Below are 57,671 nucleotides of genomic sequence, written 5' to 3'. Positions count from 1 at the left end.
TCTGTAAATTCTTCTGGAATCATTGCATTTTTTAACCTGCGTTCTAATACTCGCTGTGCTTTACACTCGCAATCCTTTTGCATAGCCACTCGCATTCCATACTGATTCACTTCTTCGTAAAAAATCACTTCCGAATCATGACACTTTAAACATCTATACTCGTTTAATGAAGGTTGGCATGTTTCGCTCTCGACTTGCAATTTCTTCCTCATAATTTCTGCTCGTGCCATAACCTCTGCCAGTTCGTTTCCGATGTGTTGCATTATCTACACCACCTCTTTGGTTTTTATAATCCTCATCAAGCTTGATTACATCTGCCATTGTTTTCACGCTGCTTTTTTGCCAGTTGATCAAAATTTTTCGAATATACGCCCATCTTGGAGCATTTTCATCGATTGCTTTATCAACTGCTCTATTTACTAATTCACTACCAAACGAATCACAAAACTCCCCTAACTCCTGCTCTGCAATTACACTTAATGGAATGTTATTTTTCATTAGGTGTTCTAAGCTATTTTTAAGCTGTGGATCAATTAACAGATGATGGTTATCATCATCATCTATATTTGTAGTAATCTCTGTAGTAATCTTTGTATTTGTCCTTACTTCTAAGTTAGGAGGGTCGTTACTTTGAAGTAAGGAGGGTGGTGATTTTGAAGTAAGAAGGGTGTTTACTTCTAAGTAACCAGGATCTTCATTTACTTGTTGATACATGGTAGATATCTTCTTAATTTCTGATGCTACTGGCTCGACAAACATCACATTATTTAAAACTTTTCCATCTACATGGATAGTACGAAATTCAATATTTATAAGGATCATGTCTGTTAGTAAATCACACGCTCTCTTCACTTGTAACTTTGTAAAACCAAAAGTATCAGCTAACTGTTGATAATTCTTTTGTAATTTATCAGCCTTAAACTTTTTCTTATAAGTGACTTTCCCATTTATTTCATCACGTATAATTGTTGGTCTATACCAATAAACAATTTCACTTAAAACCATAATGGCTACAATATGTGGTTTCCCGTTACTAAAAGTAATGTAATTAAACCATTCATGATCTACCACATTTCCCTTTAGGTTCAAACCTCCAATTTCAGATACAGCATTACTCATGCCGTTTACCCCCTTGTGCAAATCGCGATGTAAGACTCATTTTCCTTAATGGCTTTCTCTATCCGATAACCTGGATAACCAGTTTGTATATAACGTGCAATCGACTGTTTCAATTCATCTTTTGATTGTGCTCTCTCCCACAACTTGCGAGAGAGCAGCACCTTCGACTTGTTATTCACCTTCAATCACAAATTCTGCTTGTCCGTCTCCTTCAGTTGACTGTTCCACTTCGATTGGATCAGCTTCAATGAATTCTGGTTCTTCCGTGATATCTTTACGAACCACATCGTCATGCTGCGCTTGTGACTGAACTTCAATACTGATTGGTAAGTACTTAAACATGTAACGAACCACTGTTTTCTTTGCCATTTCCTCATAATCTGTCTTCCACGGGCTATAGTTCGAATTAGCGGAAGCTGAACGACCTCGGCGCTTTTCAATTTCACTCTTCGGCATAAATTCCATTTGGTGCCCACCATCCTTGAAATGAGCTACTGCATACGCTCCAATAAACTCACCGCGATTACCGAATGATGGTTTGTGCTTCAGCTGAGGGTGTAAGCCTAATTCGTATTCGAACTCATCATTTTCATACACCGCATGTGCGTAAATACTTTGTATGTGGCCAGAACGTCTTGCTAAATCGATCATCCCTTTATATCCGATAATGAAAGTCGCTTCACTTTTATAAGGTAAGATATAGCAATGTCCTAGTAATCCAGGCTCAAGCCCTAATTGTACTGCTGACATCACAGCCCCCATCAACGACGGTACGCTGCATTCAAGTAATTTAGGATTTGTACGAATTGTTGTAAGAGCAATCCGACTCATACGGTCCATATCCATATGCTTTGGTAATACCTCAGCCATTTTAGGACCCATTTTCTTCATATATGCTTCTACTGTTTGTTCCGGAGTTGCTGGTACGCTCGCTTTACGATTTGCTAATTGATTTTTCACATCTTTGTTCGTTGCCATTGTTTATTTCCTCCCTTGTTTAACCGTGAATTTTCTTGATTTAGATTCTTTAGCATACTGCTCATATAAATCAGGGTGTTCCGCTTTAAATCGCTTGCTATCAAAACGTTTCGTGCTGTAAGTCTTCCAATAAATTTTGTAGTTCTCAGTTCCACCCGCTTCATTCATGCCGAGTTTTTCTTTAATTTCGTTTTCATACTCTGCCTTTTGTTCTTGCAGCACTTTGATTTCTCTATCAACTTGTTCTCGCGCTTCAATCAGAAGTTCTTCTTGTTTACCTAAACTTACAAAGCTATCTGCGATTGATTCTGGATATAAATGTTTAAGTAATTCTGTTGATGCATCCGAGCCATCAAACATCGGTGGCTCATTCTTCTCAACATTGTTGAACCAAAAGTCTTTTTCAATATCGATAAGGTACTGAATCAATTCCTCATCACGTTCGATTTTTTTATGAACAAACTTATTACCGCCAATCAGTACTGCAATCCACCATGCTTCATATCCTGTTACAGCCATATAATGTTGACACTGGAGAAGATAAGCCGCTGGTACTTCTTCACCTTCCCACTCTTTTTTTAAATATTCCGATGCTATTTTGCATTCAAGACCAATCTTCTCACCTACAATCAATCGGTCTACATTCGCGAGCATCCACGGATATTCAGGATGCTGTAAAATTGCGTTTCTGCGTTGCACCTTTAAATCCGTACGTTTTGCAAACTCATTCGCAACTACCTCTTCCAAAACGTTACCGAAATATGCCGCTTCACTTTGTATATCTTCTTTTTCAATCGCTTGTGTTTTTTCAAAAAATACTTGAACCGCTGATTTCCATTTATTTAAACCTGCGATAGCAGAAACATCTGAACCACCAATACCTTGTGTACGTGCTTGTAGCCACTGAGCGTGGTCCATGTTGAGTGTATTAACCAATACTTTTGCTTGCATGTTCTATTCACTCGCTTCCTGTGATATACTAGCTCTGACTTATTTTTCAAAGGGAACCCATTGCTGTGGGTTCTTTTTTATTCCCCTGCAACAAACCTCGTTGCGTGCCGCTCTAAAAACTTTTCAGCACAATCTTCACAAATTAAATTTCCTTCGAATTCGTAATACGTCATTCCAAAGTACATTTCACCTCCACAATCGCTGCAATAATGTTCGAAATCTTGTTGGCATGAATCGTGATGATTCCCTATTACGATTGGATTTTCCATAATTCAACTCACCTCCTCACAAAGGGTTATATAATGGGCACGTTCAACAACTGATGCATCAATTCCCTGGCTTCTTAACTGCTCAATGATTCCGAGAATGTTTTTACGATCCCTTTCACGTTCTATATCATGCTTTTCTTTCGCTCGATATAGTGCTGCAACTTCCCTTCTTGCTAGTCGCGCTTCTTTAATCCATGTACAAAATGCGATTGGATCATGTTGTTTTAACGCTTTGATTTGCATCGTTTCACAACACTTTAAGAACTCATCTAACACTTGTTTTTTTTGCATGTCTTTTGGTAGAACCGGTGCTGTAATGCTCATATTCTCTTCACCTTCCTTAATTGATTATTTTCTTGCTTTAACCGTTCGTTCTCGTTGATAAGTTTTTCAATAAAAGTACCTAATAGCGCTCCGCCACCTACGAATGACACGATAACCACCGCTACTATACAAAGACTGAATGTACTTTCAATCAACGTCATGGTCCTCCTTTTGCGCTTCCAAATCTTTTTGTAAGAAGAGTAACTTGCGCCCTTCTCGGATAACTGGAAACTGTGGATGCTTCGCTAATTCATACATTCTGCAAACTGCAATGTTGAGATAAGCAGCCGCTTCTTTTACTCGCATGACTTTGTTTGGTTGTGCTTGTTTCTGAAATTCAGCTAACGCTGCTCTAATCTCTTCTCTCACAACTTCACGAATAATTTCTTTTAACGATTCCTCTAAGTTCATACATACACCCCTACATCATTTTTGTATTTCCTGCTTGTTGTTCAATCCACTCATAAAATTTATGAGTAATGATCATCCACCGCTTCCCTTCTCTAAATGCTGGAAAGTCATCGTTTTTGACAATTTCGTACATTCTGTTCTTACCAACACCCAGAATCTCCATCGCTCCTTCTAAAGTAAGTAAAGGTTTTTGATTGTTTACTTGCGACTGTTGGCTTTGAAGAATTTCTATTAAAGGTTGGATTGCTTTTGTCACTGCTTGTTGTATTTGCTCCTCAATACTCATTTGCTTCCCTCATTCCCTTGAATATGTGTTTTTTCACAATCTAAATTTTGTATTAGTTCCAGTAACTCTTGAACCGCGTCTTCTTTCTTATAATTCGGATCGTTCTCTAATGCGTAGGTAATATCCATTAGTTTCATTTGAAGATGTATAACGCGATACAATTCTTGGATTTGATTCATAATATTAGCTCTCCTTTCGTAAATAAGTGTTACTTTACAAACTCGCTTTCCATTTCTTCTATAACGGATTCCGTTAGTTTATCGTCAAAAAAAATAGATATTGGTACATTTAAAGCGCCCGATATTTTCTTTAATCTTTCTACATCTAAACGAACATCTTTGTTTACAATATGTCTATATCCTTGAAGAGATAAACCAGTTTTATTTGCTATAAAAGTCTTAGTAACCCTTCTTGCCTTTCGAATCTTTTCTACATTTTCTATAACTAATATCTTAAACACCACCTTAAATAACGTTATCCGTTACATTTAATATACTAACGATTTCCGTTATATTCAATTTCTTTTTTTATTATTTTCTCAAATTCCGTTAGTCATGTATCGAAATCCGTTAATTTTAGTTAAAATTAATGTATTGGTGTGTTACTAACTAACTTATACAGTTATTCATATACAAAGCATAGAGAGGTGAACTATCTTGAAAAATGGAATTGGAGAAAGAATTCGCGAGGGAAGAAAACGAATAAATAAGACTCAAAAAGAATTAGCTATTCACATGAAAGTATCACCTCAAGTAATTTCCAACTGGGAAAGAGAGTACACATATCCTGACCCTGATGACATAGTTGTTTTATCAAACATTTTAGGTTGTTCAACACATTTTATAATTACTGGTGAGGAAGAAGCGATACCCACTTCTTCAACAAATGAAAAGCACTATGATTCCCTTAACGAAATTTCTAGGCATGTCAAACAACTTGGTATAAACGACATGGGATTCTTTGATATAGAAAAGTGGAAAAACCTCTCTCCAGAGGATGTGGAAATGATTAAACGTCATTTTGATATGGTTGTAGAATTAGCGGAAAAACGTAGAAAATAAAAAATATAAATGGAAGTTTTAATGAATTTTATACTAATCAATAAAAGCCCACTTCACGGGCTTTTATTTTTACAGTAAAATAAGAACAAACGTTCCTATTTTTAACAATGAGGTGAAATTCATGGACTGGTCGTATCACACTACCCTACTAGAAGATTGGATAACTACATTTTATCAACAGCTTGGAATTTTAAAGCCAAGTGACTTATGTATTGAAAAAATCGCTCAACACTGTAATATCATACTTTTAATAGAAGGCATTGACTCATACTACATAGCAAATAGTTATTTAAAAATGATTGTTATTGATTCACGCTTATCTAAAGAAAAACAAAAGGAAGTATTTTTCCATGAATTATGCCATATTTTACGCCACACTGGCATACAAGGGATTATGCCTACTGCTTTTCGCGAATTGCAAGAATGGGATGCAGTACGTTTTACCAAATATGCAGCTATCCCCTTCCATATGCTAAAATATATTAATCCTGCAAAGGATACTATGGTCGCTGATATGTCTGAAGTGTTTCAAGTTACTCCTGAATTATGTAAGCAGCGTCTTACACAAATTCAAAGGAAAATACAAATCAAGGAGTGTTTAGCATGAAAGGGCATATTCGAAAAAGAGGAACAAAGTGGTCAATAATCATTGATATCGGTCCTGATCCAGAGACAGGGAAACGAAGACAGAAATGGTTTTCTGGGTATAAAACAAAAAAAGAAGCACAAGCCGACATGGCTAAAAGAATCGTAGAAATAGAAGAAGGCTCATATATTGAGCCCACAAAAATGAGAGTACGTGAGTTTTTTCTTCAATACCTTGAAGCAAGAAAGATAAATCTTCGAGAAACCACGTACTACAACTATCGAAAACATATTAACAATCATATTATACCAAAGCTCGGAAACATTCCAATGCAAAAATTAAAAGGTGTAAATCTTGAAAAGTTCTACAGTGATTTATCAGAATCTATGAGACCTGTCACGGTTCGCAGTATTCATCAAATTGTACGAACAGCTTTAGCATATGCCGTACGTCATGAGATTGTAAAAAGGAATGTTGCTGACGTAATTAGCCCTCCTACTGCTGGTGCCGATGCAAAAACGGTAAATACATGGACAGAGGAAGAAGTTCTTCGCTTTTTAGAACACGCTAAAGAAAGCCGTTATTACATTGCTTATCTTCTCGCAATTACATGTGGAATGCGCAAAGGTGAAATTTTAGGACTTCAATGGAAGGATATTGATTTTGACAGACGGACCTTATCTGTTAATCGTTCCCTCTCGCATATTACCAAAGAGTTTCATGAACCTAAAACATCTTCAGGAAAGAGATTAATTGTTTTGCCTGAAATTACTCTGCTGGCTCTTCAAGAACATTTTCAAAAAATAATAGAAGAAAAAGAACGTTATGGCGATGGATATAATAATTATGATTTGGTTTGCCCAATCTATAATGGTAACCCATGCAATTTCAGAAGTTTGACACAGCTCTGGAAAAAGCTTATAAAGAAAAGTGGGGTTCCTGATATTCGATTCCACGATCTAAGACATACCCATGCAACCTTAATGTTGAAACAAGGTATCCATCCTAAGATTGTTAGTGAACGATTAGGACATAAAAGAGTAGGCATCACATTAGATACCTACTCACATGTCGTACCAGGCCTACAAGAAAAAGCGGTCGAAGATTTTGCAAACAATCTATTTCAAAAACACTAATGTTTGCAAAATGTTTGCAATTACGGATTTTGCATAAAAATACTAGCTTATCCGTGTGACATTGAGAGGAGTCAAAAACATGAGAGAAATCAAGTCTGACAAGGAATTCAAAGACATCATCGCAAGCGAGGAGCCAGTAGTTGTTAAGTTCTTTACTACATGGTGCCCAGATTGTGTGCGTATGGACAACTTTATTGGAGATGTAATGGAAGAGTTCAATAAATTTGAATGGTATTCTATTAATAAAGATGAGTTTCCAAGTATTGCTGAAGAATATCAAGTTATGGGGATCCCAAGCTTACTTGTTTATCAAAATGGCGAAAAGCTAGGCCACTTACATAGTGCTAACGCAAAAACTGAAGAGCAAGTTACTGAGTTTTTAGAAGCATACTAAAAACCGAAAAAACCTCTGATAATTTTTCAGAGGTTTTTTAATTTGTTTTCGAAATGTTCTTTGTATTCGTTTCTCTATGGCAATTGAACATAATAATACTTTTCTCCTCTCCTTATCCAAGAAATTATTTTTATCATTCCTTTTATATAAGTCCCACAAAGAATTGCAAACGATCATTTTGTGAAAAATATATATGAAAGGAATTATGCGAATCATTATTCTCGCCACCTTTCCCTATACCATAATCTTCGTTAATTGCTTAACAACTTTCCGCTTTGTACTTTTCAACATTTTTTTCCTTAACGAAACTTTGTTATCCCCTTCTTAAAAAGCTATAAAACGTCAACAATGTTTGTATAGACCCACACGAGTTTCGTTTGATACTCTATTTATAGAAAGAAATTCCTTTAAAGAAAGGTGAGTGATTAAATTGGATACTCTTTCTCATAAAGAAGCTGATAAAGGTGCTATTGTCAGCATTATGGCCTACATATTTTTATCCTCTATGAAAATTATCATCAGTTATATTACCCTCTCTAGCGCATTGCGTGCTGATGGTTTGAATAATTTAACGGATATTGGTGCTTCTTTAGCAATATTAATTGGTCTAAAAATTTCTCGTAAGCCTCGCGATCCAGACCATCCATATGGGCATTCTCGTGCAGAACAAATCGCATCACTTGTTGCTTCTTTTATTATGGCGACTGTCGGATTAGAAGTTATTGTTAGTGCCATTCAATCATTTTTAAATCCGAAACAAGCAGCGCCTAATGTACTCGCTGCGTGGGTTGCTTTATTTTCTGCTGTCGTTATGTACTGTGTGTATTTGTATACGAAAAAGATTGCAGCGCGAACAAAAAGTAAATCCTTAGAAGCCGCTGCTAAGGATAATTTATCAGATGCCCTCGTAAGTATTGGTACAGTAGTAGGTATTGTCGGTTCGCAGTTCCAAATGCCTATTTTAGATCCTATTGCCGCTTTAATTGTCGGCCTTATTATTTGTAAAACTGCATGGGAGATTTTCGTAGAAGCTTCTCATATGTTAACGGATGGAATCGATCCAGATAAGATGGAAGAGTACGCTGATGCTATTGAACATATTGGTGGCGTGGAAAACATCGTAGATATTCGCGCTCGTATGTACGGGAATCAAACGTACGTTGATATTACAATCGAGGTAGATGCTCGTATGGATGTTGGTGAAAGTCATTGTATTACTGACAACATCGAGGCTATGCTTCGGAAAAAGTTTGGCATTTACCATGCACACATTCATGTTGAACCAATGGAAAAAGAACCTATTATGACATAGGTTCTTTTTTAATGAACGTTTTATGAAATATAACACATAAAACGAGCCAGCTACCACCAGCTGCCCATCCTGCTAATATGTCAGATGGATAGTGAACGCCAAGATAAATTCTGCTAACTGAAATAGATAATACAACAAAGCTAGCTATAAAAATAATCAACAATTTTTTATGCAATGTAATACGTTCTTCTGTAATTGTGACGTATGCAATAAATCCTAAAAAAGCAGTAGCATTCATCGTATGACCGCTCGGAAAACTATATCCAGTTGCAGTAACAAGCTGCGTTACATCAGGCCTTGCCCGTTCGTACCATAGTTTAAGCATACTGTTCAAATAACGAGATCCGTAGTAATTAATTGTTAGAAGTAATGCACTAAGCAATTTCTTTCTAACGAGAAAATACATTACGAGAATAATGAGTAATGGAAAATATATTCTTTTGGAACCGATAAAAGACGCCCAGGTAAAATAGGCTGTCAAATAATCATTTCGAAAGCTTTGAATAAAGTGTGCGACTATATTGTCAAATTTCTCAATACAAGCGGTATGATACGAAAGTGATAATACGACAAAACAAATGAGCAACGTAAAACTTAACAAGTATAAATGTCGATATCGTTTCACATACATAACCTCACTATGCAAAAAAATGGAGCAGTTGTTTTAGTTTTCCTCTCCATTTCTTTTTTATGCATAGTTTATTAAAAAAGATAATTGTTAATTTTTTGCTTCATCGTCGGAATGTCTTCACTCGTGACAGTAAAGCGAATAGTTTTCTCGTCAAGATCAAGTGCTTCTGCAAATAAACCTGCTAATCCACGAGATTTTCTATCTACTTCCATAATAATTTCTAGTCGGTCGTAAGCACCTGGCAAGATTAATAATTCTAATTCATCTAATTCCCCATAATATTCTCCAGAAACTGGAGTGAACTCAAATTCTTGTGCGAATGGAACTCGCTTGCGTAATCGATGCGGTAATTCTTCACATTCTATATGACGTGCTTTAAAACCTAATTGATTTACACTATCTAATACACTATTTAACAGTGCATTTGGCAACACTTGAATGTAATCACGATCACTTGGATCTATACTACGTTTAATATCAAGCCCTGTATGTACCCAAACCGTTTTCATACCAAGTGTAAGCGGAGCTTCAACTGGCATTTTAAATGAAAATGGAATTTCCATCTTTTCATTCGGCTCTACAGAAAAAGGTTCTGTTAAACGAACTCGCTCCAAATCATACGTTGCTGTTACTTTTTTATCATCCACTTCTCGTACATACGATGTCGACAACGTTAAATAAATGCTTTCAATTTGTTGGCTAACTGAACCTCCAGTTATATGAACCTTACCTACTATATCTTCTCCAACTATATACTCATCTTTGTCAAGAACAGTATCAACTTTTGCACTACCAATACCAACGCTTGCTAAAAATTTTTGAAACATGAAGTCTCCATCCTTTCTAAAGTAAAAGCTACATCTTTTTTTAAATCTTGTACATTCTCATAGTACGGTGTTTTTATTTGTAACATTCGCATAAGCATTTCACGATTATAATTTTCCAAAGTTAATTCTTCATACCATGGTTTTTCATGTTTTTCAGTAGATTCATATCCTGCATATAATAAAAATAACGAGAAATGACCAAGAGCATAAAAATCACTTCGAAAGTGAACTTCTCGCATCAAAGCTTGTTCGCCTTCATAAGTTGTAGCTCGCTCATCACCCTTACCTTTAAATTTAGCCAAACCAAAATCAATAATACTAATTTGATTTTCTTTCAATAATATGTTCGGAATACGTAAATCTCGGTGAATAATACCTTTACTATGAAAAACCGAAACAATTCCTAATATTTCATATAAAATTTCAAACACTTCACGTTCTGTATATATATGCCCCTCTAAGAAAATATAATCTTCGAAATTTTTACCAGGCATATACTCCATCACAAAAAAGCTCTTTTTCTCCCATATGAAACCATCATACAGACTAGGAATTGCATGATGATTTAATGTTTGTAAAATCATTTTCTCCTGTTCAAATGATCTTCTACCAAACTCGTATCTTTGTTTACTTTGTCTTAATTGTTTTAAGACTTTATATCTATTTATTTGCAAATCATTAACAACATATGTAACTCCATAACTCCCCATTCCAATTACTGATTCAATTTTATAACGTTCTGCAACAATTGTATTTTTTCGCAGTGGTCTATCAAATATAGCTAGTACACGACGCCATTTCATCAGCTACTTGAAAAGAAGCTACGGCTTTTACGTTTTCTTTTATAATGATGATGCCCATAATCAGAAGAACGTCGCTTATAATCACTACTTGAATAAGAGTGCCCTCTTCGGCGATAATCACTACTCGAGTACGAACGATATTTTTTCTTTCCTAATAAAGAATCAATAATTTTTTTGAACATCCCTTCACCTCTTGCGTAAAATTTTCTTTTAATTATACCAATAATTACCGACTATGTTTGTGACAAGTTTGTAAAGAGTAAAAAACGACGAGTTAAGCCCGCCGTTACTTTCATTCTTCCTCTTCATCAAAAACTTCATCAATCATACATTTCTCTAATAAATACTCGAATGTAATATCTGCAAGGTCCTCGATTTCTTCTCGTTTTGGAACGTACCCTCTTTCAATTAGTCGCTCATAAAAAAACTCCGCAATCTCTTCCGTATCAATTACGACTTCAATTTCCTTCATGAGCATCACTCCTTTATTTCTGTTTTATGAAAAAATCTCAAAATTATGTATATGAGATTAGAAAAATAGTTTTTATTTTTTATAGGTCATATCATTTGGACGAGGTGCATACGATTGTAGTACAAGCTATTCAAAGGGGGAAATAACAATGGAACACCAATACGAAGTAGAGCAAACAAAAGAAGAGTTCATGCATGAAGATAAATGGGCAGACTCTCTTATCAAATGGCTTTTTATTTTTTTAATAATTGTAGGCATACCTTATACTGCATATGTTGTTGTTCAATTTATTCTCTCTTTCTAGTTAACTATTTTTTCTCTGTCAATTTAACTAAATAATTATGAACAACATCCATAACAATTTTATATTCTTCATCTTTAAATGTATCGAATAATAATTGATAATCGTTATAAATATCAAGTAACCCATCAATGATTTCTTGACGATTTGTCTTAACACTCACTTTTTTCGAGTTATTAATTGACTTCAATTTTCCTAAATCCAATTTATTCATTCCAGCTTTATCTTGTTTCATTTTCTTCAAAATCGCATTTGCAGTTTGAGCATTGGCAAGCAACGTTAAATCTGATTCATCCGCTTCTAACCATTCACCATCCGTAATTCGTGACAATTCATATATAGTATCTTCCCATGCATCATTTTTATATCTCCATACTTCTGTACGAAAGCCAACAATACGAAAAACATCTTTATCATATCCAGTTACTTGCACAAGATCACCAAAAGTGAAATGATAATTTAATTCAATCCACTCCGTGTCACCTTTTTTCATATCTTGCTCTGAAACGTGCTGCAATGTTTGCTCTACATAAAATCCATCGTGATTATTTACTTCGTATACGTAAGCTCCATCTAAAACCTTCATATTTATGAAATTTATTTTTTACTACACTCACAAAATACCTATTTGAGGGTGTTTTTCTCAATTTATAAATTCAAATAAAAAAAATAACCCATACAGCGAAATATGTATGAGTTATTTTGAAGATGTTTTATTTATACGATTATTATTTGATTTTTTTAAGGAGTCTATATCAATCTCTTCAGACAATTTAAGTAAATTCTCTGCAATAAGTTTTAAATTTGGTTTATTAATATGTCTGACATTAATTTTCATTCGGCCTCTCACCTCGACGATATACTATGCAGGGCGTTTTGTCTGTGTTCTTTGTCCCTATCGTTTTTTTATCGTGAGAATGAAAAATGTAAATCAAAAAACTAAAAAACATAAAAAAAGCCTCCCATAAGGGAAGCTTCTTCATAATCTTTGTTATTTAGTTTATTTTAGGTCGCCTTGTTTAACTAATTGTGATGAGATTTCTTCACCGAAGTTATTTGAAACGAACTTTCTCTCGGATGCCAAATCTAAAACTCCCGTGGCTTTACCAACGGAACCGCCTTGCAGTTTCCAAAAGTAGTTATGATCTGATACAACTAGACTGTGGTTTCCATCCACCCATCTTTCAGCAATTGCTAAAAGTTCTGCTTTCTTTTCAAAGTTGCTGACATTTAAGATGTCTCTTACTCTCTCTGCATTCTTTCTAGACATTGGGATAACTCCCCATTTTTTTTCAGCTATTACTTTTTGGTGAGTCATGTGGTGCATTGCTGTAATAACTTCTTCTTCACTAGAACTTTCATTAATAGGAAGATTCATGAAAACACCTTCAATTGGTGCGGTGATTGATTCTTTTTCTTCTTCTTCTTTTGGAGCTTCTTTATATTCACTCATATCTTTTTCTTTGCTTACTTTCTTGTCTGCGGAATTGGTTGCAAAATGTAATAGTCCAAGAGTTACGCCAATTGTAAGAACAACTAACCCTATGATTGATCCTAACCAAATTAATATTTTCTTTTTCATATTCACTTCTCCTGTTCAATTTTAATATAGAACTATAAGAATATTATATCAAAAATTCCTTTTTATGGATACAAAACCTTACATTCACTTTATATTTCTATTGTTTTGTACATAGTAAAAAATCACCCCGTTATGCTAAAATTTAAGCATTACGAGGTGATTTTTATACTAAATTCAACTTTTAATTATATTATGTATTTCGTTAATAGTTTCTGAGGATTTTTCATTTGGTGTCCCTGTTATGACCCTTTTATTTACAAATGAATACTCAAATCCAGCCTCATATACATTTCCATTAATCTTGTAGTTTTCTTTATGATAAGGCTTTCGGAAAGTTCCAATTGCCACTAATATAATTTCACTAACTTCTTCATTAATTAGTAAATTTCTTATACATTCAAATGATGATCCATTCGTAAAGTAATCATCAAGCACACATATTTTCTTTCCCTTTAACTTACCCTTATATTTAGGATTTAAATGAATTGTGTCTAAATGTCTTTGACACCCTTCTTTAATTCTATCTTCTGGTTTCATAGATGTAGATTTTTTAGCTGGTTTATGGCGTATAAACAATTCTTCACTTCTTCTATTTTTCATCAAATATCTGGTTTGTTTGACAATATCATATATATTATTTTCATTTGATCCAGTAGACGATGGTACACTCATCCAATAATAAACATCATCAAACTCTTCCATGCCTATAATCATTGTCAAATAATGAAAATAAACAGCGTATTTATAATCTTCAATTCCATATTTAAGAGTTTCTTTATACTTCTTAATCATCTCAGCTTCATTTTCCACAGCAAAATACTTATTTGCATTTGACACAGCAATTAATCTTGTCTTTTCATCTATTGGAAAATCATAAAAAATTTCATTATTTAAGTTTAATATATCAATACATTGAATAATTTGATTGAAGTTTTTAAGCTTAAATCCATATTTTTGGATTTTTTCATCAACATTTTCCACCCAGCCAGGATTTATCAACATTATTTTATTATTGGCAGCTATACGTATATCTTCTTCAACTGCACCAACCAACATAATGTCTTTATTACTCGTGAGAACTTTTCCCGATAATTTTCCACGAGGCCCATATTTTATTTTTTCCGGGTTAGGAAGAGTATCATCAATTATATCTTTATACTTTTGATTGCTTCGTGACACCAAAACGACTTGAATTTCCTTTTCCTTAATCGATTCCATTAATTCAAAGATTTCTTCTCTAATTCCATCATCTTCATCAAAAAAGGCATTTCTTGAAATCAATAGATTAAACATTAGCTTTCCCCTCCAACATTTAAGTCAATAGCTTGATATTTTTTTATATAATTAATAACTTCTTCATTTAATAACGATGAATCATAATAAATCTTTTTATTAAATTCATGCCCTTTTCGAACTGTATTTAATGTACCGCTTTTTATAGAAGCTTCAATAACTAAAATTTCGTTGCTCATTTTTGCAACTATCGAATTTCTTTCGATAAAGTTAGACTTATATGTATTTTCAAATGGCCCTGTGATTGATATTGCTAACCCTTTATTATTTATAATTCCATTAAATAACTCTTTATTTTCAGCAGGATAAATCTTTTCAAATGAAGTTGGTAGTACTGCAATTGTCTTCCCGCTATATCTTAATGTTTCCTGATGCACTATAGTATCAATACCTTTTGCCAATCCGCTAACTGTAATCCACCCTCGATCCAGATAACCTTTAACATATTCCATTGTTTTAATTTCTGCCTTATTTGTTGCTTTCCTAGTCCCAATTATCGACACTTTTTGTATAGTATTATATAAAAGTTCTAAATTTCCATAGCAATAGAGAAATAATGGTTCATTTTCTTCAACAAATAAATGCTTTGGGTAACCCTCATACAAGCTACAATAAATTTTAATGTTTTTTCTTTTGTATTCTTTCATCTTTTCGGTAAACTCATCGGAAAACTTAACCAAAGAATTGAAATCTTGAGAAATTTCCTTCTCCTTTGTTGTATAAATATCAAAATATTTGTTATGAAAGGGATGATTTTCATTAAAAATAACTTCTAAAATAGCCTCTTCATTTTGATAAATTATTTTTAATGTCTTATCAGTAAAACCAAATTGTTTTAATAATAAAAGAATACTCCGTACATTCTCTTTTGCCAAAAAATCCTCCCCTCCCTTTGAATTTCTTCCTTTCGCATTACAAAATCGTAAAACGAATCCTTTCTCTCTATTATAATAAAATAGAATTGAAAGTGATACTTATTTTATAGATTAGTCATATGTAATCTCTTTCATTCAAGAATAACCGATTTCTATTTCAATTTGTAATAAAGGATAGTCGATTGATCTGTGAGACAAGAAAAAGGCAAAAAAATAAGAAGACCATATCCTCAATAATAGATATGGTCTTCTTAAAACTGTTTGGCTTGTTGAATTTTCTTGAGAGCTTTAGGATTTTCTTTATGTCGTTCTTCCATAGCCTCAATATATTTCTCATACTGTATATGAACTTGTTCTTCAATTTTTAAAACCCAAATCAAAGGATCAATAACTTCTTTTTCTTCTATAATCCTTTTGAACAATTTAATGTTAGGCTTAACTTTCCAATTATGAATTTGAAAATTATCTTCAGTTAAATTTTCTTCTAAACTCATTTATACTTTCCTCCAATTAAGTTTTGCAGGAATTCAGATGGACCCATTTTATCTTCATTCTTATCAATCTTCAAACGCATTGATGCATCTAATCCAAGAACTTTGAAGCTTTCTAACACTTTCGCCTGAGCTTTCATAGAAATTGAAACTGCTGGATGTTCCTTCTTACCATGTAAACCATCAAGAATGAATCCTTCTTCCATCAAAGTCTTTTGGCAGTTTTGTAATGTCCAAAGATTAAAAGCAAGAGCTTCAATCACTGGTTGGTCTGTTGGATTCAATTTATCTATTTTCTGTAATTCCTCGACAACAAATTCAAAAGAAATTTTGGCTGTTTCGTTAAAATATTCTGGTGCCTGCATATCTCAATACTCCCTTTACATTTTTTTACATAAAAATAGTTTTTATTAAAAATTTCAAGGTGTGAAAACGGCACTCCCACCGTTATTATACGTATTTAAACGTTTTTTTCTAAAAAGGTAGGCGATACTCCAAATGTTTTCCACGCTTTCAATAACATATAAAATAAATCATTTAATTAAAATGAATTAAACTAAAACATAACTATTCTTATGAACAAATCTATAACTAACTTCATCTAATCCCATTGATCTCAGCATTAGATTCGTTCTACAATGAACATCCCTAAGATAGAAGTTCTTCTTCTTTTCTGCTATCTCTGTGACGTAATGCTTAACGATTACTTCAGCTACCACGAATCGAAATGTATTCTCATCTAATCCCTCTCTAATTAACTGTAAACATTGTAGTTTCTCTTTCATCTTATTACTCCTTTCTTATCCATTCATTACAGTAACTCACCACCAACAAATACACGATGCATATCCAATATTCCTGCGAATGTATATAAGACTTCATTAGCACTCTTATTTGTTTGTATTTCTCGTCTTTCATACCAATGTGAAGCTAATGCTAAACAAGGTATTGTCAGTTCTTCAGGTAGTTCGTCAAACTCGGTGAACTTCTTATTCAAATACGATTGAATGAAGCTCTTAGATGCCACTATAATAAGCTCTATTAATTGGTCATCATCCGTATGATCTACTCTTAAATAATTCTTTGCGAATACTAAATCAATATCTGTTACTTTAATCATCAGCTGACAACCTCTCTCCATCTTTTATAAATAAGCAGAAAGACTAAGTGTAGGCGCTCTCAGTCTTCATACAGTTATTTATCAGTAACCTTTAAAGCTCCATTACCTTGTAAGCTAATACTGTAAGTAACTAAATCATCATATGGCATATCTAAACTGAAATCTGTAATCGTACAGTTTCCACGATATTTAGCACCTGATGGAAATTCTAAATATACATTTACATTCTCTGAATCTAAGAATGCTTTCTCTAAGATTGCATATGCTTCATCTGATTCAACGAAAGCACCATCTGCATCAATAGACCACTCTTTAAATCCTTGAAGGCTCTCTTTCCAGTTTCCTTCAGTGTCCTTAGATGTAGCATCAATACTTTCAGCACTACGACTTAATGAAGCATTACGCTGTCCTGCTAAGACTTTACCAGTCGTTGCATCTTCAATATATAGCTTTACTTTCATACCTGAAATTTTTTTAGTCATGTTCAATTCCCTCTTTACTTTTTATCAAATAAAAAAAAGAGAGTCGAATTAACGACCCTCAAATTTACAAAATTTCACACAAATATAATTAAGCTGAAACCACGTTTAAACGAGCGATTGCTTGTGGATTTGTTACAGCACCGTCCATGTATGCATCCGCAACTAATAATCGGCTACCACGCAAAGCATTAGTAGTATCAACAACATTAAGAATTGACATTTCTTTCTTTACAAGAATTGTGTAAGCTTCTGCAATGTCACCGAATACTGCTGGTGTTGTATCAGGAAGAGATTGTGTTACGTATACTGGAGCACCAAATAACGTATAAGTAATTACACCGTTCACAACGCCGTTTTGAAGGAATGGATGTCCGTTCTTGTCAGAAATCTTTGCAATAGCATTAAATAGATTTCGATTCATATAGAACGCTGATTTTGAAATAAAGTCAGGATGAATTGAAGTATATAAATCAAGAAGTGGACTCATATCAACCACACCTGCTGCTTCAACTGTCGCAATGTCAGTTTCACTTAAAATCCCTTTAAATTCTTTCTTTCCGTCTCCCACAAAGATTGCGTGCTCGGCAGTTTTAGAAAGACGACGTGACAGTAAATCTTGAGAGTAAGCAACAATATCAACGCCAGCGTCATTTGCTAATTGATTAGTTACTGTCATCCCCGCACCAAGTCGCTTTTGTTCCAATTTAACTTCTTCGAATTTCAACATTTCTTCTAGAATTGACTCCCCTTCTTCCCAGAAACCGCCAGTAATGCCATCATCTTCACGAGGCACTTTTAAAGAACCATAAACAGAGTGGATTTTACGAGCTTGAGCGAAGGCTGGTGATACTTCTTCCATCTTCTTAACAATTGTTCCAGAAACATTTTCAGGAATTAGTGCTGCTCCGTTTGATGTTGTTGTTAAAGCTCGAGATTCAGAATCTCCTCGTAAGTATTGTTCAAATGCCTTAATATCGTTTGAGCGTTTTTCCATTTTCATCATTGTATGATTACCTCTTTCGTTTTTTAGTTGTTCCATCGAGGGAACGTCGATTTCTTCAATTAAATTAATATCTCTTGCTGCAAGTGAGCTTTGAGAATATGCGGGATTACGTACTGCTGAAATTTCGAATAACTCGAGCTCTTCAATAGTTCGAATCATCATTCCACCTACTTGTTGCCAAGAATCTTTTAAGGCAGAAAATCCAAATGACATGTTACGAATAAGGCCATCAGAAATTAATTGATAGTAGTCCTTTCCATAACTTGTTGGACTGATTTTAGCTTCCATATATAACCCCTCTTCACTTTCACGAAGAGTAAGCGATTCATTTCTTGTGGAAGCAAGAACTTGCTTTGCATCGTGCTCAACAAGGAAGTCAATGTCCTTAGAGCGGTTCTCAATAGCTCGTTTAAATGCACCAGGAGCAATTTTCTCTCGAAACTTTTTAGCAGTTCCAAGAACTTCACTTAATGCACCAGGTTTATTAACGTAGCCAGACACAATTAAACCCTCACTGTTTGAAGTGAGGGCTACTTTACTACTTCTTAATTCCATTGCCTTCATTAGTTCTTTCTCCTTTGACCTGATTGTCTACGACTCCCATATTAGGAATAGTTAGTTCACCTGTTTTTGCATCTTTTAACACGTTACCAAGTGACAATGTATAATAATCTTTTTCAATCTTCGGCATATCAAGTTTCGCTCTTGCTTCATTAAATGAAATAAGGCCATTTGATAAAGCTTCAGAAACGGTTTTAATCTTTTCTGATTCTGTTGTTCTAAGAATCTCTGATGTGTCGAAACGGAAGTAATAGCCAAGTTGTTGTTCTGTCTCGTTTAACATCTCATTATCTAAAGCGCTTTCAATAGCTGTGATAATTGGAGACAGAGTTCCTTTAAGATACTGAGCTCCATTTTGTTCTAAGCTGTTATATTTGTTAGCTGAACTGTTAATCATACTTTCAGGAATGTTAAATAACCTTGCAATCTCTGAAATAATCGTTTTATGACTATCTGTAAGTTGCATTTCATCAGGCTTCATTGAAAGAGGAACGAATTCCATACCTTCTTCTAAGATGATGGTTCGTCCTGAACGAGAAGCGCCTTGATATAAACTATTCCAGCTCTCTCGTAATCGATTAATTACAGTTTCAGTTAGCCTCGAAGTCGACTTTAAAACTCCTGTTGGAACAGCTGAGTTAGTAAGCAACGCTAAAGAATACTCTATTTGCTGAGAAGCTTGTACAAGAATCTTTCCACCGTCCGCAAGAATTCCATTTGTTGCACTATCAATAACGATCACTTCTGACGGGTCTAACTCAACTTCAACTGCACCATTATAAGTAAATTCTTTACGACTGTATGTATAACCGTCGTCAGTGTAATGAGTCTCTTTCATACCGCTCGCTTCTAAATGATGAAGCTCACCATTTTTCTTACAAAGATAAGCTTTGCCATGTAATAAATAATCAGTAACAACTTTCTTTTTAATCGATTGAGCTGTTTGGAACTTATTACTTCTGTGATTAAGAATGTTTACTCTTGAATCTGATACTTTTTCAATACTCTTATCAATCTCATTTTCTACGTACAAATAGATTGGAAGCGTTGAAATAGAGTTACTAATTAATTCTACTGCTGCTTTAACAGAAGGAACTTTTAACGCTTCTTCTTCACTGATAATTGTTGCAGGCTTACCTGAATAAATTGCTGTAGAAAAAGAATTTTTGGAGTAATCTTTTTTATTTTTATTAAAGCTAAAGGGAAATGCCATCATATCGTTCCTTTCTTTGAAGTTGTTCTATAAAAGTTTCACACTTGTGAAAAACTAAAAAATCGTAAAAATAAAAAAGACGATACCGAAGTACCGCCTTAGTTCGAGGGTGGCTTAAGCCCTCTTTGTCCTCTTTTAAATCGTACAAAAAACACTTCTAGGTCGCTCGAGTTTAAAACCGTCATGGCGAACTCTAGATTTACTTGTATATATAAATAAACATTAGTAGTTTCCGCCACTAATATTCAATGATTGAAATTACTAAATAAAATTCTCAAAGAGACTACTTCAAACACTTTACTTAATAATCTTTAGAAGGAGGTGAGATCCAAAAGATCCTAAAGTTCGAATTAGGGAACCTTAAAAACTTAATGGATCTCTTAATGCAATTTACATGGTCATACTGATGCACCTTCCTGATTTTCCACATCAGGAGGAAACAAATATGGAAAACAAAAAAGAAGTATTAATTCTTACGAAATACTTCAATATAGATAGACAAAAATTGCTTACTTGTGCAACTTTTCACCTCTCTATTATTAATATATACTGCACAAAAATATTGTACGTAACATGACTATATTTTTTATATGTTTCCCATTTAAGCTGTTTGTTCTAATGTTTCTAAATCAAAAGGATTTTCTTCTCCTCTCCAAGTTTCTAATTGATCTTCTTCTCCCCTTCTTCCTATTACTACAAACTTATCCCAATCTCTTTCTAACGGGTTCCTTCCAATAACAGATTCTAAATTAGCCTCTCTCTTGACAGTTTTCATAAAGTTTTTTTCTTGCTCAGTCAAATGGCTTATTAAATAGCATTCTTCCTCGGTTCCTTCTTCTTCAAATGATAGACCAAGGTATTTTGCAAATGCTCTGTACACTTTTCCAGTAGGAACTTTTGATATTGCTTTCATGGGAACCGCTCCAAATTCTGTAACACACGATTGACGTGCTAATGAATTGGCTTCTTTTAAAATAAAAGGTATTCTATCTTTCAACATGTTACCGAACTCTAAATTCCAGCTTACATACTCCGAGTATTTTCTTTTAATAAAATTAAGCATTTCACGATATTCTTCTTCTTCAATTTCCTCTCGAATTTCGTTCTTTTTATTGACCTTATAATAAGTGTACTGATTTGGATCCATCCATTTTGATTCGATTTCACCGGTGGATAGGTCAATAACAAGTCTAGGCTTCAAAGCAATCTTTTTAGGGATCAATTTATACTTCTTGAATAGATTCATGTACTTTCCAACTGTGTGCTCTTCTAATCCGTCGGGAACATTGATACCAATGACCTCATTGTTAAATATCGTCCAATTGCCTTCTAAAAGAAGTTTTAAAAGCTGCTCAGCATTCTTTTCTCTAGGGAATGTAACTTCTTGTCCAGCAATCTTTTCGCATATACGAATAAATTCTGATTTCTGTTTCTCTTTATAATCAACAATTTCCAAACCGATTGTAGGACGTCCCTCTTTAACAACCTCATAAACATAATAGGGCTCAATATTTCTTCTGATTAATTTTGCTCGATTATTTTTCTTTGTAAATTGAATTTCTAGTAAATCTTCCAACTCTCTCCATGAATAAAATTTAGTTTCCAACATTGTGAATGTCCCTCTCGATATTTTTTATTAGAATGGATTTAATATCTATAATTACCAAAGTATTCCAATTAATTTACATATATTATTATTATTAATATAAATGTAATTTTGCTGGAATACTTTCGTCTCTTAATCTGCCAAGGAGCTCTAATAACTTCTCATTTTGTTCAAATATATAAACCATTAAATTCTTATTACGATTGTTCTGCTCCACATCAACCAAATTACAACCTTGCTTCATTAACTCAATTGCCAACGATTTTTTGAATATGCGTTTCTTTCTCATTCGTATGTCTCCTTTAGATGTTTTAATTTCAGTACTGAAAGCAATCTCATACTTGATATTCAATAAATAATTAATATGAGACACTTCCCCCTCACAATAAAAATCATATCTGCCTTTACAAAAACGTAAACTAAACAAGGCCCCTTTAATTCCCCATTTCTTATTATCATTAGTAGAGAAAAATACTTACGAACAAGGCTTGCCTGTTCGTAATGGCAAAGGCAAGCCTTTGACCATCTATATTTTTATTGATTCTCGTTTTAAATCTAGAAATAAAAATTTAATCCTATAAAAAAAGACCGAGCATTAAGCTCGACCTTAAAAAATTTATCATTGTTTCTTAGCATTCCTGTGATAATATTTTTTTATTAAGTTCATCAAAATCAGATAGCGAAAACTAGTAATCTAAATCTAATTCCTTTTTTTCAATCTCATATTTATTGAAGAACTTATAAAATAATTCGTCTATCAATTTCCATCTCTCTACATTTTCCATATCCTGAATTACTTCTAGTATTTGCTCCGCCGACATCTTTTCTTTTATCATTTTCCCATTCAATTCCTCACCATTTTTCATGAGTAACTGTATCAAAAAATTCTTTTGCTCTCCTATTCTATTTAATTCCTTTTGTTGTTTTATCATTATTATATTTTGTTGTTGTATCAATTCTTTTAATGAAGAGATTTCTGTTTTAATGGTTTTAACTTGATCAGCAATATCATTAACATCACTTTTTCCTTCTTCTTTTAATATCTGCTCCACCGCTTTTGCAACAGTCATACCTGAATTATTTTTCAAGCGGATTAAATTTCGAAATAAATCAATATCATAATCCGAAAACATAAGTAGTCCTTGATTATTACGCTTAAATCTATATTGTGGTTCAAAGAGTAGGTAATACTTCTTTACAGTCGAAGGAGCTATACTCAAAAGTTCAGCAACTTCATTAACATTTTTATAAATGCTCATAACAGTAATAACCTCCTATCAATATAGTTATTACCATTATAATACTTTTCTTTAACTCTTTTCATAAATATGTTAAGTTTACGCATTTTCAATCTAAGAACATTATAAAGAAAGATAATAATATTTATTATCTTTCACGTTTTTATGCCTTATAATTAATCCTGGTTCCTCTGAGAGCTATTCTGTGCTCCTTTTAATATGGTAAATCATCATTATCAATCTCACAGTAATTATGTAATCTAGACAGTAGTTTATTTTTATTAATCCCGTTACTTGAAATTTCTTTCATCACTTCTTGATACTCTGCAAACTCCTCAGAGTGCTTGTAATCTGAATGACTGCAAATATTTTCTAGTGATTTATAAACATAGCCTCTGATTTTATCTTCTGGGACATTCTTATATCTTCCACTTTCAATTGTTTCATTTACAAATTTATCCACAATCTTAATCCATTGCTTCTTATTCCATCTGCCAACAGTAAATTGAGTATAGAGTTCATTAGCAGCATTAATCATTAAAGTCTTAAATTGATTAGGTTCTAATAATTTGGTAATTGTTTCTTGATAATTATCAATATTATCTTTGTTTTCTTTATATTGTTCTTTTTTATTTTTATTTTTAATAGTTGAACCCTTTTGTACAGGCTTGCGGTTCCCTTTGGGCACTGCTAGGATTTCCTTTTTGGAAAGGCTAGAGCTACTGTCCTGCTGTACCGTCTCTGGATTTGTTGATACATTCAGGTCTTCACTTTTGTTAGAGCTAGGATTTATCTCTGAAAGTAGTTCTTGAACAATCTTATCTGTAATACTAAAGTATTTCTTTGAAGGCACTCCCATGACCTTGGTTTCAATATAACCAGCTTGCTCTAATTCCTTAATCGCTTTTAGTTGTTGCTTATACGATAAGGCTGTTTCTTCCTCCAAGGTTTCACTTGTTAAAAAGAAATATTCTTTACCACCTTTAATTGTTAGCATACCTTTACTACCAAAGCTTTCATAACTTGAACACAACTGTCCAAAAATAATAGCTCCATTAACTGATACTGTATGAGCTAAAGCTTTGTTATACATGACAAATCCATTTCCACTTAAAAGTGATATTAGTTTCATGCTTCTCTCTGCTCCCTTTGACACAGAAGACACAGCTACATATAATATGAATGTAGAAGTTTTATCTTCTGCGTTTGTGTATTTAGAGATGGTACATGAGTTGGTCGCTCACCATCTCTTTATTTATTATATAATGCCGAACATAAGTTCGTAAAATATAAGATTCTCTATAACGCTCTGTATGATTAAATAAAAAAAGATAATAGACAACTATTATCTTTTAATCTCGGTTCAATATGAATAAATCTAGATCTCCTAAAGACTATTCTAGAACTGCACTACATCTTTTAATTTATTGCACCCACTCGATTTCAACCGTTGGTTCCACATCAGCTCTTTTGGTAGTGTTAGGATTGCTTTCTATATTTCTGGAGAACAGAACTCTTTTGATGATGCTTCGCAAGAAAGCATTTATTCTCTCTGCTGATAGATTATCGAGGTTGTTTATAATCCATATAAACTGTTCTAATTTCCCCATCTCATCTTCAGTGTTGTTTAAATTATTTAGCTTCATTCGAAGCAGTTGAATCATATCATCTGCGTATCGAATTTGTTCATCCAAGCTATCCTTAAACTGTAGAAACTCGTCTTTAGTAATTTCTCCATTCATACGCATCTCAACTAAGTTCTTCTTCTTGTTATTAAGCTTATTCTTATTCGTCTCTGTTTCTGATAATTGATTATTTAACTCTTTCTCTATCTTTGTTGTATCTCTCTTCTTTAAAAGAATTACCTCTGCTTCTAGTTCCGGTTTCAGCTTTTTAACTTCTTCTATTACTGCTTTCGTGACTGGGTCTAAGGCCATGCCAGCATCTGAACACCTTACATTTTCTATTTTTGACCCATCCGCTTTGATATAAGGAACATTCTTACGATCTACACAAATATACCGTTTCCGACCACATTTTGCGCAATAAATTAAACCTTGTAGAATATGATTAATTTTTCCATGAGTCTTAAACTTCTTATTGCTATTATTTTTAATAACCTCTTGACACATTAGAAATTCTTCTTTCGTGACTATACCGGGATGAGCATCCTCAACCCAACAATTTTCAAGGACTCTTCCTAACTCATTCTTTCTCTCATATCTAACAACACCGTAATACAATGGATTACGTCTCATCTGACTAATATGAGCCGTTGATAAGACTGATCCTTTTTTTGAACGCCAACCAAAGGCATCCAGGTCTTGAGATATTTTGTTAACTGAATAACCTTCTAAGGTTTTTTCAAAGATGTAACGTATAATTTTTGATTCACCTTCGTCTATTTCTAAACGTTTTGTTTCATAATTTTTTTGATAACCCAATGGAATATTGTTCATCACCCAATGGCCTTTACTCGCTTCTAAAAACTTTCCTCGACCGAGTCTCTTACGTATAGCAGAGTATTCGAATGAACTTAACATAGACTGCATTCTATATAACATCTGTGAGTTTTCATTTGAAAAGTCATATTCACCACTAGGCGTAATAATCTTTATTCCGTTAAGTATAAGCATTTTTAGGACTTTCTCGTTATGTTCTGGATCACGACCAATTCGGTCAACATCCATAGTTAATATTGCTGTATAATCATGAAGTCTGCTCAAGAGCAAGTTTAATTGCTCGCGCTCTGGAGACACTCCTGAAGCTATCTCTTCGTATATATCATGCTTCCATCCATTTGTTTTACAAATCCTTGTTAAAGCTAAACGGTGATTTTCTAATGATTCTTCAATTCCATTTTGTGAAGAATCACGCGACAATCGCATATAAATTGCTACAAATTCCATTTCCTTTTAACCTCCTAATATATCGCAGGTGAGGAAAGTATAGCATAGAATAATTATGTAGTAAAAATATAATTTCATATTTGTGATTTTTCCAACGGTTCCATATAGCGTAATCACGACTATGTCCCCTACGTTGTATTTAGGTTGTTTTTTTCTTGCCATCTATATCTCTCCTTTTTTTAACGTCGTGATTTTGATAACAGTATATGCAACCTACATAAAAACGCTTATCACATAAGCTTATATTCATAAATTTTTTCAATAAAAAAATATCACCACATAAAATAATATACAACGCAAAAAAAGCTAGTAAGTAAACTAGCTCAAAATCAAGATATTTCGTATAAAAAAACATACAGAATACTTCACTTTATAACAGTAATGTATTCTGTATGTTTTCATTTTGTTTCTATCTCTCTTGTATGTATAAATCCCATGCTTCATCAAATATAGACATACTTTCTAGCATTCCACTTAACTCTAAGTACGAACTAATTTCATCATAGTCTTCAGATTGCTTCGGAAAACTTAAATCATCATACATCGCCTCTGCTAAATCGGATATTTCATTTTTAAATAAAGCTGCACGATGTTTCATCATATAATGGTAAAATGTCTTTTTCAAACGTATTCCCTACCTTTCTAACTTGGGTACATTATACAAGGCGAAAAAGAAAAAAACCAGCATAAAAGCTGGTTAAAAGTCGAAATAATTCCTTTTTAATAATCGTGGTCTTCCCATCAATTCTTCATATGTTAGTTGTTTTGGCAAGTCTTTCGTATAAATTAAAAATAACTGATCTTCAATTTCTTTTACAGTATGGTCTGATTGATAGTCCATTCCACATGAGGAGCAAGAAATACATGGTGTCTCTTGGATTTCAATGGCTTTCGTACCATCTGGTAATTCCCAATATACAGTATTCAAGCTTTCTTTCGCTTCTGTACTGTCACACCACATACAATTCATACTGCATCACCCTCAGTTTTTTTGTCATTTTCTTCTAATTTAGCCATTTGCGATTGATATTTTTTATCTTTTAATTGGTCTCGCTTATCACGTTTATCTTTTAAAGATGCATGCGTTTCATTATCTTCATAGTCTTTACGACGGTTCATACGCTGTAAATCGTCTGGAACAAGGTTAAATTTCTTATCGCTCATTAAACCTGCGATACCAACATCAGATCGTTTTTCTTCGTAGTTCGGATAAATTTCTTTAAAGTAACCTTCAGCTCTTCCTGGAATGTAGCTCTCTGGTTCGGGATACGTCGTAATAACCCCTTCAAAGTTACGAAGTACAACTTTATCCGCACTTTGTGAAATTAAATAGTTTGGCTGAAGCGCAATTTTTCCGCCCCCGCCCGGTGCATCAACAACGAATGTCGGTACTGCATAACCTGAAGTATGTCCGCGTAAGCCCTCAATAATTTCAAGGCCTTTAGATACTGGCGCACGGAAATGACCGATACCTTCTGATAGATCACATTGGTAAATATAATATGGACGAACACGAATTTTCACTAAATCATGCATAAGTTTTTTCATAATTGGAACGCTGTCATTAATTCCGGCCAGAATTACAGCTTGGTTTCCGATTGGAACACCTGCATTTGCGAGCATTTCACATGCTAGTTTCGATTCTTCTGTAATCTCAATAGAAGTGTTAAAATGCGTATTTAACCATACTGGATGGTATTTTTTAATAATATTACAAAGGTTTTCTGTAATACGCTGCGGGAATACTACTGGCGCTCTCGTTCCGATACGAATAATCTCAACATGCGGAATTTCTCGTAAATTTTTTAATACATATTCTAAAATTTTATCGTTAATTAGAAGACCGTCCCCACCAGAGATCAGTACATCTCGTACCTGCGGTGTTTCACGAATGTATGCAATCGCATCGTCTAATTGTTTCTTCGGTACACCCATTCCAATTTGTCCACTAAAACGACGGCGCGTACAGTAACGACAATACATAGAGCATTGATTTGTTACTAAGAATAGTACGCGGTCAGGATAACGATGTGTCAGCCCTGGAACTGGTGAATCTTCATCTTCATGAAGCGGATCTTCTAAATCATATTTTGTTTTATATAACTCTTCCGAAATCGGTACTGATTGCATCCGAATCGGACAGCGTGGGTCATCAGGATTCATTAGCCAAGCATAGTACGGTGTAATGTTTAACGGGATCGTTTTCGTTGAAATTTTAACGCCTTCTTCTTCATCAGGTGTTAAATTAATCACTTTCTTTAAATCATCTAAAGTTTTGATCGTATTCGTTAATTGCCAAACCCAATCATTCCATTGTTCTTCAGTAACATCTTTCCATAATTCGATATCCTTCCAGTGACGATTTGGTTTGTATACATCATGTAACATTGCTATTCCCCCTTTTTATACGCTCATCCTTTATATAAGCAATAATTATGCCAACTTTACTTTGTTGATAAGTAAATGTGCGGAGTATCCTATTACATAAGAGAAAAAATATTTTTAAGTGCTGTACTAAATCGAGACATACCATCATATTCATTACATTTTATATATGTAAACGCCCTTTTATTGGTGCAAACACACAAAAACCGCCGATTATTCGGCGGTTTTGTCGTACTTGCTCAGTTTATATTGAAGCGTTTGACGAGGGATACCTAACATTTTTGCGGCTTGTAGTATATTCCCTTCCGTTTCAATTAACGCTTGATCTATTAATTCCTTTTCCGTTTGATGAAGTGCTTCTCTAAGTGGTAAAATGCTCTTCTTCTTTGGAAGATTCTCTTTCCGAAATGTACGCGGTAAACAATTGGCTGTTAATATATTCCCTTCTGCAATAATGACAGCATGCTCTATCGTATGTTTTAACTCACGAACATTTCCAGGCCATTGATAAGCTTGTAATCGTTCTTTCGCTTCCTTATCCATTTGAAGTACACCTTTTTTATAACTTTTATTATATTCCTTCAAGAAATAAGACGCTAATAACAATACATCCTCAGTTCTTTCACGTAGTGGTGGGATATATAATGAAAACACATTTAATCTATAATATAAATCAGTGCGAATTTTATTCTCTCTTAAACATACTTCTGGTGGCTGATTCATTGCGGTAATAACGCGAACATCTACTTTTCTCGTTTTATTATCACCGATTCGTCTAATGACCCCATCCTCTAATACACGTAGCATTTTCGCTTGTAAATCGAGCGGCATTGAATTCAGTTCATCTAAAAATAATGTCCCTCCATCTACAAGTTCAAATAATCCGGCCCGTTCAATCGCCCCTGTATAGCTACCTTTTGTCGTTCCAAACAATAAGCTTTCTAATAGTGATTCTGGTAAAGCTGCACAGTTTTGCGCAATAAATGGCTTGTTTTTTCTTTTAGAAGCTTCATGAATTGCTTGCACGAACAGTTCTTTTCCTGTTCCCGTTTCACCATATATTAAAACATTTGCATCAGTTGGCGCTACTTTTTGCGCTAACGCTTTCGTCTGTTTAAACCGAGCATCATTAGTTACTATCGTCTCAAACGCAACATGCTTTTTGATCACTTTTTTGTTAGATGATCGCTTTATTTTTGACTGTAAATCGACAATTGTATCAGTAAGTTGTTGAATTGTAGAATAGTCCTTTGCAATTTCAACAGCACCGGCAATATTCCCATCAATAAATATAGGTAGCGTCGTATTTACTGTACAAACGTCTTCCCCATTTAAGTTTTGATAATGCTGTACTTGATGTACAATTGGTTTTTTCGTATCTAATACTTTCATCAATGTACTTGTTTCCCTAGATAAAGAAGGAAACGCTTCTAACAAATGCTTACCTAATACTTTTTCAATTTTGGATCCATCATGTTTTGCAGCAACTGTATTATAAAAGATCGTAATCCCATTTTCATCTACTGCGTGTATGGCCTCATCTATACTACCCAAAATCGCCTCAATGACTTCTTGTGTCGAAACTGCTAGCAATGTCATCCCCCCTTTTGCCGAAAATTCAGCAAATACATGCCGGATTTTCGGCACTCCTCTGTGCGATTATAAGCATGACGATTCCGTTCTATTATTTTGATGAATTTTGTATATATTTCTATTGCTTATTTATGGTTAAGTGAAAATTTAATCAGTGGGGCTTTATTCATCCCCACTGATTATTAATCCGAATCCAACTTAATTTCTTTGCTTTACAGCCGAATTTTGAGGCGGGAGTCTTACTGCTTTCGAATAGCTGGATAAATCTTTCACCCATATATTCATATCTTCCAACTTATCAAAAATGTAGCAATTATTCGCGAGCCTTCCCGTATATGTATAGCCTAATTGATGAAAGGCTGCATTCATACCGAAAGATAGCGAACGAGCAATTGTATAGGAACAAAAAATAGATTTTTCTTGAAGTTCTTCCTCTAACTTAATTAACAAACTTTTCATAAAACCATGTTTTCGATATTCAGGTAATGTAGCACAATTCGTTAATTCTGCATTACCCTCTTTCACGTTCATTTCAGCAGATGCTGTGCTAATTATTTTCCCTTTTAATTCATAAACATAGTAAATTGTATCGTCCTCCTTCATCGTCTGCTTTACATAACTCGCTTCATTTAAAGGTGTCGGATAAACTTCAAATACTTTCCCAAAGACAATTGCTAATTCTTCCGCATCCTCTTCTGTCGCTTTTCTTAACACAAACTCCTCTGGGACTATTTTTTCTTTCACTTCTTTTGCTTTTACACCACTTAAAATGGTATCTTCCTCAGTCCAATGAATACTATTTCGTCTTTCATCATTATGATATTTCACGAAGAAGTACGCATCATGTCCTTGAAAATAATGAGGTATCGTTGCTTCCAATAAGAAACCGAAAGAGAGCCATGTTGAAACATGCTCTCCCTTTCCTTTTATAATACATTTAGTGAAAGCATGTTTCTCTGCTAGTTCGTCAATTATTTGTATAATACTTTCCACATTTCCTGTATAGTGATCTACTCGAATACGTTTATTAAAATAATCTACAACTCCTTCTACTGTATAACGGCTTGTCTGTTCTCTAAAAGATTCATAGTATTTCATTTTTTCACCTCACACCAATCTAGTAATGTACATGCAATAATTTTTGCGGCAGCTATCATTTTATCAACTTCTATATATTCGTTTGGATAATGTGCTACTTTCGTCTCCCCTGGACCGAATACTATCGTTGGCACATTGGCGATTTGTGTAAATAAACCTCCATCAGTCCCCCACGGAGATGCTTCAATAATTGGTTCGTTCCCTTCAATTTCAACAAAGTTATGCTGAAGTGTTGTAATTAGCTCATGATTTTCTTCTAGTTCACCAGGAACCCATCTCGCTCCAAACCATTCTACTTCTACTGGATTTTCAACAAACCAATTGTCCACATCATTTAATTCAGCAATCCAACTCTCAAACTCTTCTTTTGCTGCCTCTATAGTCTCATTCGGCGCGATACCACATCTTCCTTCTAAAATTAACGAATCAGGAACAGAACTTGGCCAGCTACCACCTTCAATTTTCCCAATATTAATTGGAATTGGAATCGGAATTCCTTTAAATAACGGATCTGTAATTCGATCATTTCTCTTCTCTTCTAATTTTCTCAAATGATCTACAACAAACATACTTTTTTCAATTGCACTTACTCCTTCATAACGTGTACCACCGTGTGCTGCTTTTCCTTTCACATGTAGACGAAACCACATAGACCCTTGTTGTTTCGGGAAAAACTTCATATTAGTCGGCTCTGGAATAATTACACCATCCGCTTTATATCCTCGTAATATAGTCGCTAATGTTCCAGCCCCGCCGCTTTCTTCTTCTATTACACTTTGAAAATAGATATCTCCTTTTAATTCAATACCAGATGCAATAATCGCTTCCATCGCAAGCATAAGTGCGACATTGCCGCCTTTCATATCCGTTGTTCCACGTCCATATATACGATTCCCTATTTTCTCACCACTATAAGGGTGATGGTCCCACTGATTTACATCTCCTTCTGGTACTACATCAATATGCCCATTTAATATCATAGATTTCCCATCGCCGCTTCCTTTTAAAGTTGCAACAATGTTCGGGCTGTCTGAAAAACTTGTACGCGGTGATACAAAATAAGGATGATCTTTCATTTTAGAAAAAGATGGCTCCCAAATATCAAGATCTAAACCTAACTCACGTAGCTTTTCAATCACAATTGCCTGCGCACCACTTTCATCACCAGATACACTTTTTTCTTGAATTAATCGTTTTAAAAATTTCACACTTTCCTCTTCATGGCTCTCAATATAATCGCAAACCTGTTGTTTTAATTGCTCCATATTTTACATCTCCCCTCATTCAATTACTAGTAAGTTAGAGCCAATTTTAAAATCAGCTTCCGTATGTTGTTTTATATCTTCCACTGTGTACGGGCTCATTAATTCTTGCAAAATGAGTCCATTCGAAGTCACTTCCATTACCGCCATATCTGTAATAATTAAATCTACACATTTCTTTGAAGTTAATGGCAATGTACACTCTGAAACAATTTTTGCATTTCCGTATTTATCAACATGATTCATCACAACAACGACCCGCTTCGCTTTTTGTGCTAAATCCATTGCTCCTCCAATACCTGGAACACGTTTCCCAGGTACAATCCAGTTTGCTAAATCACCATTCTCACTTACTTGTAATGAACCAAGAATTGTTATGTCTAGTAAACCTTTTCGAATCATCCCAAACGCCATGCAACTATCGAAATAACTTGCTCCTGTAATAAGAGAAGTTGGTAAACCTGCTGCGTTACATAAATTTTCGTCTTCATTTCCTTTGCTTGGCGTAGGCCCCATACCTACGATTCCATTTTCCGCATGAAACATAACGTTTATATCTTCTGGTAAATGATTTGGTACTAGCGATGGAATTCCAATACCTAAATTTACGATCATGCCATTTTGTATTTCTTTCGCAGCACGTCTAGCAATCTTATCTCGCACTTCTACGCCCATACCCATTTCCAATTCACTCCTTCCGATGGCACGACATAATTTACGAATACACCTGGAACTACGATTTCCTCTGGATCTAAACTTCCAAGCGGAACTATTTCTTCTGCTTCTACAATCGTTATATCCCCAGCCATAGCTACATGAGGATTCATATTTCGCGCACTTTTGTCGAATACAAGATTGCCAAATGGATCTGCCTTTTTCGCATAAACAATCGCAACTTCAGCAGTTAATGCTGTTTCAACTAAATAGGTCTTACCGTTCATTTCAACTGTTCGTTTTCCCTCTTCTACAATCGTATCCAAACCAACGTCAACTAAAACTCCACCAAGCCCAACGCCTCCAGCACGAATACGCTCTGCTAATGTTCCTTGCGGGGAAAACTCTATTTGTAATCTTCCTTCGTTTAGCTGTCTTCCTGCATTTGGGTTTGAGCCAATATGAGAAGTAATTAATGACTTTACCCTTTCATTCGTAACAAGACGACCGATTCCTACATCAGGAAATCCAGTGTCATTTCCTATTAAATTTAAATTTGTAACTCCTTTTTCTAAAATAGCCTGTATTAAAGATGGAGGGGATCCAATCCCCCCAAATCCCCCAAACATTAATGTCATATCATCATGGAACAAAGAAATTACTTCCTCTATTTCTTTTAATTTACCGAATGTATTTGTAATAGTTGTCATGCGATACTATGCCCTCCTTTTTGCATCATCTCTTCTACACTTTTTGCAAAAATTGAAAGTAATTCATCTAACTCGGAATATGTAGTTGTCATTGGCGGTGCTACAAGCAGTGCACTATCTTCTTTTCCTGCTTGCCCTGAAACAGCTTGGTATAAAAGAAGTCCATTTTTAGCTGCAACCGAAATAAGTTCAGACGCTTTTGTAAACGATTGCAATTCTACTCCAATCAGCAACCCTTTTCCGCGCACATCAGCAATGATTGTCGATTGTTGCTGAACTTTCTGTAACCCTTTTATTAAATACTCTCCCTTTTCTGCTGTTTTTTCAGGTAGATTATGCTTCTCCATATATTCAATAACAGCTAGTGCCGTTGCTGCAGACAATGGATTTGCACTTAACGTATGCCCGCTCATAACAGAACGTGACCCACGTAATATCGGCTCCATAACGCGGTCACTTACAACAGTCGCTGCCATCGGTGTATATCCAGCTCCTAATCCTTTACCAAGTGTCATAATATCCGGTTCTACACCCCAATGCTCCATTGCAAACCATGCACCAGTACGACCAAGCCCAGTCATTACTTCATCTGCAATAAATAAAATATCGTAATGACTACAAATATCTTTAATTACTTTATAATATTCTTTCGGGGGAACAACCGCTCCTCCAGCTGCTCCGATAATCGGTTCAGCGATAAAAGCTGCAATATGCTCTGCACCAATTCTTTCAATTGATCTTTCTAGTTCAGTCGCACAAGCAATCTGACAAGTTGGATATACCTTTTGAACGGGACATCTGAAACAATATGGAGCTGGGATCGTTGGATAATCTTCCAAAATAGATACGAATCGTTGCCTGCGCAAAGGATGTCCAGACATTGATAAAGCCCCCATCGTAATACCGTGATAGCTCATCCATCTTGATAAAATTTTATGTTTCCCTTGAATACCGCGTTCCTGAAAATGCTGAATTGCGATTTTCATAGCTGTTTCATTCGCTTCCGTACCACTATTCACAAAAAAGCTCCAGTTCAAATCTCCTACACTTAAATCACTTAACTTCTTCGCTAATTTTTCAGCTGGCTCACTCGTAAACTGTGATCTATAAACGAAAGCAATCTCCTCTGCTTGCTTTTTAATAACGTCTGCAATCTCCTTTACGCCATGCCCAATACCTGCCGTAATTGCTCCTGACGAGCCATCAAAATATTTATTTCCGTTCTGATCATATAAATAGACACCTTTTCCATGTGAAATCATTGGATACGGCTGACCAACAAGTGGTTTAATTAAGTAATCGCGCATAGCGCTCCCCCATTTCTCCAATTTGTATATATGTATGAAGAAAATTGACGTTTCTTTCATAAAAAAGAATCCTCTGCAAAAGCAGTGAATTTATCAAAAAACTATTATAAAATATACAAATGAGTGCTAAAAAATATTTTTAAAAACAGAAAATTCAGAACCTAAAAAGAAGACCAATCCTTATCTATACGCTCAAATAACCCTCCCTTATATAAAATGATTATCACACTAAATGTTTTACTAACATAATGTCAGCTTCCCTCAAATACCGACATTGTGTAAACTTCGACAGTACTCCCTTTAAACTCCTTCCTATTATCCTACTTTGCGTTGCATATTTTTAAACAAATTTCGACACTTAACTTCACTAAATGAATAACAATTATTTTTATAACAACTAACATTTAACATATAATATCTTTCTTTTTATACAATAAAAAAAGAACCGATTAACCACATTAATCAGTTCGGCACGACGCTCTTTTTCGGTTAATACCGTCACTTGCTAAAATAAATAGAAAAAACCATACTTCAAATTCAAAATGCATCCTACAGCCTTTAGCACAAAGTCCTCCATAACTCCATTCACAATTACTATCGGGATATCACCATCCCAATGTACCGCTCCTTTCCTCATAGTCAAACTACCTTTCCTTTATAATTTATGTAGGACAATTATCACTTTGTATGTGTATTTGCCTATAATTAAAAAAATCCCTAGGTTGACATGCTTTCGATCTGCCGATTAATACTTGTGTGAACTACCCACCACTTAGTATCTCTTACGAGCTTACCCCGAAGTGGGGGCTTCTCGGTTCATCGCTACTTTTGATAGCTAACGAATTTGTCTTAGGACAGCCGAGCTAACTCCCTTGTTCCAAAGGTTATTTTGTTACTATTTATGCCAACGCTAATAAGCGGATCGCTTCCTACCGCTAGACTATCGTCTTTCACACGCTTGAGGAAGGAGACTTCTTTCGGATAATGCGTTAAAATTTTCATTTTAACTTACATGTAAAGATAAGCTTCGTGTTATCAAAATGAATAATATATTTTCGTTTCTCCTTAAAAAAACAATTTTTTTCGCATAACCCCTTTCTCACTTCGCATATAGTTTTAATGATGACAAAGGAGGAATGTACATGTCTCAATCTGAAATCGAAAAATATGGACAAGAAGCTGCTCGTTACGAACAGCTTGCTCGTTACTATCAATATAGTAATCCCAAAAAATATGTAGAACTATATATGAAATATTACGATGTGCTTACAAAACTTGTACAGGCATATGAAAAAAGAGATTCACAAGAAGCTGCTTTACCATCACATATAAGGATTTTTCATTCTGCTCCAAACACACCCTCAGTTGATATTTTAGTAAATGGGCAAAAGGTGATTAAAAACATTTCATTTAAGCAATTTAGCCCCTATTTATCATTAGTGCAAGGCAAATACCGTATAGATATTGTGCCTGTTGGAAATGAATCACCAATTTTTTCAGCTCTAATACCACTAATGGGAAATCACACTTATACTCTTGCCGCAATAAATAGTGATGATCACCTACAATTACAACCTATACTTGATAATACGCATTTACCATCTGGCCAAGCTAAAATACGCTTTGCACATTTTTCTCCCGATACCCCTATTGTAAATGTAGATTTAAAAGGTGGAGATCATTTATTTGAAAATGTGCTCTTTAAACAAATAACAGATTTTTTAGAAGTTAGCCCTGGTATAGCAGATATTGAAGTTTCACTTGCGGATAATAAAAACGTGTTGTTAACTATACCAAAATTCAATGTTGAACCGAATATAATTTATACAATTTCCATAGTAGGTTACTCAACTAAAGATCCTAAATTAGAAACCGTTATACTAACAAACTAAAACAGTCTACACCATTTATTTGGTGTAGACTGTTTATTTTTGAAATGCAATTTGAAATTCTGTCCAATCGTTATTTGAACGACACATAATGGATCCATTATGTTTTTCTACAATTTGTTTACATACAAACAACCCAATACCAGTACCTAACTTTTTAGTAGTTACAAATGGTTCAAAAATCGTTTCAACATTTTCTGCCGGAATCATTGGTCCATTATTTTTTATCACAATTCGAATAGCTTGATCTTCTTCAAATACATCAATGATAATTTTCCGTTCTTCTTTCATTGATTCCAGAGCATCAATTGAGTTCATTAAAATATTTAAAACCACTTGTCTCACTTCACTCCGATAACCAACAAGTGGAATTGGATACGGCAAATTCTTTTCAATCGAAACATTTGCATTGACCAAACTCGGGTATAAGAATTGTATAATATCTTGAAACAAATCATTAAGCCAAAACTGTTCCGATTCATTCCACATTTCTTTTTTCGATACGAGTAAAAATTGCGAGATTCGAAAATTTAATTGATCTAATTCATGCGAAATGATATCTAAATACGATAAACTAGGATGATCTCTCTTCAATAATTTGACAAATCCCATTATTGAAGTAAGCGGATTACGAAATTCATGTACAAAACTAGCTGACATTTGCCCTAAAATTGTCAACCTTTCTTTATGTGTTTCGTTAATATATTGCTGTTTTTCTTCTAAATTTCTCGTAATAATTTCCGAGTATTTTAAAACGGTATAATAAATTAATTTGTCAAAACAAGTATGTACTTGAGCCATGATTGGTTTTAGTTCACGGGCACTTACGTCTAATTCACACATCGCTTCAAAAAGTTCATTTCTTCCCACGTTTGCATTATAGACAAAATCTCCAATATTCGCATCTGCTCCCGCACGCTCAATAGCAATTTTCTCACATAATGGTTGAAGATATTCAATACCTTTATCTTCCATAGTCAATTCAATAATTAACTCTAATAACTCTTCTCCATTTTGAACTACTTCTTGTTTAAATGGATCTTTTTCGGAAATTATCATTTTGTTTTTCCAGTTCTCTACGAATTGGTGCCTGTTGTTTTTCAAGTACGCACAAAATATTTCTTTAATATCCTTATCGATTGGAAAAACCCCCATTTCCTCCATTTCCATACGACGAATACCCTTTATATTTTGAATGTTAACACAAAAAATGCATTTCGTTAATAGATTATTGTCACATTTTGTTAATATCTGTTGATAAAATTTTTTTCATTTCTAAATTAATTGTTTGATTCATATATTACATTTTTCTTCCCCTCGTTCCAACTTCATTACATTTCATACAACTTTTTTGCATCCTACTTCATTCTTTCGTACAATAGAAAATGAAAGGTGTGAAAAATATGGTAAATAAAAATGTGGAAGATTATCTCCAAGAAGGCATTTACGGCCAAAAGCAAAACAAACCAGATGAACGTAATATGTATTTAACTACATTACGTGAGCGTGTAGAAATCGCTTTAACAATCGGTCAAGTAATGCAAAGTAATGTATATACAGAAGTAACGAGTAGCATGCGTTCTTCTCAATCATTACAAATATTCCTAAATGGTAGCATTGCTTACCCACATTTATCAAAATACATTAAATTAGCAAATGAAAAAAATGTTCCCTTTACAATTGTTCAAAATAAAGGAACAGAAACACCAATCGGTTTAGTACTATCTCATAGCACTGCCGTAGATAAAGAACAAATTTATGTCGAAGATGATATTTTCAAACAAGAAATGAAGTAAAAGGTACACTTGATTAAATTAAATAGTTCCGAGAACCGTAGAAAAACAATAAAAAAACGAGTATGGGATCGTAAACATTTCCTACTCGTTTTTTATTGCTATCTTTACTTTCTATCTACTTTATTTTTTAATACACACTAATTTCATTTCTGTCATTTCTTCTATTGCATATTTAATTCCTTCACGCCCCGTGCCACTTTCTTTCACACCACCGTAAGGCATATGATCTACTCTGAACGTTGGAATATCATTTATCATGACACCACCAACTTCAAGCTCATCAATTGCACGCATAGCTTTAAACAAATTATTTGTAAACAATCCTGCTTGTAGACCGTAACGTGAATTATTTACTCGCTCTATAGCCTCATCGAATTCTTTAAATGTATTTACTGTCATTAACGGACCAAATACTTCTTGGCACTGTACAGATACATACTCAGGAACATTTGTTAATACCGTTGGTTCAAAAATCCTTTCATCAAGCTTCTTACCACCGTATAAAACAGTTGCTCCTTCCTTAATAGCTTCTTGTACCCACATTTCAATTCGCTCTACATCTTTTTTCGAAATTAAAGCTGATACATCCGTTTCCTCAATCATCGGATCACCAACAACAACTGTTTCCATCGCTTTCTGTAGCTTCGAAAGAAATTCATCTATTCTCTTTTCATGTACAAAAACACGTTGTACCGAAATACAAACTTGTCCATTATTAACAAATGCGCCCCATTTTACACGTTCAATGATCTCATCTGTTAACTCTACATCTTCATCAATAATAACAGCCGCATTTGATCCTAATTCTAACGTAACCCGTTTTAATCCAGCCTTTTCCTTAATTCCAATTCCAACTTTCGGACTTCCAGTAAAAGTAATGGAGGCAACATCATTATTTTTAACGATTGCCTCGCCAACAGTATTTCCGGCAGCGATTGCAGGTCCGACTTTATGCGCTACTAAATTTAATGGGAAATTAAATGGCGTAATAGCTCCTATAACCCCTATCGGCTTTCGAATTGTATATGCAATACGTCCATCTGCACCAGGTGCTGCGTCGAGTGGTAACGTCTCACCATATATACGCTTCGCTTCTTAAGCTGCAAATTTATACGTTTGAACAGTACGATCTACTTCTCCCCTTGCAGCACGTATCGGTTTTGCAGCTTCGTTTGCAATAATCTCTGCAAATTCTTCTCTTCTTTCATCCATTTTTTGCGCAACCTTCTCTAATATAGTCGCACGGTCGTATGCAGATAATTTATTCATCTTTTTCATTGCATTTTTTGCAGAAATAACAGCCTCTTGAACATCTTCTTCCGTTCCTTGTGCAATTTCCGCTAACGTTTCTTCAGAATATGGTGCATATAATGGTTTATATGTGTTTACTGACTTCCAATCTCCATTTATATATAAATGCTTTTTCATATTTCTTCCCCTTCCAAATATATGTATACAATAATACTTCACCTAGTGAAAGGTAAGACTTATGTAATTGTATCATAGCCCCTATTCCACCAAAAACATTATGCTCAAAAAAACTCTGCCATATAGCAGAGTTTACGAACTAATTTGCTCTTGTAACGAAATTTGTTTTTCATCTTCTAAAATAACAATCGATTCTACTGTTTTTGTAACTTCTAATCTCTTAATATAGCGTCCATCTAATTCTTTCACACAAAACTTATAGTTTTCAATTTCAATGGAATCCTCTTCAGCAATCTCTATATTCTTCGTTAAAATCCAACCACCGATTGTATCAACACCATTATCATCAATCGCTAAACCTAATAACGTATTCACATCACTAACAAGTACTTTCCCCTCTAGTATCGTTTTCGTTTCACTAACTTGTTGAATTTCTGGCTGTTCATCCGTATCAAACTCATCTTGAATATCTCCAACAATTTCTTCCAAAATATCTTCAACAGTAACAAGTCCAGATGTACCACCATATTCATCTATCAATATAGCAATATGCGTTCTTTCTTTTTGCATTTTCAAAAACAAATCATGAATTGGGATAGAGTCGATAACTAAAATAATTGGTCTAATATATTGTTCTACTTTCTTTTTACTAACAGCTCTATGTTGCACAAAATCTGTAAAAATATCTTTAAAGTTTACAAAACCTATTACGTGGTCTTTATCGCCATCAACAACTGGATACCTCGTATATTTTTCCTGAGACATTTTTTGCAAAGCTTCTTCAGCAGGCATTTCTTTACTAATAATATGCATCTCAGTTCGAGGTACCATTATTTCTTTTGCAATACGATCATCAAACTCAAAGATCTTATTTACATATTTATATTCAGACTGATTAATCTCTCCATTTTTATAACTTTCTGAAACTAATAACCGTAACTCTTCTTCTGAATGAACCTCATCGTGTCCTTTCGGTGGTTTCAACCCTAGCAACTTCGTAATGACTCGGGCTGATCCATTGAGGATCCAAATAAACGGGAATGCAATACGATAAAAGAAAATTAACGGCTTAGCAACAAACAAACTTACTTGTTCAGCTTTTTGAATCGCAAATGTTTTTGGGGCCAATTCCCCTATTACAACGTGTAAAAAAGTAATAAACAAAAACACTAATGTTACAGCAAAAATGTCTGCAAGTTGAGTGGAAATATTCCAATTTGCAAAAAGCGTGTCAAACATTTGCTTTAGCGCAGGTTTACCAAACCACCCAATCCCTAGAGCTGTAACTGTTATTCCTAACTGACAAGCAGATAAATATTCGTCTAAGTTTGTAATGACTGTTTTGACCGATGTTGCGCGATTATTTCCTTCTGCAATTAAAGAGTCAATTCGTGAACTCCTCACTTTAACAATTGCAAATTCTGCTGCAACGAAAAATGCCGTTAAGGCAATTAAAACAATCACTATACTTATACTATATATGTCCAAATACTTTTCCTTACTTACAGTGTAAGCAAGGAAGCCACCTCCTACTTAATTTTATTCAAGTGAAGTAAGCATTCTAATACTCTAACAAAATTCTACATTAGCAACCACCTTTTTATATATTATATGCATACATAAAAAAGATATTTATCATTATGATAATCTAATTCATTTACCCCCGTCAAATCAAATTATTCTAATTATTAAGACAAAAAGCTTCTATATAAACGATATATTCTTCACAACTTAATTTCGTGAAAAAACACTTTCTTTGCCGATTCCACACTTCTTTTGTCACACCAGAAGGGAACTTACCTCCTAGATCGAAATCATTCAATAGGATACATATAGGAGGGATTATTTTGGAATATAAAACACCATTTATCGCAAAAAAATTAGGTGTTAGCCCAAAGGCTGTTGTCCGGATTGCACAACAATTAAATCTTACGATAGAAAAAAATAAATATGGTCACTTTATTTTTACTCAGGAAGATTTAAATCAAATGTTAGAATACCATCGTTCTCAACTGGAGCAGTCTCAAAACTCTCAACCTACTCACACAACATCATCAAATAATGTTGAAGAATTAAAAACTCAAGTAAGCACAATTGTTCAAAACTCATCATCGAATGGTTTCGAGCAATTTGCTTCTCAATTAAACACAATTACGAGAAGGCTCGATCGTATGGAAGAGCAAATGCAAGATAAGGCAAATGATGTCGTTACGTACCAACTCTTACAACATCGCCGCGAAATGGAGGAAATGTTAGAACGAATTCAAAAGCTAGAAGCTGCCCTCAAAAAAGAAGAGCCTATATATATTACCCCTGATTCAAAACCAACATATGAAAGAGAAAAGAAGCCAAAACGACGTAAAATGATTTTTAGTATATTTGGATTATGAATTTTAGACCCTTATTAAAACAATAAGGGTCTTTTTTCATGAAGAATGATATCAAATAAAAATATCATTCCCTATACTACACATATTCACATCGCTTTATTTTGTTAACGTAATATTCTTACTGTATTCTGCAATTAATGCCTGCGCATGAGCATTCCCTTGAATAACATCGCGAAATTCTTTTAAAGAATACAAGTGCGTAACCCCTTTTCGAGCATGAATTCGTACTGGTACACCTTGTAAAGTATCATGAAACTGAAATGGATTATCTATCGGTTCAATTGGAAAACCGAGTGTTAATAAATACATATACATTCTTTTTGTAACTGCTGCAATATACCATTCCGCTTTTGTTTCTAACGCATGCATAAATAAAATTGCTGTTAACCTTTTGAAATGCCCTCTTCCACGAGACGTTTTCGCAATACTTAACTTGCCTATTTCATACACATTTTTCAAATCTTTCACTAAATCATTTTTAGAAAACGGATAGAAAAACTCAGAATTTGATTGTTCGGGTACCGTATACTTAATACATTCGACTGTACCTATATGATGTTCATCTTCTATTAATAAAAATCGTGATGGATTTAAATTACGTTCTACAAACATTAAGTTTCTTTCTTCACAAAAATCTCCCCATAGTTGCTCGAACCAAAAATGTTCTTCCTTTGTTTGAACACGCTGGAACATATTTACCCGCCTTTCCCATCGTCGCTCTGTTTTGACAACGCTTTCACAATCTATCATATAAGAACAAACCTTCGTATGCAACTAAAAATATTTATGACTTATTATATTCTGCAAAATAAATTAAATTCCACCTTAATCATCTCTTATCTTACATGTACAGTTCTTTTAACAAAATTTGTGTATCACTATAAATTCAAATCACTTCATGCATCCTTCCATACAGCATATAATTCTTCTTAATCTAAAAGAAATCCTTTATGAAAAAGGATTTCTTTTACTTCTTTATGCTTTTTAACCATTTCTCAAAAATTTGTACCATCCCATGTTTTCCAGCTAATTTCTCTTCACCTTGTTTCGTCTTATATGGATATAATTGCAAGAAAATACCGCATCCAGATTCAATTTTTTTACTATGCATATGACTTCCTGGATATACACAAATCACTTCATAAATTGCCCTTCGATGAAAAACGCGCTTTCCATTCTGTTCTTCTACATACTTTATAGACCAGTACTTATACATTTGCTCAGTTGCTTTCGTATTTCCAACGTGCTGAAAAATATTGTACATTGGGCTATACTTCACTTCAATAATAATAGAAGATTTATATGTGTATTTCCCTTCTTCCTTTACATAACAATCTAAGCGAATATCTGGTTTCTTCGTATCCTCTCCATTATAAAAATTACTCTCTTTACTTAATGCAATAAGAGGGTGTGTTTCAATTAAGTCATTAAATGCAACATGTATCTTTATGTCATCTTGATGTAAAACTACTGTCGTTCCATCTTGTAATCCATCTACATAAAAATGTTCTTGTATTTGTTCACGAATGGAATTCTGAGCTTCAAAACCAATTTGCTCTAAAATTGAAATAACGATAAAAAAAGCGTAATATTCATATACCAAAAACGTTGGTTTATATACAAATAATAAAGATGGGGATTGATCTGTATATTGTGGAAGTAAGTCTAAATGCTGCAGTAATTGTTGATGTGGTATAGGTAAATCGTATGAGTTCATGTTACCCGTTTCAGAAACTTCTCTCCAAAATGGAGAATACATTAAAGTTTTAAAGAATTGTACACTTTCATGTACAATATGCGCTAATATTTTATACTCTTGTATTTTCACAGAGCTTTTCCGTACATCCGCTTCTTTTAGTAAATGTATATTTTTATATTTTTGCTTCTCTCTATCGGTCACTGATCCATTTCGCTCAATTGTTTGCATAATCGTTTTGACAGCTTGAAATTCTTCAGATTTTTTCGTTTTTGCTCTTTCTAATATTTCAATTGTTTGACGTAAGAAACTTTCGGCTTCAAGTAAGTACTGATAAAATTGCATCGCTTTAAATTTAAGAAATGCATTTTCTTTACTATTTTTATGTTCTATAAATTTACGATTATAATATTTTGCATAAAGTTTTTTTTCCGCCATTATAGTTCCTTTTCGCGTTACCTTCCGCTCCTTTGTTTCCCATTTATATTCGTGTATAAATTTTGAGCTCGATTCTATCTTCTTAAAAATCTGCTTAATCTTTTTCATTTTTTGCGGCAACTTTCTAAGTAACACTAAATAAGAAGAATCTTCAATATCACTAAGTGCAGAGAAAGTCTTTTTATAATAACCTCTATCTAAAATCAACTCATTTAAAATTGACTTTACATAGGTTTGAATCATTTCAAATTGATCATCAAAAAAATTTTTGGGAACAACTTGAAAAGCACCATAATACGTTTTATCTTCTATACGCACTTCAAAGTGATATAAACCACAACGCCATGGATAAAAAAATTCCGTTTTTCCATGTTCATATATTAATACCTTTTGTTTTTTTTCATTTATTTCGTATTGTGACTCTTTTATATTTTTCTGCCCTTCATATACTTTATTCCATACAAAAGTAATATTCATTGGACTTTCATAATGGTAATACAATCTTATCGGTTTTAATTCTTGTATTTTATAAATACATTGGACTAATGCAGTAGTAGATGTGCAAAGACGATTTAATAAAATATAATCCCCTTTTCCCTCTGTTCCAATGATTAACTTTAATACAAAAGGGAGCGTTTCTCTCGTATCAACGATTTCTGTTTCATACCGATCTTCATTTCGCATATCCATACAACTCCAGTTCTCTACGTTTTTCTCTTATATATGCCAAAGAGTGTTCAAATGTAGAGACTCTGTTTGCAAGTGGAGATTGTAAAAGCGGTACTAAAGTCGCTCCCCTTTTTACTTCTTCAGAAAATAAAGTGCCAACCATCATTTCAGTCCCTCTTAATTTCGTCAGTACACGTTGCTTTATTTGTAAATCAAAGCCCTCTTCTCTACTGATCATGTAGGAATGATTATTTTGGAACGGTATATTTTGCAAGTATGCAGCAATGGCATTTGCACATCGAAAAGAAATTCCCTTTGATGCATCATGTGAGGACAATACGACATGCAACTTATCTAATAGCTCTAGCTCTTCCTCAGAAAACACCTCAATCATCGCTTTATTTCTGATCCAATTTATCCGAAATTCTCCCGCTGTTACTTTCAAAGGTTGTTGTGATACAACTTTATCTTGTTCCATACACAGCTCACAAAACGGAATCTTTTGTAAAGTTATTAAATTTGTTCGGTCTAATAATCGATCGGAGAGCTCTTTTGTTGTTTCATCAAAATTCACAGTACCTACAAATAAAATATTTTCTCCAATTTCAATTGTTGATGGAATTTGGTTTACTGTTTCCTGCGCACCCTCATACAAATTCAAAATGCGATTTTGATTTTCAAGTTGAAGAACAGATAGAAAGGGAGTAAACCAATGCTCGATATGTGACATATTCATTTCATCAAAAACTATTATATACAATTGATTTTGATTTTCTTTTGCCTTCATTAACGTTCTAACTAGCTTTGTTTCACTTTCAATAAAAGTACCGTTTGGATGAAGATATCCAAGCAAATCATGTGGTTCTTGGTATGAAGGAGAAATAGGAATCCAAATCAATTCTTCTCCATACTGTAATCCGAGTGCTTCTGCATAAGCTTGCACAAAACGTGATTTCCCAACGCCCGGTATTCCACCGAGAATTGTTAACATATTTGTTTTTACACTGATATGGAAATTATAAATATCCGTTTCATCCAAATATAACCCTTTATTACGCACCATACTTTGTACATACTGTAAAAAGTATGACTCACGCTCATCCCATTCCCATTCATCCTTTTGTACTTTTATATCCTCTATTTCAACTAACTTACCTTCTTCAGTCATTCGTTTTTTTAATTGCTCATACACTTGATCACTTACAAAATACAATTTGTCTTCTACCGCTATCTCTACATACTTCAACCAGTCATTGAAGTCTATATATTTACATTCCCGCTTCTGTTCAAAATACGCTATTGAACTAATTGATGACTTTAATGATATATTTCCATATAACCTTCCATCTTGCCACAATAATTCAGGAGGCTCAAAATCTTTCGGGAATTTTGGTAAAAGAAATGATAAATAGCCATTACTAAGTTTTCGTTCTAAAGACTCTCTCTTTTTATTGTCTGAAACTTTTGGTGCTGGAATCATTTTATATCCAGTTGCTATTTCTCGCGGTTCTTCTGTACATATTAACTCCACATATATATTTCCTCGTTCATAATAGAGACGAAACATAACCAATTGCTTTTCTAATTTTCTCTTCTTTAATTCCAAAAAGATTTTTTCATTCTTTTTATTGCTACATAATCCTTCGAATACATAATGTTCATTTTTAAATTGCTCTTGTAAAGTGAATGGTACCGGTGATAGACATTGTACAAAGAAATTTTCTCCATTCTTCTCTCTCTCCACTTTTGTAAATTTTCCGACAAACCTCATATAGTACATTCGTTTTATAAAACTTGGCTGAAGAGCTTTATGTAATTTCACCTTAGTCACCTTCTTTTTTCATACTATTCTTAGTGTATGAAAAAAAAGAAAAACTAGAAATAAAAAACCTGACGTTATCCGCCAGATTCAAAAATAAAACGTATATTAATGAGAAGGAAATGCTTTTTTCTCTTGTAAAATAGCATTATGAGCAATTTTCATTTTAGCAAGTACATATCGTAATCGATCTTCAGCGTTTTCATCTTTATTTTTCTGTAATTCCGCTAAATTCTCAACAGAACTCGCTAAATTTTCAATCACTCCTCGCAGTTCAGGATGATGATTAAAAAAAGATTCTTGTACTAATACTTTCCTTAACTCACTTGCTAAATCACTTATTCTAGACAACTGTTCTTTTTCTTCCATTCTCATCCCTCCTGAATATCTTATGTATTAAATATTCTATAAACTAAGAAAAAAGCCCTTTAAATTTAAAGGACTTTTACAACTTTATATTTCCTGACATTAACATATAAATTGACGTGATAGCTGCAATAACAATTGCCCACATCACATATCTCTCAATACCTACAAAACAACGATTCCCTTTTTCTTTTCTTGCAAACATATACACGAGAATCCCAATACCATATACAATTGAAACAAGCAGTAAATTCTTTAAACCAGCTGCGTAAATGAGCCATACAGAATATACAGAAGCAATTAAAGCTAATAAGCCATTTTTCACTCTCGCAACTTCCAGCTCTTTCGTAATGACTAATTTCAATTGATATAAAGCTGATAATAAGTACGGCAGTAATATAGATGTTGACGCAATAAAATACATAATTTGATATGTCGATTCTGAAAATAGAACGATTATAAATATAATTTGGGCAACGATATTTGAAATCCATAATGCCATATGCGGTGTTTGCTTCTTATTTGTTTTCGTGAAGACTTTCGGGAATACTCCATCTTTCCCTGCTACGTGAGAGATTTCAGAAACAAGTAAAAACCAGCCAATTAATGTACCTACTAATGAAGCAACTAAACCAATGTTAATCGCAACTGCCCCCCATGGTCCCACAACATGTTCTAATACATGTCCCATTGAAGGAGTTTCTAACACTGAAAGTTCATTTCTCGTCATAGCTCCCATTGATAGCACCGAGATTAAAATATAAATAGACATAACTAAAATTAATCCAAGTACTGTCGCTTTTCCAACATCTCTGCTATTTTTAGCTCTTCCAGATAACACAACTGCTCCCTCGACCCCAATGAACACCCAAAGAGTTACAAGCATTGTATTTTTCACTTGACCAAGTACAGAGGAAACTGAGATTGTTCCTTCTCCCCAAAAGTCATGTGTAAATGTATCCCAACGAAACGCTGTTACCATTACGACAATAAATAATAAAATCGGAACTAATTTCCCAATCGTTGCGATAACATTCATAATGGAAGCTTCACGGATTCCAAATAAGATAAGAAAATGAAGTGTCCATAATAAAAGTGATGCACCAACGATAGACGCAACATTATTCCCTCCTTTAAAAATTGGGAAGAAATAACCTAATGTGCTAAACAGCAACATAATTGTTGCGACATTTCCTAATATTCCTGCCAGCCAGTATCCCCAAGCACTATTAAATCCAATATATTCACCGAAACCAGCACGTGCATAACTATAAATACCGCCCTCAAGCTCCGGTTTTTGTCTTGCTAACGTTTGATATACGAGCGCAAGCGGAATCATCCCCATCGCTGTAATACACCAACCAATTATTGTTGCACCACTATTTGCTCCTACTGCTAAATCATGCGGTAAACTAAAAACACCGCCACCAACCATCGTTCCAACTACTAATGCGATTAATGGAAAAAAACCTAATTTCTTTTCTATTTGTACCACCCCATCTGTCATTCTAGGTGCTATGTTCATTCAACTATTAAAGTCACCTTTTTCTCTAATAGACGTTTCTCTTATATTCTTTCAGGAAAACATTACTTATTCTAAAAGAAAATGAAGAAAAATGGAATACTTTTTTGAAAAAATGTATAAGTATGCACGAAAAAACCGTTCATTTTTGTTATGAACGGTCATTTCACACATATAAAATTGTATATTTTTTGTAAAATCAACGAAGCAACTGCTCTTTGTGTAAAAATTGTTTCGCTACTTCTTCACTACTTTTACCATTTACATTTACTTCATAATTCATTTTCCGCATTTCTTCATCTGTAATCTTTCCAGCTAATTTATTCAATATTTTTTCAAGTTCAGGATATTTCTGTAACGTCTCTTTTCTTAATAATGGAGCTCCTTGATATGGCGGGAATAACCCTTTATCATCTTTTAGCACTTTAAGTCCATATTGCTCCAATTCACTATCGGTTGAATATGCATCAATTACATTCACATCTCCCGATTGAATTGCACTATATCGTAGCTTTGGCTCCATCGTTTTAACATTTGAAAATTTATAGTTATATAATTTTTGTATTCCTTTATAACCATCTTCGCGATCAGCAAATTCTAATGTAAATCCTACCTTAGCTTCCTGCGCAATATTTCCTAAATCAGAAATTGTATTTATGTTATTTTGATCTGCTATTTTTTTCGGCATGGCTAATGCATATGTATTGTTGTACTCCATCGGTTGCAACATAACCATATTATATTTCTTTTCCATCCCAATACGAGCCTGCTCATATACTTCATCACGATTTGTACTCTTCGGCTCTTCTTTCACAAAAGTAGATAAAGCTGTGCCCGAAAATTCAGGATAAATATCTACTTCTCCTGATTTCAACGCTTCAAATACAAATGCTGTTTTCCCAAGGCCCGGCTTTAATTCTACGTGTAAATCTGTATCCTGTTCAATTAATTGCTTGTACATTTGAATTAATATTTCTGGCTCAGATCCAAGTTTGCCAGCAATAACAATATCTTTCTTTTGTGTATTCCAAAGAAATGGAGACACGACTACTACAACAATTATACACATCGTCACTATAACGCGCTTAGAGGAGCGTTTCGGGCTCTCTAGCATGCGAAGTACTATATCAAAGAATAAAGCGAGTAACGCGGCTGGTACGGCCCCTAAAATGATAAGCGCATGATCATTTCGATCGATACCAAGTAATATGAGTTTACCGAGCCCACCAGCGCCTATTAGAGCTGCTAATGTAGCCGTTCCAACAATTAATACCATCGCCGTACGAATACCTGCCATAATAATTGGTAATGCAAGAGGAAGCTCTACCTTCCACAACCTTCTCCAGCTATTCATCCCCATAGCTCTTGCTGCTTCTATTAGAGATTCATCTAATTCCCGTATTCCTGTATATGTATTTCGTAAAATAGGTAATAGTGCATACACAACTAATGCAATAATAGCTGGAAGTTTTCCGATTCCTACTAATGGAATTAATAGTCCAAGTAACGCCAGTGATGGCACTGTCTGCATAACCGCAGAAGTTCCTATTATAAATTCAGCCATTCGTTCTTTTCTCGTTAATACAATGCCAAGCGGCACCGCAATAATTACTGCAAAAAATAGTGAAATAAGCGATATTTGTAAATGCTCACTTAATGCACTCAGCAATTCCATTTTTCGTTCTTGGAACGTTTGAATAAAATCAGTCACTGATTAGCCTCTCCCCTTCATTTGTTCAACAATATAATTGACAATATGACGACTTGTTAACGCTCCAACATATTGACCATTTTCTACAACTGGCACTGACTCTTCACCTCGTAAGCGGACTAGTGCTTCTTGTAAAGGAGAATGTAAAGATAAAGCGGTTCCTTCTACTCGTGTACTATCATCTAGTGGCAATACATCTTCTATATTCATCCCCTCATACCAAGGTCGTCCACGATTTCCGATGAACTCCTCAACAAACTCATTTTTCGGATTATGTATAATACCTTCAGGTGTATCTAATTGAACAACTTTTCCTTCTCTCATTACACAAATTCGATCACCAAGTGATAATGCCTCTTGCATATCATGCGTTATGAACACGATTGTTTTTTGAATCTTTTTTTGCAATTGTACGATATCCTTCTGAAGCTGTTCCCTGCTTAATGGATCTAATGCACTAAATGGTTCGTCCATAAGAACGATTTTCGGATTTGCAGCCAATGCCCTAACGACACCAACACGCTGCTTTTGCCCTCCTGACAATTCATCGGGCATACGATCGCGATATACATCCGGATCTAATCCAACCATATGTAGCAATTCATCGACACGTGCTTTTATTTCCTCTTTGCTCCATTTTCTCATTTCAGGGACAACTGCAATATTTTCAGCAATTGTCATGTGCGGAAACAAAGCAATCTGCTGCAACACGTATCCTATATTCCAACGTAATTCGTTTATATTATATTGTTGAATATCTTTTCCATCGATTAAAATTGAACCTTCTGTCGTTTCAATTAAACGATTAATCATCTTCATTGTCGTTGTTTTCCCGCAACCACTCGGTCCAATGAGAACAAAAAATTCTCCTTTTTTAATTTCTAAATGCAACGAATCCACTGCTTTCGTGCCATCATCATACGCTTTTGACACATGATTAAATTGAATCACAAACACAACTCCTTTATTGTTGTTTCCTTTATTTTGATGGAATATGAGATTCATTTCAAATGATACGCTTTATTATATAAAAAAGAGCTCACATTTGAGCTCTAACGGTCGAACAATATTGTTTTCATTATAGCAGCATATTCACGTACATACATTTTTCTCTTAGAGCGCATTGGTGTTTCAGCAGCTAGTGCCTCCATCTTCATGCCTAAACGCTTTGCAATTATTTTCGTTCTATATAAATGATACGTATTACTTACAACTACCGCATGTTTCACATCATATAAATCCATACTAAACTTTAAATTCTCATACGTATTTGTAGATTGATCTTCTATTAAAATACGACTCTCATCTATACCATGTACCATTAAATAGTTTCTCATACTGTGAGCTTCCGGTATATCTTCATCTTCTCCTTGACCACCTGAAACAATTACTTTCGCTTCAGGATGGGAAAATAAATATTCCAATGCTACATCCAAACGTTTTTGAAGAGATAAAGACGGTCTATCTCCAAATAACTTTGCGCCTAATATAAGAACGTATGGAGAGTGATTACTCAATGTTTCACGAGCAACTTTCTTCATTCGAAACGTCATATAAATGATGTATAACGGAGGTAGTAATAAGATTATAAGCAATATCCATTTGTTCATAAATAAGTTTGCACTCCCTTTCTTTTTATTATATAGAAAAAGATAGGAAGGCAGAAGTACTTTTTATACGATTGATTTATTAGAAACGTTCGTCCCTACTTTACGTTGTGAAAGTACATAATAAATAGCAATTCCTAATGAAAAGATCAATATGCAGCTTAATACGTAAAAAGGAAGCATTACCCCAGCTTTAGATACACCAGCTGTAAACAGCATTAATAATACAATTCGTATTCCTGTACCAATTAATCGAAATAAGCTGTCTACACGTCCCATTACTTCGTTTGGAATTTCCTCCATCATCAATACATTTCTTGCCACTCTTGTACCCGCATTTCCAATTGCATGAAAAATTGCAAGTCCATATAACAACATTACGGAAGGTTCAATAATCATTGCGGTAATTGAAATTACATATATGAGCATCGTCATGACGATTGAAACTTCTGTCTTTATATATTTCATCATAATTGGAATACTTATTCCCGCAAGAACTGCTCCGACACCGTACATCATACCTTCTATTGCGTATACAGAGGCACTGGCTTTTAATATATCTGAAATATATACCGGGATTAAATAATTTGCCATCATAACACCGATAAACGGCATATAAGTCGCAAGTAAAAACCAAAAGAACTTCGGACGCTTTTGCATAAAGTGAATCCCTTCGAACAATTGCTTCTTAAATGTTACTTTCCTTTTCACTTCCTTTTTCTTTACGTACGGTATACATAAGAAAAGGAAGAATGCTCCTGCAAAAGTTAACATATCTACTAACAAAATCCATTTTAAAGAAATGATTTCAATAAGGAAGCTAGCAGCCGCTCCTGAAATAACTTGAGTTAACTGTCCTTGTATTTCCATTGTTCCACTTAAATTTTTATAATGTTCTGCTTGAAATATCTCTTGATTGAACGCAAATATTGTAGGATAAAATAATAAATAGTAAAATGACCCTGCTATATATATAAGAATATAGTGAATAGAATGATAAGGTTGCCCCGTAAATCCCCATATAGCCATCATTCCTATAACAACTATCCCAATACCTTCATTACATAATAATAAAGATTTTCTTGAAAAACGATCAATACTTTGCCCGATAAACGGTGTTAATAAAAACATAATAAGAGTTGAGATGATGGAAACATAACCGAACGTTGTCTCTCCTCCACTCTCTTTAATTAACAACCATGGAATCGTTATCATAACAATACCGGAACCAATAGCTGATAGACTATTGGCCCCTAGAATGAAATACAAGCGTGCATCTTTATACAGAGATGGCATATCACTCAACTCCTAATTGTTTTTTCACCTCTTTATATACACTCATATATGCTTTTAATTCTTTAACTAAATCATGAATTAATGGTTTTGCATCTTCTCCAAGTTCACCATCTTGTACATGAAGTCCATCAAGCACAACTTGTTTTGGAATTGCATTTGCGTATACACCTCTTGCAACAGTGCGCATACTATTTAACGCGTTTATTCCCCCTTTACCGCCTCCAGCAACTGCTAGCAAAGCGACAGGCTTATGAATGAATTCACTGCTACTTAAGTAATCTAACGAATTTTTCAGCGCTCCGCTCATCGCATTATGATATTCTGGTGTACATAGTACTACCCCATCTGCGGCTTTCACTAACGCTTTCAATTTTTTTACTGCCTCTAAATCACGTTGCGATTCTTCACCGTTATATAAAGGCAATTCCTCTACTGCTAAATCATATAACTCCCCTTCAAATTGATCTGCAATATATTTTGCCACCACGCGAGTTCTACCAAATTTTCTTGGTGTACCGTTAATAACGACTAGTTTCATAATCAATTCTCCCCTTTGTTTTCAAGTTCTATTTATATATTATCAGAAATTTCTTTATAAAACACAGTAAAAAGAGGGAACTACCTTGATAAAATAGTATGATAAACGAAAAAAGAACTCATACTTTCGTATGAGTTTCACACAATTATTTTGTTTCATCTTTATAATTCAGTGTATCAATGCTTTCATTAGCTGTAAAATGGTTATATACTTTTTCCGCCAATTTTTTTCGTTCTTCTGGTAATTCTATATATTTCATTACATTTTCTATTATTTTTTCGTAAGGAGTAAACACAATTCCTGGCCATTCTATCTCGTCTTCTGGATTACTATTTTCCGAAATAATAAACTTCTTGTTTGCAACTGCATAAGAAATGCGAGGTGTTTCAAGAATTCCTGATAAGTAAAAATGAATATTCAATATAATTTTAGACCTAGCAATCAACTCATTTCTAACAATTCCCCACGCATTATTTTTGAAAACAATATTTAAATTCGGGGCCACTATTTTTAATTGATCAAAAATAGCTTGTCGCCTCGGATTAAGAGCACCTATAAACAGGATATCCATATCTTCAGTAATCTCATCTTCAAATGCATCTTTTTTTATTTTCAAAGTTGGGGCATAGTTCATTCCTACATGTTTTATTTCTTTTCCTACCCCTTTTCTTTTTAACCATTCTATATTTTGTTTACTATAATCCCAAATTTCCTTACCTTTTAATAGTATTAAATAAAGTGGATGTGCATATGGACTGCCTTCATATAACTGTTCTAAGTTATAAATAATTGCATCTTTAGGAAGGAGATTCGGGTTAAATGCATATGTATGTGCTCCAAAAACAACCGTGTTTTTTACATTTTCTAGTATTGTTTCTGATATAATTACTGTATTTCCCTCCTGCTCCAATCGCCATTTCAACGCTCGCGCAACATCTATGAAACTACCATATGTCTTCGGGCATATGAAGAGACAATAATCATATTCTTTATTCAAAGAAGCTTCCATTAACCTTAGATTATTTTTATATAAATCTACATCCGGGTGTTTAGCTAACAATTCATTTGCATATTTTTTTGCTACTTTATATAATCCAGCATAATAGGCAGCAATGCACCTTCTTAATTCAATTCTTTGCCGATGCTCATCCGATACATCCATATCTAAAAGAAGATTTGCGATACAGTACGCTTTTAAATGATCACGGTCATAATAATAATCTAGTAGTGGCATCAATTCTTCGTACGTATTTCCATGCACCGATTCCCCTAGTTCAATAGCCCATCGTATTAATTCCATGATTACTCCACTACTCTTTTAAACGAAAATGTATTTAATAAAATTTCGCATTATTCTCTACCGTGTTTGCTATATGCAACGGTAGCTCTTCTTTTATCGATTCCAAATACTTTTGTGACATTGCACCTAAATGTTTTTTATGAGGTATATAGAAAGCACTTATAGAAATTTCATAGTCAAATAAGTAATCATACACATGATAATCTACAAATAGAAGATCATCTTTTGGAAAAGAAACTTCCTTCCCTTGCAGGGCATACATCAAAGCAATATTATTTTGAGATTTTAGTCGATACATTCTTGCAAGTTGGTATAATGGCTCAGCTCGAGTTGGTCTATATTCCCATGCTTTTTGAAAATAAAAAACGGCTAATGCCACATATTGCTCTTCCTGCTTCTTAGCATTTTCTTTTTCATCCGCATCTGTTACTTCATGTTGTTTATTTGCTGAACGGTTTGCTAACTGTTCATAACAAATTCCTATTCGTAATAACGAATAGAATACCTCTTCAACCCATCCTCCAGCATCCACTCTTTTCTTATACCATTTAATCGAATCTTCAAATTGATTTAAATGATAATAAGTTTGAGCTAAATAAAATAAATATCTTATGTGCAAATCTGGCGTTGTTTCTGGGTCATTTATCCCCTGTAACAACAACCTCTCATCTCTTTCAAATTTATCCCCCTTACTTCCACCATCCCCGGGATCATTAACGACAAGAGTCTCTAATCTAGCTACTCTCGTATTATAATTCGCCCCAACTTTTGAACGATCTATATCCCAATACTCATGAGTAACACCGACAGATTTCCATGGTAAAGAAGCTTTTAAAAGACGTGTAAGCCAATATTTAATATGAATATCATATTGCAATGTAAGATAATGATCTTCAGTTAAGCTCGTTTTATCAAAATCAGGACCAACTTCTAATATCATATCCGCATCTAATATTAATAAATAATCTGCTTCTGGATATGTTTTTTGTGCTAATGAAACAGCTAAACTTCTGTTATAACCAAAGTTTTTAAACGGCTCATGATGAACTGTTCCCGGTATCTCATTTTCCTTACACCAATTTTCAATAATTTCAGGTGTATTATCAGTCGATCCAGTATCACAAATAGAAACAAAATCTACAATGGATTTCGTTGCAGTTAAACATCTTTCCATAATTCTAGACTCATTTTTAACAATCATACAAAGACATAGCTTTTTTTCTTCTTTTACATTCTTCACCTGCTCATTTCCCATTTAACCACCCCATATTTTATTAACACGCTCTTCTCATATGTAACACCATTAAATGACTACACCGATGACATAATCATCCTTTTACTATTTATGAAAACTTCATTTTATTTATTCGTATTTTTAAAATTGAACATCTTTTGATCCTATACTTTTAATTTGATACAATCGGTGCAAATTAACGATGGGTGATTAGTATTTTAAAATTAGGATTTTCTTAAACTATGTATAATAAAACCTAAAATAAAAAAGAAACTTGTACATAAGCACAAGTTTCTTTTCAAAAATCATTTTTTATTTTTTCACAACCTCATGTCCACCGAACTGATTACGAAGAGCTGAAACTACTTTTCCGTGGAATGTACCATCTTCTTGAGAACGGTAACGCATAAATAATGACATTGCGATTACTGGTGCCGCTGCTTGAAGTTCAAGTGCAGTTTCAACAGTCCATTTCCCTTCTCCTGATGAGTTCATTACACCTTTAATGCCATCAAAGTTTTGGATCTTCAGCTTCTCCACATTACAAGTTATGAGGCATGAAACAAGAATTGAAGAACTATATTCACTACTACAAGCAGATTAAAACCAAATGAAAAGACATGAGTCCGGTTCAATACGAGGGCACTGAAAAACTCCATTTAGTTCCACTTGGCGAGATATTCGACGATTGAATCGTCGAATATCTCGCCTTTTTAATTTATAATAGAG

At 34.1% G+C, this 57,671-nt stretch carries 65 protein-coding genes and 2 pseudogenes (1 of these 67 running past the window's edge); 10 read left to right on the top strand and 57 right to left on the bottom strand.

All coding sequences use genetic code 11. The features are described 5' to 3' along the window. The 11 genes from MR065_RS20445 to MR065_RS20395 all read right to left on the bottom strand — a co-directional run. Positions 1-200 carry the 5' end (the start) of an ATP-binding protein gene (locus tag MR065_RS20445; RefSeq protein WP_313895167.1) on the bottom strand. It extends 610 nt beyond the left edge of the window, so 200 of the gene's 810 nt are visible here — the first part of the coding sequence; its start codon is at positions 198-200; its stop codon lies beyond the left edge, outside the window. Further along, entirely contained in the window at positions 154-1,119 is a 966-nt protein-coding gene (locus MR065_RS20440; protein WP_242214924.1) for a DnaD domain-containing protein, read from the bottom strand. Before MR065_RS20440 ends, MR065_RS20445 begins: the two co-directional genes overlap by 47 nt. A 171-nt stretch (positions 1,120-1,290) precedes the next feature. Next, positions 1,291-2,097, bottom strand: coding sequence for a recombination protein RecT (recT, locus tag MR065_RS20435; RefSeq protein ID WP_242214923.1), 807 nt, complete (start codon positions 2,095-2,097; stop codon positions 1,291-1,293). A gap of 3 nt (positions 2,098-2,100) precedes the next feature. Further along, positions 2,101-3,048: a YqaJ viral recombinase family nuclease gene (locus MR065_RS20430; protein ID WP_242214922.1), complete on the bottom strand. Its 948-nt coding sequence runs from the start codon at positions 3,046-3,048 to the stop codon at positions 2,101-2,103. Positions 3,049-3,125: 77 nt separating this feature from the next. After that, positions 3,126-3,320: a hypothetical protein gene (locus MR065_RS20425; RefSeq protein ID WP_088058624.1), complete on the bottom strand. Its 195-nt coding sequence runs from the start codon at positions 3,318-3,320 to the stop codon at positions 3,126-3,128. Beyond that, complete coding sequence (locus MR065_RS20420; protein WP_242214921.1) at positions 3,321-3,641, bottom strand: hypothetical protein; 321 nt, start codon at positions 3,639-3,641, stop codon at positions 3,321-3,323. Then, complete coding sequence (locus tag MR065_RS20415) at positions 3,638-3,796, bottom strand: hypothetical protein (protein ID WP_242214927.1); 159 nt, start codon at positions 3,794-3,796, stop codon at positions 3,638-3,640. The genes MR065_RS20420 and MR065_RS20415 overlap by 4 nt, the downstream gene beginning before the upstream one ends. After that, positions 3,789-4,052, bottom strand: coding sequence for a helix-turn-helix domain-containing protein (locus MR065_RS20410; protein ID WP_242214920.1), 264 nt, complete (start codon positions 4,050-4,052; stop codon positions 3,789-3,791). Before MR065_RS20410 ends, MR065_RS20415 begins: the two co-directional genes overlap by 8 nt. A gap of 10 nt (positions 4,053-4,062) precedes the next feature. Continuing rightward, a complete protein-coding gene (locus tag MR065_RS20405) occupies positions 4,063-4,338 on the bottom strand; it encodes a helix-turn-helix domain-containing protein (RefSeq protein ID WP_242214919.1) in 276 nt (91 codons plus the stop codon). Beyond that, a complete protein-coding gene (locus MR065_RS20400; RefSeq protein WP_242214917.1) occupies positions 4,335-4,517 on the bottom strand; it encodes a hypothetical protein in 183 nt (60 codons plus the stop codon). Before MR065_RS20400 ends, MR065_RS20405 begins: the two co-directional genes overlap by 4 nt. Positions 4,518-4,546: 29 nt before the next feature. After that, positions 4,547-4,798, bottom strand: a complete 252-nt coding sequence (locus MR065_RS20395; protein WP_242214916.1) for a helix-turn-helix domain-containing protein — start codon at positions 4,796-4,798, stop codon at positions 4,547-4,549. A gap of 196 nt (positions 4,799-4,994) precedes the next feature. Here MR065_RS20395 and MR065_RS20390 point away from each other — a divergent pair, with 196 nt between their 5' ends. The 5 genes from MR065_RS20390 (at position 4,995) to MR065_RS20370 (ending at position 8,827) form a co-directional block, all read left to right on the top strand. Beyond that, entirely contained in the window at positions 4,995-5,399 is a 405-nt protein-coding gene (locus MR065_RS20390; RefSeq protein ID WP_242214914.1) for a helix-turn-helix domain-containing protein, read from the top strand. 121 nt (positions 5,400-5,520) lie between these two features. Beyond that, entirely contained in the window at positions 5,521-6,006 is a 486-nt protein-coding gene (locus MR065_RS20385; protein ID WP_242214913.1) for an ImmA/IrrE family metallo-endopeptidase, read from the top strand. After that, positions 6,003-7,121 carry a site-specific integrase gene (locus tag MR065_RS20380; protein WP_242214911.1) on the top strand — a complete coding sequence of 373 codons (1,119 nt, stop codon included), beginning with the start codon at positions 6,003-6,005 and terminating at the stop codon, positions 7,119-7,121. The genes MR065_RS20385 and MR065_RS20380 overlap by 4 nt, the downstream gene beginning before the upstream one ends. Before the next feature lie 79 nt (positions 7,122-7,200). Beyond that, on the top strand, positions 7,201-7,515 hold the full coding sequence (locus MR065_RS20375) for a thioredoxin family protein (protein WP_001206934.1): 315 nt from the start codon (positions 7,201-7,203) through the stop codon (positions 7,513-7,515). A gap of 430 nt (positions 7,516-7,945) precedes the next feature. Continuing rightward, complete coding sequence (locus MR065_RS20370; protein ID WP_242214909.1) at positions 7,946-8,827, top strand: cation diffusion facilitator family transporter; 882 nt, start codon at positions 7,946-7,948, stop codon at positions 8,825-8,827. Here the strand turns inward: MR065_RS20370 and MR065_RS20365 are convergent. The 5 genes from MR065_RS20365 to MR065_RS20345 form a co-directional block, all read right to left on the bottom strand. Next, positions 8,817-9,452: a phosphatase PAP2 family protein gene (locus MR065_RS20365; protein WP_141436552.1), complete on the bottom strand. Its 636-nt coding sequence runs from the start codon at positions 9,450-9,452 to the stop codon at positions 8,817-8,819. The two genes, MR065_RS20370 and MR065_RS20365, sit on opposite strands and share 11 nt — an antisense overlap. 77 nt (positions 9,453-9,529) lie before the next feature. Next, entirely contained in the window at positions 9,530-10,285 is a 756-nt protein-coding gene (locus tag MR065_RS20360; RefSeq protein ID WP_242214908.1) for a sporulation protein, read from the bottom strand. Beyond that, positions 10,267-11,088, bottom strand: a complete 822-nt coding sequence (locus tag MR065_RS20355) for a serine/threonine protein kinase (protein WP_242214907.1) — start codon at positions 11,086-11,088, stop codon at positions 10,267-10,269. Before MR065_RS20355 ends, MR065_RS20360 begins: the two co-directional genes overlap by 19 nt. Further along, positions 11,088-11,270, bottom strand: a complete 183-nt coding sequence (locus MR065_RS20350) for a hypothetical protein (RefSeq protein WP_141436551.1) — start codon at positions 11,268-11,270, stop codon at positions 11,088-11,090. The genes MR065_RS20355 and MR065_RS20350 overlap by 1 nt, the downstream gene beginning before the upstream one ends. 110 nt (positions 11,271-11,380) lie before the next feature. Then, positions 11,381-11,560, bottom strand: a complete 180-nt coding sequence (locus MR065_RS20345; RefSeq protein ID WP_097906059.1) for a YozD family protein — start codon at positions 11,558-11,560, stop codon at positions 11,381-11,383. 148 nt (positions 11,561-11,708) lie between these two features. Here MR065_RS20345 and MR065_RS20340 point away from each other — a divergent pair, with 148 nt between their 5' ends. After that, the gene (locus MR065_RS20340) at positions 11,709-11,864 is read left to right on the top strand and encodes a DUF3930 family protein (RefSeq protein WP_097906058.1); all 156 of its coding nucleotides are present in this window, start codon (positions 11,709-11,711) and stop codon (positions 11,862-11,864) included. A 4-nt stretch (positions 11,865-11,868) separates the two neighbouring features. Here MR065_RS20340 and MR065_RS20335 read toward each other — a convergent pair whose 3' ends face one another. The 11 genes from MR065_RS20335 to MR065_RS20285 form a co-directional block, all read right to left on the bottom strand. After that, positions 11,869-12,447 (bottom strand): hypothetical protein, encoded by a 579-nt coding sequence (locus MR065_RS20335; protein WP_242214906.1) that lies wholly within the window; start codon positions 12,445-12,447, stop codon positions 11,869-11,871. A gap of 414 nt (positions 12,448-12,861) precedes the next feature. Further along, positions 12,862-13,443 (bottom strand): PRK06770 family protein, encoded by a 582-nt coding sequence (locus tag MR065_RS20330; protein ID WP_242214905.1) that lies wholly within the window; start codon positions 13,441-13,443, stop codon positions 12,862-12,864. A 174-nt stretch (positions 13,444-13,617) separates the two neighbouring features. Continuing rightward, a complete protein-coding gene (locus MR065_RS20325; RefSeq protein ID WP_242214904.1) occupies positions 13,618-14,736 on the bottom strand; it encodes a hypothetical protein in 1,119 nt (372 codons plus the stop codon). Next, positions 14,736-15,611 carry a DNA-processing protein DprA gene (locus tag MR065_RS20320; protein ID WP_242214903.1) on the bottom strand — a complete coding sequence of 292 codons (876 nt, stop codon included), beginning with the start codon at positions 15,609-15,611 and terminating at the stop codon, positions 14,736-14,738. The genes MR065_RS20325 and MR065_RS20320 overlap by 1 nt, the downstream gene beginning before the upstream one ends. Before the next feature lie 251 nt (positions 15,612-15,862). After that, positions 15,863-16,105, bottom strand: coding sequence for a hypothetical protein (locus tag MR065_RS20315; RefSeq protein ID WP_242214902.1), 243 nt, complete (start codon positions 16,103-16,105; stop codon positions 15,863-15,865). Continuing rightward, on the bottom strand, positions 16,102-16,467 hold the full coding sequence (locus tag MR065_RS20310) for a phage terminase small subunit P27 family (RefSeq protein WP_098558644.1): 366 nt from the start codon (positions 16,465-16,467) through the stop codon (positions 16,102-16,104). The genes MR065_RS20315 and MR065_RS20310 overlap by 4 nt, the downstream gene beginning before the upstream one ends. Before the next feature lie 186 nt (positions 16,468-16,653). Continuing rightward, positions 16,654-16,887: a hypothetical protein gene (locus MR065_RS20305; protein ID WP_242214901.1), complete on the bottom strand. Its 234-nt coding sequence runs from the start codon at positions 16,885-16,887 to the stop codon at positions 16,654-16,656. Between the two features lie 26 nt (positions 16,888-16,913). Further along, complete coding sequence (locus MR065_RS20300) at positions 16,914-17,222, bottom strand: head-tail connector protein (protein WP_098782058.1); 309 nt, start codon at positions 17,220-17,222, stop codon at positions 16,914-16,916. Between the two features lie 74 nt (positions 17,223-17,296). Continuing rightward, positions 17,297-17,704 (bottom strand): phage major tail protein, TP901-1 family, encoded by a 408-nt coding sequence (locus MR065_RS20295; RefSeq protein WP_098488383.1) that lies wholly within the window; start codon positions 17,702-17,704, stop codon positions 17,297-17,299. Between the two features lie 88 nt (positions 17,705-17,792). After that, a complete protein-coding gene (locus MR065_RS20290; protein WP_242214900.1) occupies positions 17,793-19,271 on the bottom strand; it encodes a phage major capsid protein in 1,479 nt (492 codons plus the stop codon). Then, positions 19,246-20,484: a phage portal protein gene (locus MR065_RS20285; protein ID WP_242214899.1), complete on the bottom strand. Its 1,239-nt coding sequence runs from the start codon at positions 20,482-20,484 to the stop codon at positions 19,246-19,248. Before MR065_RS20285 ends, MR065_RS20290 begins: the two co-directional genes overlap by 26 nt. A 442-nt stretch (positions 20,485-20,926) precedes the next feature. Between MR065_RS20285 and MR065_RS27505 the strand changes: the two genes are divergently transcribed. Beyond that, positions 20,927-21,058, top strand: coding sequence for a hypothetical protein (locus MR065_RS27505; protein WP_277927488.1), 132 nt, complete (start codon positions 20,927-20,929; stop codon positions 21,056-21,058). A gap of 24 nt (positions 21,059-21,082) precedes the next feature. Here the strand turns inward: MR065_RS27505 and MR065_RS20280 are convergent, their stop codons facing one another. The 14 genes from MR065_RS20280 to MR065_RS20215 all read right to left on the bottom strand — a co-directional run bounded on the left by MR065_RS20280 (position 21,083) and on the right by MR065_RS20215 (position 35,243). Then, a complete protein-coding gene (locus MR065_RS20280) occupies positions 21,083-22,090 on the bottom strand; it encodes a hypothetical protein (protein ID WP_242214898.1) in 1,008 nt (335 codons plus the stop codon). A 91-nt stretch (positions 22,091-22,181) separates the two neighbouring features. After that, positions 22,182-22,376, bottom strand: coding sequence for a DUF5659 domain-containing protein (locus MR065_RS20275; RefSeq protein ID WP_242214897.1), 195 nt, complete (start codon positions 22,374-22,376; stop codon positions 22,182-22,184). Between the two features lie 397 nt (positions 22,377-22,773). Beyond that, positions 22,774-23,346: a MerR family transcriptional regulator gene (locus MR065_RS20270; protein WP_242214896.1), complete on the bottom strand. Its 573-nt coding sequence runs from the start codon at positions 23,344-23,346 to the stop codon at positions 22,774-22,776. A 193-nt stretch (positions 23,347-23,539) separates the two neighbouring features. Beyond that, a complete protein-coding gene (locus MR065_RS20265; protein WP_242214895.1) occupies positions 23,540-24,457 on the bottom strand; it encodes a hypothetical protein in 918 nt (305 codons plus the stop codon). 292 nt (positions 24,458-24,749) lie between these two features. Continuing rightward, positions 24,750-26,234: a recombinase family protein gene (locus tag MR065_RS20260; RefSeq protein ID WP_242214894.1), complete on the bottom strand. Its 1,485-nt coding sequence runs from the start codon at positions 26,232-26,234 to the stop codon at positions 24,750-24,752. A 409-nt stretch (positions 26,235-26,643) separates the two neighbouring features. Next, entirely contained in the window at positions 26,644-26,859 is a 216-nt protein-coding gene (locus MR065_RS20255; RefSeq protein ID WP_071745820.1) for a YozE family protein, read from the bottom strand. Between the two features lie 72 nt (positions 26,860-26,931). Further along, positions 26,932-27,204: a YokU family protein gene (locus MR065_RS20250; protein WP_000995763.1), complete on the bottom strand. Its 273-nt coding sequence runs from the start codon at positions 27,202-27,204 to the stop codon at positions 26,932-26,934. Next, positions 27,201-28,622: a lysine 2,3-aminomutase gene (gene kamA, locus MR065_RS20245; RefSeq protein ID WP_098266706.1), complete on the bottom strand. Its 1,422-nt coding sequence runs from the start codon at positions 28,620-28,622 to the stop codon at positions 27,201-27,203. The genes MR065_RS20250 and kamA overlap by 4 nt, the downstream gene beginning before the upstream one ends. A 210-nt stretch (positions 28,623-28,832) precedes the next feature. Next, complete coding sequence (rocR, locus tag MR065_RS20240; RefSeq protein ID WP_242214893.1) at positions 28,833-30,218, bottom strand: arginine utilization transcriptional regulator RocR; 1,386 nt, start codon at positions 30,216-30,218, stop codon at positions 28,833-28,835. 192 nt (positions 30,219-30,410) lie between these two features. After that, positions 30,411-31,310 carry a putative beta-lysine N-acetyltransferase gene (ablB, locus tag MR065_RS20235; protein WP_242214892.1) on the bottom strand — a complete coding sequence of 300 codons (900 nt, stop codon included), beginning with the start codon at positions 31,308-31,310 and terminating at the stop codon, positions 30,411-30,413. Continuing rightward, positions 31,307-32,575, bottom strand: a complete 1,269-nt coding sequence (locus MR065_RS20230) for a peptidase (protein ID WP_242214891.1) — start codon at positions 32,573-32,575, stop codon at positions 31,307-31,309. The genes ablB and MR065_RS20230 overlap by 4 nt, the downstream gene beginning before the upstream one ends. A 15-nt stretch (positions 32,576-32,590) precedes the next feature. Then, positions 32,591-33,253: a CoA transferase subunit B gene (locus MR065_RS20225; protein ID WP_097906052.1), complete on the bottom strand. Its 663-nt coding sequence runs from the start codon at positions 33,251-33,253 to the stop codon at positions 32,591-32,593. Next, positions 33,238-33,936, bottom strand: a complete 699-nt coding sequence (gene atoD / locus MR065_RS20220) for an acetate CoA-transferase subunit alpha (RefSeq protein WP_097906051.1) — start codon at positions 33,934-33,936, stop codon at positions 33,238-33,240. Before atoD ends, MR065_RS20225 begins: the two co-directional genes overlap by 16 nt. Continuing rightward, positions 33,933-35,243, bottom strand: coding sequence for an aspartate aminotransferase family protein (locus tag MR065_RS20215; RefSeq protein WP_098768135.1), 1,311 nt, complete (start codon positions 35,241-35,243; stop codon positions 33,933-33,935). Before MR065_RS20215 ends, atoD begins: the two co-directional genes overlap by 4 nt. A gap of 1,142 nt (positions 35,244-36,385) precedes the next feature. Between MR065_RS20215 and MR065_RS20210 the strand changes: the two genes are divergently transcribed. Beyond that, entirely contained in the window at positions 36,386-37,135 is a 750-nt protein-coding gene (locus MR065_RS20210; RefSeq protein WP_242214890.1) for a DUF4397 domain-containing protein, read from the top strand. 33 nt (positions 37,136-37,168) lie between these two features. Here the strand turns inward: MR065_RS20210 and MR065_RS20205 are convergent, their stop codons facing one another. Next, positions 37,169-38,302: a BA2291 family sporulation histidine kinase gene (locus tag MR065_RS20205; protein WP_097906048.1), complete on the bottom strand. Its 1,134-nt coding sequence runs from the start codon at positions 38,300-38,302 to the stop codon at positions 37,169-37,171. Positions 38,303-38,535: 233 nt separating this feature from the next. Here MR065_RS20205 and MR065_RS20200 point away from each other — a divergent pair, with 233 nt between their 5' ends. Further along, the gene (locus tag MR065_RS20200; protein WP_098266699.1) at positions 38,536-38,928 is read left to right on the top strand and encodes a YueI family protein; all 393 of its coding nucleotides are present in this window, start codon (positions 38,536-38,538) and stop codon (positions 38,926-38,928) included. 120 nt (positions 38,929-39,048) lie between these two features. On the opposite strand, the pseudogene MR065_RS20195 reads toward MR065_RS20200, so the two are convergent. Then, a pseudogene (locus MR065_RS20195) lies at positions 39,049-40,356 on the bottom strand (aldehyde dehydrogenase family protein). 132 nt (positions 40,357-40,488) lie between these two features. After that, positions 40,489-41,844: a hemolysin family protein gene (locus tag MR065_RS20190; protein WP_242214889.1), complete on the bottom strand. Its 1,356-nt coding sequence runs from the start codon at positions 41,842-41,844 to the stop codon at positions 40,489-40,491. A gap of 359 nt (positions 41,845-42,203) precedes the next feature. Between MR065_RS20190 and racA the strand changes: the two genes are divergently transcribed. Then, a complete protein-coding gene (gene racA, locus MR065_RS20185; protein ID WP_097906044.1) occupies positions 42,204-42,746 on the top strand; it encodes a chromosome-anchoring protein RacA in 543 nt (180 codons plus the stop codon). Positions 42,747-42,842: 96 nt separating this feature from the next. On the opposite strand, the gene MR065_RS20180 is transcribed toward racA, so the two are convergent. The 13 genes and pseudogenes from MR065_RS20180 to MR065_RS20120 all read right to left on the bottom strand — a co-directional run. Next, entirely contained in the window at positions 42,843-43,439 is a 597-nt protein-coding gene (locus MR065_RS20180; RefSeq protein WP_242214888.1) for a hypothetical protein, read from the bottom strand. A 274-nt stretch (positions 43,440-43,713) separates the two neighbouring features. Further along, the gene (locus MR065_RS20175; protein ID WP_242214887.1) at positions 43,714-45,564 is read right to left on the bottom strand and encodes a hypothetical protein; all 1,851 of its coding nucleotides are present in this window, start codon (positions 45,562-45,564) and stop codon (positions 43,714-43,716) included. After that, a complete protein-coding gene (locus MR065_RS20170) occupies positions 45,554-47,371 on the bottom strand; it encodes an AAA family ATPase (protein ID WP_242214885.1) in 1,818 nt (605 codons plus the stop codon). The genes MR065_RS20175 and MR065_RS20170 overlap by 11 nt, the downstream gene beginning before the upstream one ends. Before the next feature lie 105 nt (positions 47,372-47,476). Beyond that, positions 47,477-47,737, bottom strand: coding sequence for a LemA domain protein (locus tag MR065_RS20165; protein WP_097906040.1), 261 nt, complete (start codon positions 47,735-47,737; stop codon positions 47,477-47,479). A 76-nt stretch (positions 47,738-47,813) separates the two neighbouring features. Next, positions 47,814-49,241, bottom strand: coding sequence for an arginine-ornithine antiporter (arcD, locus tag MR065_RS20160; RefSeq protein WP_097906081.1), 1,428 nt, complete (start codon positions 49,239-49,241; stop codon positions 47,814-47,816). A gap of 214 nt (positions 49,242-49,455) precedes the next feature. Next, complete coding sequence (locus MR065_RS20155) at positions 49,456-50,967, bottom strand: ABC transporter permease/substrate-binding protein (protein WP_242214884.1); 1,512 nt, start codon at positions 50,965-50,967, stop codon at positions 49,456-49,458. 3 nt (positions 50,968-50,970) lie between these two features. Further along, the gene (locus MR065_RS20150; protein ID WP_242214882.1) at positions 50,971-51,918 is read right to left on the bottom strand and encodes an ABC transporter ATP-binding protein; all 948 of its coding nucleotides are present in this window, start codon (positions 51,916-51,918) and stop codon (positions 50,971-50,973) included. A 101-nt stretch (positions 51,919-52,019) separates the two neighbouring features. Continuing rightward, complete coding sequence (locus tag MR065_RS20145) at positions 52,020-52,577, bottom strand: YdcF family protein (protein ID WP_242214881.1); 558 nt, start codon at positions 52,575-52,577, stop codon at positions 52,020-52,022. Positions 52,578-52,640: 63 nt separating this feature from the next. Beyond that, entirely contained in the window at positions 52,641-53,870 is a 1,230-nt protein-coding gene (locus MR065_RS20140; protein WP_242214880.1) for an MFS transporter, read from the bottom strand. Position 53,871: 1 nt separating this feature from the next. Next, positions 53,872-54,408 (bottom strand): NADPH-dependent FMN reductase, encoded by a 537-nt coding sequence (locus MR065_RS20135; RefSeq protein WP_071709518.1) that lies wholly within the window; start codon positions 54,406-54,408, stop codon positions 53,872-53,874. Between the two features lie 145 nt (positions 54,409-54,553). Then, entirely contained in the window at positions 54,554-55,708 is a 1,155-nt protein-coding gene (locus tag MR065_RS20130) for a CgeB family protein (protein WP_242214879.1), read from the bottom strand. A gap of 34 nt (positions 55,709-55,742) precedes the next feature. Next, the gene (locus tag MR065_RS20125; protein ID WP_242214878.1) at positions 55,743-56,963 is read right to left on the bottom strand and encodes a tetratricopeptide repeat-containing glycosyltransferase; all 1,221 of its coding nucleotides are present in this window, start codon (positions 56,961-56,963) and stop codon (positions 55,743-55,745) included. 291 nt (positions 56,964-57,254) lie between these two features. Continuing rightward, positions 57,255-57,455, bottom strand: a pseudogene (locus MR065_RS20120) (hypothetical protein); the annotation flags it as partial. Positions 57,456-57,671 lie beyond the last annotated feature (216 nt).

Source organism: Bacillus cereus group sp. BfR-BA-01383, assembly GCF_022663495.1.
Lineage (GTDB): Bacteria > Bacillota > Bacilli > Bacillales > Bacillaceae_G > Bacillus_A > Bacillus_A cereus_AU.
The sequence above is the reverse complement of the archived record's forward strand: the minus strand, read 5'-3'. Positions and strand labels throughout refer to the sequence as shown.

Bases quoted from the DNA above. Each gene is read 5' to 3' on its own strand.
- MR065_RS20405 (WP_242214919.1), bottom strand. From the start codon at position 4,338: ATGAGTATTGAGGAGCAAATACAACAAGCAGTGACAAAAGCAATCCAA.
- rocR (WP_242214893.1), bottom strand. From the start codon at position 30,218: ATGACATTGCTAGCAGTTTCGACACAAGAAGTCATTGAGGCGATTTTG.
- recT (WP_242214923.1), bottom strand. From the start codon at position 2,097: ATGGCAACGAACAAAGATGTGAAAAATCAATTAGCAAATCGTAAAGCG.
- MR065_RS20335 (WP_242214906.1), bottom strand. From the start codon at position 12,447: ATGAAGGTTTTAGATGGAGCTTACGTATACGAAGTAAATAATCACGAT.
- MR065_RS20225 (WP_097906052.1), bottom strand. From the start codon at position 33,253: ATGGGTATGGGCGTAGAAGTGCGAGATAAGATTGCTAGACGTGCTGCG.
- MR065_RS20410 (WP_242214920.1), bottom strand. From the start codon at position 4,052: ATGAACTTAGAGGAATCGTTAAAAGAAATTATTCGTGAAGTTGTGAGA.
- MR065_RS20135 (WP_071709518.1), bottom strand. From the start codon at position 54,408: ATGAAACTAGTCGTTATTAACGGTACACCAAGAAAATTTGGTAGAACT.
- MR065_RS20125 (WP_242214878.1), bottom strand. From the start codon at position 56,963: ATGGGAAATGAGCAGGTGAAGAATGTAAAAGAAGAAAAAAAGCTATGT.
- MR065_RS20440 (WP_242214924.1), bottom strand. From the start codon at position 1,119: ATGAGTAATGCTGTATCTGAAATTGGAGGTTTGAACCTAAAGGGAAAT.
- MR065_RS20230 (WP_242214891.1), bottom strand. From the start codon at position 32,575: ATGGAGCAATTAAAACAACAGGTTTGCGATTATATTGAGAGCCATGAA.
- MR065_RS20380 (WP_242214911.1), top strand. From the start codon at position 6,003: ATGAAAGGGCATATTCGAAAAAGAGGAACAAAGTGGTCAATAATCATT.
- arcD (WP_097906081.1), bottom strand. From the start codon at position 49,241: ATGACAGATGGGGTGGTACAAATAGAAAAGAAATTAGGTTTTTTTCCA.
- kamA (WP_098266706.1), bottom strand. From the start codon at position 28,622: ATGTTACATGATGTATACAAACCAAATCGTCACTGGAAGGATATCGAA.
- MR065_RS20280 (WP_242214898.1), bottom strand. From the start codon at position 22,090: ATGTTGGAAACTAAATTTTATTCATGGAGAGAGTTGGAAGATTTACTA.
- MR065_RS20355 (WP_242214907.1), bottom strand. From the start codon at position 11,088: ATGAAATGGCGTCGTGTACTAGCTATATTTGATAGACCACTGCGAAAA.
- MR065_RS27505 (WP_277927488.1), top strand. From the start codon at position 20,927: ATGGAAAACAAAAAAGAAGTATTAATTCTTACGAAATACTTCAATATA.
- MR065_RS20140 (WP_242214880.1), bottom strand. From the start codon at position 53,870: ATGCCATCTCTGTATAAAGATGCACGCTTGTATTTCATTCTAGGGGCC.
- MR065_RS20285 (WP_242214899.1), bottom strand. From the start codon at position 20,484: ATGATGGCATTTCCCTTTAGCTTTAATAAAAATAAAAAAGATTACTCC.
- MR065_RS20265 (WP_242214895.1), bottom strand. From the start codon at position 24,457: ATGAAACTAATATCACTTTTAAGTGGAAATGGATTTGTCATGTATAAC.
- MR065_RS20375 (WP_001206934.1), top strand. From the start codon at position 7,201: ATGAGAGAAATCAAGTCTGACAAGGAATTCAAAGACATCATCGCAAGC.
- MR065_RS20300 (WP_098782058.1), bottom strand. From the start codon at position 17,222: ATGATTAAAGTAACAGATATTGATTTAGTATTCGCAAAGAATTATTTA.
- MR065_RS20200 (WP_098266699.1), top strand. From the start codon at position 38,536: ATGGTAAATAAAAATGTGGAAGATTATCTCCAAGAAGGCATTTACGGC.
- MR065_RS20305 (WP_242214901.1), bottom strand. From the start codon at position 16,887: ATGAAAGAGAAACTACAATGTTTACAGTTAATTAGAGAGGGATTAGAT.
- MR065_RS20250 (WP_000995763.1), bottom strand. From the start codon at position 27,204: ATGAATTGTATGTGGTGTGACAGTACAGAAGCGAAAGAAAGCTTGAAT.
- MR065_RS20360 (WP_242214908.1), bottom strand. From the start codon at position 10,285: ATGTTTCAAAAATTTTTAGCAAGCGTTGGTATTGGTAGTGCAAAAGTT.
- atoD (WP_097906051.1), bottom strand. From the start codon at position 33,936: ATGACAACTATTACAAATACATTCGGTAAATTAAAAGAAATAGAGGAA.
- MR065_RS20210 (WP_242214890.1), top strand. From the start codon at position 36,386: ATGTCTCAATCTGAAATCGAAAAATATGGACAAGAAGCTGCTCGTTAC.
- MR065_RS20350 (WP_141436551.1), bottom strand. From the start codon at position 11,270: ATGTTCAAAAAAATTATTGATTCTTTATTAGGAAAGAAAAAATATCGT.
- ablB (WP_242214892.1), bottom strand. From the start codon at position 31,310: ATGAAATACTATGAATCTTTTAGAGAACAGACAAGCCGTTATACAGTA.
- MR065_RS20345 (WP_097906059.1), bottom strand. From the start codon at position 11,560: ATGAAGGAAATTGAAGTCGTAATTGATACGGAAGAGATTGCGGAGTTT.
- MR065_RS20385 (WP_242214913.1), top strand. From the start codon at position 5,521: ATGGACTGGTCGTATCACACTACCCTACTAGAAGATTGGATAACTACA.
- MR065_RS20295 (WP_098488383.1), bottom strand. From the start codon at position 17,704: ATGACTAAAAAAATTTCAGGTATGAAAGTAAAGCTATATATTGAAGAT.
- MR065_RS20130 (WP_242214879.1), bottom strand. From the start codon at position 55,708: ATGGAATTAATACGATGGGCTATTGAACTAGGGGAATCGGTGCATGGA.
- MR065_RS20260 (WP_242214894.1), bottom strand. From the start codon at position 26,234: ATGGAATTTGTAGCAATTTATATGCGATTGTCGCGTGATTCTTCACAA.
- MR065_RS20180 (WP_242214888.1), bottom strand. From the start codon at position 43,439: ATGTTCCAGCGTGTTCAAACAAAGGAAGAACATTTTTGGTTCGAGCAA.
- MR065_RS20340 (WP_097906058.1), top strand. From the start codon at position 11,709: ATGGAACACCAATACGAAGTAGAGCAAACAAAAGAAGAGTTCATGCAT.
- MR065_RS20145 (WP_242214881.1), bottom strand. From the start codon at position 52,577: ATGAACAAATGGATATTGCTTATAATCTTATTACTACCTCCGTTATAC.
- MR065_RS20165 (WP_097906040.1), bottom strand. From the start codon at position 47,737: ATGGAAGAAAAAGAACAGTTGTCTAGAATAAGTGATTTAGCAAGTGAG.
- MR065_RS20290 (WP_242214900.1), bottom strand. From the start codon at position 19,271: ATGAAGGCAATGGAATTAAGAAGTAGTAAAGTAGCCCTCACTTCAAAC.
- MR065_RS20270 (WP_242214896.1), bottom strand. From the start codon at position 23,346: ATGAGCATTTATAAAAATGTTAATGAAGTTGCTGAACTTTTGAGTATA.
- MR065_RS20420 (WP_242214921.1), bottom strand. From the start codon at position 3,641: ATGAGCATTACAGCACCGGTTCTACCAAAAGACATGCAAAAAAAACAA.
- MR065_RS20205 (WP_097906048.1), bottom strand. From the start codon at position 38,302: ATGGAAATGGAGGAAATGGGGGTTTTTCCAATCGATAAGGATATTAAA.
- MR065_RS20310 (WP_098558644.1), bottom strand. From the start codon at position 16,467: ATGCAGGCACCAGAATATTTTAACGAAACAGCCAAAATTTCTTTTGAA.
- MR065_RS20315 (WP_242214902.1), bottom strand. From the start codon at position 16,105: ATGAGTTTAGAAGAAAATTTAACTGAAGATAATTTTCAAATTCATAAT.
- MR065_RS20215 (WP_098768135.1), bottom strand. From the start codon at position 35,243: ATGCGCGATTACTTAATTAAACCACTTGTTGGTCAGCCGTATCCAATG.
- MR065_RS20175 (WP_242214887.1), bottom strand. From the start codon at position 45,564: ATGCGAAATGAAGATCGGTATGAAACAGAAATCGTTGATACGAGAGAA.
- MR065_RS20275 (WP_242214897.1), bottom strand. From the start codon at position 22,376: ATGAGAAAGAAACGCATATTCAAAAAATCGTTGGCAATTGAGTTAATG.
- MR065_RS20430 (WP_242214922.1), bottom strand. From the start codon at position 3,048: ATGCAAGCAAAAGTATTGGTTAATACACTCAACATGGACCACGCTCAG.
- MR065_RS20325 (WP_242214904.1), bottom strand. From the start codon at position 14,736: ATGTTTAATCTATTGATTTCAAGAAATGCCTTTTTTGATGAAGATGAT.
- MR065_RS20330 (WP_242214905.1), bottom strand. From the start codon at position 13,443: ATGAAAAAGAAAATATTAATTTGGTTAGGATCAATCATAGGGTTAGTT.
- MR065_RS20400 (WP_242214917.1), bottom strand. From the start codon at position 4,517: ATGAATCAAATCCAAGAATTGTATCGCGTTATACATCTTCAAATGAAA.